This is a genomic window from Pseudomonas sp. RA_15y_Pfl1_P11 (assembly GCF_963970975.1).
Lineage (GTDB): Bacteria > Pseudomonadota > Gammaproteobacteria > Pseudomonadales > Pseudomonadaceae > Aquipseudomonas > Aquipseudomonas tritici.
This window is the reverse complement of record NZ_CAXAOY010000008.1, coordinates 1-57,058: the sequence shown is the minus strand read 5'-3', so window position 1 is coordinate 57,058 and position 57,058 is coordinate 1. Positions and strand designations below refer to the sequence as shown.

General features: G+C 60.0%; 50 protein-coding genes, 1 tRNA gene and 2 pseudogenes (1 of these 53 cut by a window edge). 32 read left to right on the top strand and 21 right to left on the bottom strand.

Going from position 1 to position 57,058, the window contains the following annotated elements; genetic code table 11:
- Window positions 1–5,204, top strand: partial view of a dermonecrotic toxin domain-containing protein gene (locus AACY44_RS12575; protein WP_339530369.1) — the 3' portion only. It extends 61 nt beyond the left edge of the window; the window shows 5,204 of its 5,265 coding nt (coding positions 62–5,265); its start codon lies beyond the left edge, outside the window; it ends in the stop codon at window positions 5,202–5,204.
- Here AACY44_RS12575 and AACY44_RS12570 read toward each other — a convergent pair.
- The 3 genes from AACY44_RS12570 to AACY44_RS12560 all read right to left on the bottom strand — a co-directional run bounded on the left by AACY44_RS12570 (window position 5,185) and on the right by AACY44_RS12560 (window position 7,788).
- Window positions 5,185–5,826 (bottom strand): LysE family translocator, encoded by a 642-nt coding sequence (locus AACY44_RS12570; RefSeq protein WP_339416516.1) that lies wholly within the window; start codon window positions 5,824–5,826, stop codon window positions 5,185–5,187. The genes AACY44_RS12575 and AACY44_RS12570 overlap by 20 nt on opposite strands.
- Window positions 5,827–5,837: 11 nt before the next feature.
- The gene (locus tag AACY44_RS12565) at window positions 5,838–7,184 is read right to left on the bottom strand and encodes an NCS2 family permease (protein WP_339530367.1); all 1,347 of its coding nucleotides are present in this window, start codon (window positions 7,182–7,184) and stop codon (window positions 5,838–5,840) included.
- A 169-nt stretch (window positions 7,185–7,353) separates the two neighbouring features.
- Window positions 7,354–7,788 (bottom strand): MarR family winged helix-turn-helix transcriptional regulator, encoded by a 435-nt coding sequence (locus AACY44_RS12560; protein ID WP_339416512.1) that lies wholly within the window; start codon window positions 7,786–7,788, stop codon window positions 7,354–7,356.
- An 81-nt stretch (window positions 7,789–7,869) separates the two neighbouring features.
- Here AACY44_RS12560 and AACY44_RS12555 point away from each other — a divergent pair, with 81 nt between their 5' ends.
- Together AACY44_RS12555 and AACY44_RS12550 are read left to right on the top strand one after the other, a co-directional pair.
- The gene (locus AACY44_RS12555) at window positions 7,870–9,036 is read left to right on the top strand and encodes an aminotransferase-like domain-containing protein (protein ID WP_339416510.1); all 1,167 of its coding nucleotides are present in this window, start codon (window positions 7,870–7,872) and stop codon (window positions 9,034–9,036) included.
- A 10-nt stretch (window positions 9,037–9,046) separates the two neighbouring features.
- Entirely contained in the window at window positions 9,047–9,649 is a 603-nt protein-coding gene (locus AACY44_RS12550) for a glutathione S-transferase family protein (protein WP_339436285.1), read from the top strand.
- A gap of 22 nt (window positions 9,650–9,671) precedes the next feature.
- On the opposite strand, the gene AACY44_RS12545 is transcribed toward AACY44_RS12550, so the two are convergent.
- Window positions 9,672–10,562 (bottom strand): LysR family transcriptional regulator, encoded by an 891-nt coding sequence (locus AACY44_RS12545; protein WP_370467861.1) that lies wholly within the window; start codon window positions 10,560–10,562, stop codon window positions 9,672–9,674.
- Window positions 10,563–10,564: 2 nt separating this feature from the next.
- Here AACY44_RS12545 and AACY44_RS12540 point away from each other — a divergent pair.
- The 3 genes and pseudogenes from AACY44_RS12540 to AACY44_RS12530 form a co-directional block, all read left to right on the top strand.
- Window positions 10,565–11,748 (top strand): annotated as a pseudogene (locus AACY44_RS12540) (CitMHS family transporter); the annotation flags it as partial.
- 1 nt (window position 11,749) lies between these two features.
- Window positions 11,750–13,075, top strand: a complete 1,326-nt coding sequence (locus AACY44_RS12535) for an acyclic terpene utilization AtuA family protein (protein ID WP_339530365.1) — start codon at window positions 11,750–11,752, stop codon at window positions 13,073–13,075.
- Entirely contained in the window at window positions 13,072–13,386 is a 315-nt protein-coding gene (locus AACY44_RS12530) for an AtuA-related protein (protein WP_339416505.1), read from the top strand. The genes AACY44_RS12535 and AACY44_RS12530 overlap by 4 nt, the downstream gene beginning before the upstream one ends.
- 47 nt (window positions 13,387–13,433) lie before the next feature.
- Here AACY44_RS12530 and AACY44_RS12525 read toward each other — a convergent pair whose 3' ends face one another.
- From AACY44_RS12525 to AACY44_RS12505, 5 genes are all read right to left on the bottom strand, one after another.
- Window positions 13,434–13,805 carry a glutathione S-transferase N-terminal domain-containing protein gene (locus AACY44_RS12525; protein ID WP_065873333.1) on the bottom strand — a complete coding sequence of 124 codons (372 nt, stop codon included), beginning with the start codon at window positions 13,803–13,805 and terminating at the stop codon, window positions 13,434–13,436.
- Window positions 13,806–13,907: 102 nt separating this feature from the next.
- The gene (gene folE, locus AACY44_RS12520; protein WP_083357562.1) at window positions 13,908–14,453 is read right to left on the bottom strand and encodes a GTP cyclohydrolase I FolE; all 546 of its coding nucleotides are present in this window, start codon (window positions 14,451–14,453) and stop codon (window positions 13,908–13,910) included.
- 78 nt (window positions 14,454–14,531) lie between these two features.
- Window positions 14,532–15,089, bottom strand: a complete 558-nt coding sequence (locus AACY44_RS12515) for a Smr/MutS family protein (protein WP_339416503.1) — start codon at window positions 15,087–15,089, stop codon at window positions 14,532–14,534.
- 75 nt (window positions 15,090–15,164) lie between these two features.
- Window positions 15,165–15,485: a hypothetical protein gene (locus AACY44_RS12510; protein WP_339416502.1), complete on the bottom strand. Its 321-nt coding sequence runs from the start codon at window positions 15,483–15,485 to the stop codon at window positions 15,165–15,167.
- A gap of 142 nt (window positions 15,486–15,627) precedes the next feature.
- A complete protein-coding gene (locus AACY44_RS12505) occupies window positions 15,628–16,218 on the bottom strand; it encodes a cysteine hydrolase family protein (RefSeq protein ID WP_339416501.1) in 591 nt (196 codons plus the stop codon).
- A 239-nt stretch (window positions 16,219–16,457) separates the two neighbouring features.
- Here AACY44_RS12505 and prmB point away from each other — a divergent pair, with 239 nt between their 5' ends.
- Window positions 16,458–17,372, top strand: a complete 915-nt coding sequence (gene prmB, locus AACY44_RS12500; RefSeq protein ID WP_339436282.1) for a 50S ribosomal protein L3 N(5)-glutamine methyltransferase — start codon at window positions 16,458–16,460, stop codon at window positions 17,370–17,372.
- An 89-nt stretch (window positions 17,373–17,461) separates the two neighbouring features.
- Here prmB and AACY44_RS12495 read toward each other — a convergent pair whose 3' ends face one another.
- Entirely contained in the window at window positions 17,462–18,268 is an 807-nt protein-coding gene (locus AACY44_RS12495; RefSeq protein ID WP_339416498.1) for a hypothetical protein, read from the bottom strand.
- A 99-nt stretch (window positions 18,269–18,367) separates the two neighbouring features.
- Window positions 18,368–19,330 (bottom strand): alpha/beta hydrolase, encoded by a 963-nt coding sequence (locus tag AACY44_RS12490; protein WP_339416496.1) that lies wholly within the window; start codon window positions 19,328–19,330, stop codon window positions 18,368–18,370.
- A 143-nt stretch (window positions 19,331–19,473) separates the two neighbouring features.
- Between AACY44_RS12490 and aroC the strand changes: the two genes are divergently transcribed.
- From aroC to AACY44_RS12470, 4 genes are all read left to right on the top strand, one after another.
- Window positions 19,474–20,565, top strand: coding sequence for a chorismate synthase (gene aroC, locus AACY44_RS12485; RefSeq protein WP_339416494.1), 1,092 nt, complete (start codon window positions 19,474–19,476; stop codon window positions 20,563–20,565).
- 61 nt (window positions 20,566–20,626) lie between these two features.
- Window positions 20,627–21,790 carry an MFS transporter gene (locus tag AACY44_RS12480; RefSeq protein ID WP_339530363.1) on the top strand — a complete coding sequence of 388 codons (1,164 nt, stop codon included), beginning with the start codon at window positions 20,627–20,629 and terminating at the stop codon, window positions 21,788–21,790.
- On the top strand, window positions 21,787–22,317 hold the full coding sequence (locus tag AACY44_RS12475) for a 1,2-dihydroxy-3-keto-5-methylthiopentene dioxygenase (protein ID WP_339416490.1): 531 nt from the start codon (window positions 21,787–21,789) through the stop codon (window positions 22,315–22,317). Before AACY44_RS12480 ends, AACY44_RS12475 begins: the two co-directional genes overlap by 4 nt.
- Before the next feature lie 211 nt (window positions 22,318–22,528).
- Window positions 22,529–22,798, top strand: coding sequence for a response regulator transcription factor (locus AACY44_RS12470; RefSeq protein WP_339416489.1), 270 nt, complete (start codon window positions 22,529–22,531; stop codon window positions 22,796–22,798).
- 59 nt (window positions 22,799–22,857) lie between these two features.
- Here AACY44_RS12470 and AACY44_RS12465 read toward each other — a convergent pair whose 3' ends face one another.
- Window positions 22,858–23,136: a DUF3509 domain-containing protein gene (locus tag AACY44_RS12465; protein ID WP_010208870.1), complete on the bottom strand. Its 279-nt coding sequence runs from the start codon at window positions 23,134–23,136 to the stop codon at window positions 22,858–22,860.
- 352 nt (window positions 23,137–23,488) lie between these two features.
- Between AACY44_RS12465 and AACY44_RS12460 the strand changes: the two genes are divergently transcribed.
- From AACY44_RS12460 to AACY44_RS12440, 5 genes are all read left to right on the top strand, one after another.
- A complete protein-coding gene (locus AACY44_RS12460) occupies window positions 23,489–25,315 on the top strand; it encodes a long-chain-acyl-CoA synthetase (protein WP_339436280.1) in 1,827 nt (608 codons plus the stop codon).
- A gap of 110 nt (window positions 25,316–25,425) precedes the next feature.
- Window positions 25,426–25,941: an ankyrin repeat domain-containing protein gene (locus AACY44_RS12455; RefSeq protein WP_339416486.1), complete on the top strand. Its 516-nt coding sequence runs from the start codon at window positions 25,426–25,428 to the stop codon at window positions 25,939–25,941.
- A 42-nt stretch (window positions 25,942–25,983) separates the two neighbouring features.
- A complete protein-coding gene (locus AACY44_RS12450; protein ID WP_339436279.1) occupies window positions 25,984–26,514 on the top strand; it encodes a hypothetical protein in 531 nt (176 codons plus the stop codon).
- Between the two features lie 67 nt (window positions 26,515–26,581).
- Window positions 26,582–26,773, top strand: coding sequence for a PLDc N-terminal domain-containing protein (locus AACY44_RS12445; protein ID WP_003172956.1), 192 nt, complete (start codon window positions 26,582–26,584; stop codon window positions 26,771–26,773).
- Window positions 26,774–27,112: 339 nt separating this feature from the next.
- Window positions 27,113–29,200 (top strand): LTA synthase family protein, encoded by a 2,088-nt coding sequence (locus tag AACY44_RS12440; RefSeq protein WP_339436278.1) that lies wholly within the window; start codon window positions 27,113–27,115, stop codon window positions 29,198–29,200.
- A gap of 68 nt (window positions 29,201–29,268) precedes the next feature.
- On the opposite strand, the gene AACY44_RS12435 is transcribed toward AACY44_RS12440, so the two are convergent.
- Entirely contained in the window at window positions 29,269–29,421 is a 153-nt protein-coding gene (locus AACY44_RS12435; protein WP_065873322.1) for a DUF3309 family protein, read from the bottom strand.
- A gap of 326 nt (window positions 29,422–29,747) precedes the next feature.
- On the opposite strand from AACY44_RS12435, the gene AACY44_RS12430 reads away from it, so the two are divergent.
- Together AACY44_RS12430 and csrA are read left to right on the top strand one after the other, a co-directional pair.
- Window positions 29,748–30,563 carry an SDR family oxidoreductase gene (locus AACY44_RS12430; protein ID WP_339530360.1) on the top strand — a complete coding sequence of 272 codons (816 nt, stop codon included), beginning with the start codon at window positions 29,748–29,750 and terminating at the stop codon, window positions 30,561–30,563.
- A gap of 127 nt (window positions 30,564–30,690) precedes the next feature.
- On the top strand, window positions 30,691–30,888 hold the full coding sequence (csrA, locus tag AACY44_RS12425) for a carbon storage regulator CsrA (protein WP_049712242.1): 198 nt from the start codon (window positions 30,691–30,693) through the stop codon (window positions 30,886–30,888).
- Between the two features lie 7 nt (window positions 30,889–30,895).
- Here the strand turns inward: csrA and AACY44_RS12420 are convergent, their stop codons facing one another.
- The 5 genes from AACY44_RS12420 to mnmC form a co-directional block, all read right to left on the bottom strand.
- On the bottom strand, window positions 30,896–31,123 hold the full coding sequence (locus AACY44_RS12420) for a YheU family protein (RefSeq protein ID WP_003192759.1): 228 nt from the start codon (window positions 31,121–31,123) through the stop codon (window positions 30,896–30,898).
- A 59-nt stretch (window positions 31,124–31,182) separates the two neighbouring features.
- Entirely contained in the window at window positions 31,183–32,367 is a 1,185-nt protein-coding gene (locus AACY44_RS12415) for an osmoprotectant NAGGN system M42 family peptidase (RefSeq protein ID WP_339416483.1), read from the bottom strand.
- A gap of 107 nt (window positions 32,368–32,474) precedes the next feature.
- The gene (ngg, locus tag AACY44_RS12410) at window positions 32,475–34,211 is read right to left on the bottom strand and encodes an N-acetylglutaminylglutamine synthetase (RefSeq protein WP_339416482.1); all 1,737 of its coding nucleotides are present in this window, start codon (window positions 34,209–34,211) and stop codon (window positions 32,475–32,477) included.
- Window positions 34,212–34,214: 3 nt separating this feature from the next.
- Window positions 34,215–35,987, bottom strand: a complete 1,773-nt coding sequence (locus AACY44_RS12405) for an N-acetylglutaminylglutamine amidotransferase (protein WP_339416481.1) — start codon at window positions 35,985–35,987, stop codon at window positions 34,215–34,217.
- 158 nt (window positions 35,988–36,145) lie between these two features.
- A complete protein-coding gene (gene mnmC / locus AACY44_RS12400) occupies window positions 36,146–38,134 on the bottom strand; it encodes a bifunctional tRNA (5-methylaminomethyl-2-thiouridine)(34)-methyltransferase MnmD/FAD-dependent 5-carboxymethylaminomethyl-2-thiouridine(34) oxidoreductase MnmC (RefSeq protein WP_339427430.1) in 1,989 nt (662 codons plus the stop codon).
- 152 nt (window positions 38,135–38,286) lie between these two features.
- Between mnmC and pap the strand changes: the two genes are divergently transcribed.
- From pap to AACY44_RS12385, 3 genes are all read left to right on the top strand, one after another.
- Window positions 38,287–39,804: a polyphosphate:AMP phosphotransferase gene (gene pap / locus AACY44_RS12395; RefSeq protein WP_339416479.1), complete on the top strand. Its 1,518-nt coding sequence runs from the start codon at window positions 38,287–38,289 to the stop codon at window positions 39,802–39,804.
- Between the two features lie 91 nt (window positions 39,805–39,895).
- Window positions 39,896–41,080 (top strand): thiolase family protein, encoded by a 1,185-nt coding sequence (locus AACY44_RS12390; RefSeq protein WP_339416478.1) that lies wholly within the window; start codon window positions 39,896–39,898, stop codon window positions 41,078–41,080.
- Window positions 41,081–41,210: 130 nt separating this feature from the next.
- The gene (locus tag AACY44_RS12385) at window positions 41,211–42,167 is read left to right on the top strand and encodes a DMT family transporter (protein WP_339530357.1); all 957 of its coding nucleotides are present in this window, start codon (window positions 41,211–41,213) and stop codon (window positions 42,165–42,167) included.
- On the opposite strand, the gene AACY44_RS12380 is transcribed toward AACY44_RS12385, so the two are convergent.
- On the bottom strand, window positions 42,164–43,546 hold the full coding sequence (locus AACY44_RS12380) for a class II fumarate hydratase (RefSeq protein ID WP_339416476.1): 1,383 nt from the start codon (window positions 43,544–43,546) through the stop codon (window positions 42,164–42,166). The genes AACY44_RS12385 and AACY44_RS12380 overlap by 4 nt on opposite strands.
- A 193-nt stretch (window positions 43,547–43,739) precedes the next feature.
- Between AACY44_RS12380 and AACY44_RS12375 the strand changes: the two genes are divergently transcribed.
- The 7 genes from AACY44_RS12375 to AACY44_RS12345 all read left to right on the top strand — a co-directional run bounded on the left by AACY44_RS12375 (window position 43,740) and on the right by AACY44_RS12345 (window position 51,542).
- Window positions 43,740–44,261: a DUF2059 domain-containing protein gene (locus AACY44_RS12375; RefSeq protein ID WP_339416474.1), complete on the top strand. Its 522-nt coding sequence runs from the start codon at window positions 43,740–43,742 to the stop codon at window positions 44,259–44,261.
- Window positions 44,262–44,273: 12 nt separating this feature from the next.
- On the top strand, window positions 44,274–44,567 hold the full coding sequence (locus AACY44_RS12370; protein ID WP_339427431.1) for a BolA family protein: 294 nt from the start codon (window positions 44,274–44,276) through the stop codon (window positions 44,565–44,567).
- A gap of 202 nt (window positions 44,568–44,769) precedes the next feature.
- Window positions 44,770–45,711: an oxygen-dependent tRNA uridine(34) hydroxylase TrhO gene (gene trhO / locus AACY44_RS12365; RefSeq protein WP_339416471.1), complete on the top strand. Its 942-nt coding sequence runs from the start codon at window positions 44,770–44,772 to the stop codon at window positions 45,709–45,711.
- 36 nt (window positions 45,712–45,747) lie between these two features.
- Window positions 45,748–46,350 (top strand): DsbA family protein, encoded by a 603-nt coding sequence (locus AACY44_RS12360; protein ID WP_339416755.1) that lies wholly within the window; start codon window positions 45,748–45,750, stop codon window positions 46,348–46,350.
- Window positions 46,343–48,160 (top strand): ABC transporter ATP-binding protein, encoded by a 1,818-nt coding sequence (locus AACY44_RS12355; protein ID WP_339427432.1) that lies wholly within the window; start codon window positions 46,343–46,345, stop codon window positions 48,158–48,160. The genes AACY44_RS12360 and AACY44_RS12355 overlap by 8 nt, the downstream gene beginning before the upstream one ends.
- A 71-nt stretch (window positions 48,161–48,231) precedes the next feature.
- Window positions 48,232–50,694 (top strand): EAL domain-containing protein, encoded by a 2,463-nt coding sequence (locus AACY44_RS12350; protein WP_339427433.1) that lies wholly within the window; start codon window positions 48,232–48,234, stop codon window positions 50,692–50,694.
- A gap of 80 nt (window positions 50,695–50,774) precedes the next feature.
- On the top strand, window positions 50,775–51,542 hold the full coding sequence (locus tag AACY44_RS12345; RefSeq protein WP_370467864.1) for a TenA family transcriptional regulator: 768 nt from the start codon (window positions 50,775–50,777) through the stop codon (window positions 51,540–51,542).
- 72 nt (window positions 51,543–51,614) lie between these two features.
- On the opposite strand, the gene AACY44_RS12340 is transcribed toward AACY44_RS12345, so the two are convergent.
- The gene (locus AACY44_RS12340) at window positions 51,615–52,541 is read right to left on the bottom strand and encodes a GGDEF domain-containing protein (RefSeq protein ID WP_339416466.1); all 927 of its coding nucleotides are present in this window, start codon (window positions 52,539–52,541) and stop codon (window positions 51,615–51,617) included.
- Between the two features lie 305 nt (window positions 52,542–52,846).
- Window positions 52,847–53,989: an FMN-dependent L-lactate dehydrogenase LldD gene (gene lldD, locus AACY44_RS12335; protein ID WP_339427434.1), complete on the bottom strand. Its 1,143-nt coding sequence runs from the start codon at window positions 53,987–53,989 to the stop codon at window positions 52,847–52,849.
- Between the two features lie 100 nt (window positions 53,990–54,089).
- Between lldD and AACY44_RS12330 the strand changes: the two genes are divergently transcribed.
- The 4 genes and pseudogenes from AACY44_RS12330 to istA form a co-directional block, all read left to right on the top strand.
- Window positions 54,090–54,986, top strand: a complete 897-nt coding sequence (locus AACY44_RS12330; protein ID WP_339416464.1) for a LysR family transcriptional regulator — start codon at window positions 54,090–54,092, stop codon at window positions 54,984–54,986.
- Window positions 54,987–55,046: 60 nt separating this feature from the next.
- A tRNA-Asn gene (locus AACY44_RS12325) sits at window positions 55,047–55,122 on the top strand.
- Between the two features lie 121 nt (window positions 55,123–55,243).
- A pseudogene (locus AACY44_RS12320) lies at window positions 55,244–55,837 on the top strand (ParA family protein); the annotation flags it as partial.
- The coding region (istA, locus tag AACY44_RS12315) for an IS21 family transposase (RefSeq protein WP_339530354.1) at window positions 55,821–57,058 on the top strand (1,238 nt) is incomplete at its 3' end. The pseudogene AACY44_RS12320 and the gene istA, both read left to right, overlap by 17 nt.

Below are 57,058 nucleotides of genomic sequence, written 5' to 3'. Positions count from 1 at the left end.
ACGAGATTGACGACGCCAGCGATGCTGAAGAGGCCCCCGACGCTGAGTTACGGGCCATTCGTAACTCGTTGAAGGCGCGGGTTCGCACCTCTACCCATCCCAGCCGCCTGATCAATCAGATCTGCCTGGCCGACATGCGCTGCAGCGAGTCGGCGCAGACGCTGACACATCTGCTGGGGCGCTCGCCCAAAATATTGAAGGTGATTCGCGCCGAGCTCTACAAGGCGTTCAAGGAGGAACCGGATGATCTGCTGTTTACCGTGCCTGCGAAGGACGGTGAGCCCGAGAAAGTCGACAGCCTGACAAGTCGTGCATTGTCGTTGCTTTTTGAGCCCTGGGCGGCTGCCAGTGTTTGTGCGTCAACCACGCTGACCATCAAAGGAAAGCCCGGCTCTCGATTGACATTGACGCCGTTGGAAGCCCTTCAACGGGTGGTCGCGATGCGGCTTTATGAGCGATTAATCCACGCGGCCGCTAACTATTGGGACACCTTGGCATACGGTTCCTGGCGCACGCGCCGGGAGCGCTGGGTAGCGTTGCACGAGGAGCTCTTCGCCGCCCGTGCCTTGATCGCGCGGCAACTGGATGAGCTGTCGAGTACCGGAATGGCCATGGTTCAGGCTGTGATTGATGCGCCTGGCGCGCCGGCGCGTCAGGCCGCGGGTGGTGATTGGGCCTGCGTGCGAGTGGGCCAGTTACTCTGGCCGGGTACACCTGCGATGGTGATTCCAGGTGCCCTGCATATCTATCGCGAGGGTGACCCCAGTGGTGTGCCGCATATCATTTACCTGCCGGGTGTGGCCCGCAATCTCTATGAGTACCCTTCCTTCGTTGCGCTTCAGTGCGGTGTGCTGGAGCTGAGCAAGTCGCGGTTTGACGAGCTCTGGCAATGCTTGCCTTTAAATCGTCGCCACATGTTATGCCGTCCTGCGGACTTGTCCCCGGCGTCCAGCGTTGTGCGTGGTCAGGAGATTCTGGAGGATGCGTTGGCGCTGGGGGCGCAGGAGTTGCTGAGCCAGCAATGGAATAACGAGTTGGCCTGCGTTTCGGTGATTTATCACCAGCACGTATTTGCCAAAGAGCGGCCGCAGCCACTTGATGCAGGTTCGTTTCTCAAGTACGTGGAGGGCAACAGGAAACAACTGGTCGGGTGGGCTCGGCTCGGCGAGCTGCGTGACGAATTGCTCGATTGGGACCACCAGCGACGGAGCACAGAAATTATCTTTGCCAGTGTCGCGCCCGGCTTGGCGCTGCGCACGGCAGAGCAGCAGATCAAGCGTTACGAAAAAGGCATGGTCGCGCTGCTGGATCCGGATGATCCAAGCGCCGAGACACCGGCGCATCAGGAGGTCGTCGCATGGGTGGGTCAACTCAAGGTTCACGCCCAAACCTTGAATGCATTGTCGCAGGGTGCCGGGCAACGCTTGCTTCACGTTGATTTTTGGTCTGAGCGCCCAGGTGGGGAGGGGACACCCAGGCGGGTTGTGTCGTTTATGCACGCCCAAACCGAGGCCTTGCGCTGCGAAGTGCAGTTGCAACACAGGCTTAAGCTGCTGAGTACGGCGCATCGTGACTTGATGATTGAAGTGGTGGAGCAGCCTTTGCCCGCCCGGCGTCCGGACAGTCAAACCCAGGTGCTGTCGATTGCCATCGGCAGCGAGCTGGATGCCTTTTACTCGCTCCATAACATTTGGGTGGTTACGACCGCCGCGGCGGTGAGAGTCCCGCTTCGCCAGCTACCCGTGGTGCTGTACGCCTTCGGAGAAGAAGGCGGGGTGATGGCTTTTGCCGGGCTGGACGCCCTCACCCGAAGTGTCAAAGCCAGTCTCGTCAGTCGGGACGATTCCGTGCTGTGGGGCTGTGTCGCGCGCGATAAGCGCAACAACTTACGCACACATGCGGTGCGTGAAACCTTAGAGGTGCGCTACGTGCCCATCCCAGGTAAACCGGCATTGGCCTCCCTCAAAAAGCGCCTTGGGAGCTGTGATCGCTTGTACAAAAGCACCGATCACATCACGCGTATTTTCAGTGAGGTCAAGGATGCCGACATGAGCCGTGCGCTGCTGTTGACTGAGCTGGAACAACACCTGCAGGTTCCCTTCAATAGCGCCCTGAGCCGCGCGCAGGCGAATATTGAGTTGCTGCGCAACGTCGCACTTGAGGCGAAAAAACTGCCGGCATGGTTAGCGGGGGCCACGCGTGCGCAGCGCAAACACTTCAGGCGCTCGAAGAAGCTTTACATGAGCAGCACCTGGGCATTTTTAAGCCGGCTGGAACAACGTCTACCGGACTTGAACACCTATGCCCGCCAGGCGTTGACCGCCCGGTTGCGTGACGAGGGGATCTCCTTGGGGGTGCAGATAGACGAGCCCTTTATGGCGATGTCCGGTGATATCCATGGCACGTATTGTGATTATAAAGAGGCTTGCCTCTTGAAAGATCCGCAAAAGATACTGCCCCCCTCGTCGTCGTGCAGGGCCTTCAGTCTATTGGAGCTGGCGCTGCACAACCTGGACCCGCTGGCACCTTGGACGCACTATAAGTTAAACCGTGCTTGCCCTCTGCGATGGACGTGGCCAGACAGTCTTTCGACTGGCCGTTTGAGGCAAATCGTATCTTCGCTGGATGTAGGCGGCCGGTACGACGCATTGATCAATAAGGTGTTTTATCCCTCTGTTAATCCCAGTAACTCGCTCAGCAAAGGACGTATTCCCGAGTTATTGAATCGCGCGCTGCGTGCGGGGGTTGAGCATCATCTGTTTTCAGCGATTCAACACGGGCTGTCGGCGAACGCGCAAAGCGTATTCAGTACTGCAATGGCCGCACGGACGCCGCAGGACCTGATGACGAACCCGCATGAGTTACACCTGCACGTGGTTCATTTGGTGGGCCATACGATGCAGCATGATCGCTATGTCGCAGGGATAGTGGTCGTGCAAGACAAGCGTTCGCAGCTTTGCGTGGTCTATTGGCCCCAGGCGCCCCTCGCCTTGGTGCTCACTGAGTACAGCAACCTTGAAAAGGCAGGGGCTGAATTGAACCGTCTGTGCGCATTGCCCGATAACCTTAAGACGCTGGCACGCCAGGTCGCACCCGGCTGGGCCTTTCAGGCAAAGCACCAGTCCCCGTTCGAACCAACGGCCTTCAACATACTTGATGTGCTTCCTGGTAGTTTCCTCGTGAGAGGGATTTGGCGGTTGACCCGCCTGCTGCGCGTCAAGCATCTGGAACCGTCGCTGTTACTTGATGAGATTGAAGAACAGGCGCTCGAGCAGATTGCCAGTGATCCACGGGATTGGCTGGCGATTGTTGCCACGTCCAACTGCAATGCCCAGGCGTTGCTGTACCACGGCAAAGTGCACGAGTTGCAACGCCAGGCACAGGCCGCCAGTTACTCTAATAAAGCGCTGAAGGAATATCGAATCCGCCGCCTTCGCGACGGCAGCTTGGCCAAAACACGGATGGTGTTAAGTCTCTTCATTCCCGTACTCGGAGTGTTCAGTGACATCTACGAGTTGTACGTTGCAGCGCGCCGTTACAAGCGTTATGGCGATCCCAGTGATAAGCGCGTGTTGGCCGATACGATTAAATTGTTAATGGTCAATCTGGTGATGACGTTCGTACCCGGCCCCAAGGTGGCGGGTGTGGCGGGGGCTTCCGCTATACGGTCTGCGCTGCCCCCGGCTTTGGGGCGGATACGCCGCTGGCGGGTGGAACCGAGCGGTGGTCCCCGTTCGGCGTCATCCGTGAGGCAACTTCCGGCCCTGGAGCGTTTCAAGACTGCATCGGTGCCGGAGGGGGCTGTGGCGTTGAAGGGGCCGGGTCGGGAAGGTGTCTACGTCAAAAATGGAGGGCTATTTGTGGCGGATGACACACACCATTATCCGGTTTACAAACGGGGCAGTGAGCAAGGGTTTCGTCTGAAAAACCAGCAGTCGCCGGGTCAGGACGAATTGATTCTGGATATCCACCAGTCCAGGGAGTGGTTACTCGGCGCAGACGCGCCGCAACCGGTGGCGGGAACGAGTTCAAGCATGCCTGGCCCGTGGACAGCTCCGGTACCACCGTCGCCGGACTGGTCGCCGCCCTTAGTGCGCACGGCGACGGAAGACTGGATTAAGAAAACCGTCACGGCACCCTCTGATGGGCTGCAGTGGCGTATGCAAACTCCGAATGTTGACCAAATGATCTTGCTCGCGCCTGATGTGTATCACATTCCGATGGATTCCCGAGGTTTTGCCTGTAATGTACTGCGAGACGCCCCGGCTGGCGCGAGTTTGGCTGATCCGTCAAGTGCTTATTACAGGTTGCTCCCTCAAGGTAATCAAGCGCCTTTGGACGGCATTGTATTTATCATGAAGGATGAACCGTTGGTGTCATTGGCCAGCGTTGATCTCGAGCGTTGGACAAGCACCGCGCGACTCGAACAGCCTATTGCGGCCTCACGCACTTCGACGAACGACTGGGTGTTCCATACACCTCTATTCAACAAGCCATTGGCGGAGTCTGTGGGGGATGCATTTCCTGACATGACCATCAAAAGCCGGGATTTCACTGTCGCAAGGCTGATTGAACGGGCGGATCCGAGCCGCTCTGCAACGGCGACTCATCTGCTCAACGTTCGTACGACGTTGGACGGTTGGTTACCACCACTGCCTGCCAGCCCCGGTCAAACGGATGACTTGCTGAGGATGTTGCGGTATTCCCATAGGAAGAAAGGCACGGTGTTCATCGGTTTCGACGGTAAAGCGCCCGGCTTTACTCGTGTCGACTTTCAGGCGACGGGATTGGATCCTTCGTTGCGGCCCAGTCGCGGGGGGCGCTGGGTTGAGCGAAACGATGCGCAGTATGCGGCCGTCAGGCAGGTGCTGGAGCGACAGGGTTTCAGTGTCAATGAGCTGCGCAAAAAGCGAGGTCGCCGGTTCACGCGCGATTTTATCGCGACCCATACGTCCTCCGATCAGAACCTGCTGTACTACGTGACAGTCCAGTGGGCCGAAAAAGGGGTTGTCACGTTGCATGAACGGTTGACGGATGGTTGGTTTAATCGAGCCATTAGCCGATCTCCAAAATTAAGCGCGCTCGTGCAAGTCAAAAGTGCCATGGAGGAGGGGCGATTGATCCGGATCGCAGCAGGCATTCAATGGCCCGTCCGGGGTACGGTTCCTCCCAGTGTTTATTTCGTCAAAGTGAGTCCATTCTGACCTTCATCAACGACATCATGCCCGCACCGCCAAACAATCCCGCACTGACACGGTTGAACCAGCTTTGGCCTTTGCCGCTGCGCAGGTAGCGGGCCGCACCATGGGCGCTCAAGCCATAGGCCAGTTTGCAGAACAGGTCGAGCACGGTCCAGGTGGCGATCATTACCAGTAGTTGTGGCAGGAACGGCTGCTCGCCGTTGAGAAACTGGGGCAGAAAGGCGGCGAAAAACAGAATGTCCTTTGGGTTGCTGGCGCCGAGGACAAAGGCGCGGCCAAACAGTGTGCGAAAGCGGGGCGTGGCAGCCGACTGCGCAACTTCGGCGCCATGGGCCGGTTGCCGCGATTGCTGCCAGCTCTGCCAGGCGAGATAAAACAGGTACAACGCGCCAACAATCTTCAAGGCACTGAACAGTTGCTCGGACGCCAGTAACAACGCCCCCAAACCCAGCGCCGAGGCGCTGAGCAGGCAGATCGAGGCAAGTACCCCGCCAAGAAACGCTGGATACGAGCGGCGCAGCCCATAGTTGAGGCTGTTGCTGATCATCAGCAGGGACAGTGGCCCTGGTATGAGGATCACCACCAATGCTGCGCCGCTGAACAGTAGCCAGGTTTCCAGGTTCATCCATTGCTCCTTTATAGAAATATGAATTTGGCGATAAAGATCGCGCACAGCACCCACAGGCTGACAGAAATCTCGCGGTACTTACCGGTGCCGGCCTTGAGCGCCACATACGTGATAAAGCCCAAGGCGATACCGTCGGCGACCGAGAAGGTCAGCGGCATCATGATTGCGGTGACAATCGCCGGGATGCTGTCAGTGGCTTCATCCCAATTGATATGGGCCATGCTCGCCATCATCAGCATCGCGACATAAATCAGCGCACCCGCCGTGGCATACGCTGGAATCATCCCCGCCAGTGGTGCAAAAAACATCGCCGCCACAAACAGGATGCCCACGGTCACGGCGGTCAGCCCGGTACGCCCGCCAGCGGCCACGCCGGCAGCACTTTCCACGTAGCTGGTCACCGGTGGAACACCCACCATGGCACCGAATACGCTGGAAGCACTGTCGGCTTTCAACGCACGTGACAGGTTATCGATCTTGCCATCGGCATTGACGAGGCCGGCCCGCTGCGCGACGCCCATCAGTGTACCGGCAGTGTCGAACATGTGTACAAAAAGAAATGCAAATACCACGCTGATCATGCTGATATTGAATACACCTTTTACGTCCATGGCCATCCAGGTCGGCGCCAGGCTCGGAGGTGTGGCAAGAATGCCGTTGTAGTGCACCAGGCCCAGCCCTCCACCCGCCAGCGTCACAGCGATGATGCTGATCAGGATCGCGCCGAACACGCGGTGGTAGCTGAGGATCGCGATCAGCAGGAAGCACACGGCTGCCAGCAGTGGCGCGGGCTCGTGCAACGAACCGAGTTTGATCAAGGTCGCGGGACTGTCGACGATGATGCCCGCCGTCTTCAGGCCGATCACCCCGAGGAACAGGCCTACACCCGCGCCCATCGCATGGCGCAAGCTGACGGGGATGCTGTTGAGCAGCCATTCGCGCACGCGGGACAGGGTCAGGCCCATGAACAGAACGCCGGAAATAAACACTGCGCCCAGCGCAGTTTCCCAGGTGTAGCCCATGGTGCCGACCACGGTGTAGGTGAAAAACGCGTTCAAGCCCATGCCCGGCGCCAGGCCGACCGGCCAGTTGGCGTAGAGGCCCATTAACAGGCAGCCCAGCGCGGCGGCGATGCAGGTGGCGACGAATGCCGCGCCGTGATCGATGCCGGCGTCGGCCATGATGTTCGGGTTGACGAAAATGATGTAGGCCATGGTGATAAAGGTGGTGAGACCGGCGATCAGCTCGGTCTTCACTGTGGTGCCATGCGAGCGCAGCTTAAACAGGCGTTCCAGCCAGCCGGTGCGGGTGGGTTGGAGGTCCAGGGGTGAGGCTTCGGATTTGCGGCTATCCACAGCGAGTACTCCTCAAGCATTTTATTGTTATGGCCAGCGCTTAGGCGCTGTGAGGTACTGGCGGGTTTGTTGACCAATAGGTCAGGAACTCGCACGAAGCGAATTATGCTTTTGTATACAAATAAAGCAAATAATGTTTTCGAGCGGTTGGGTAAAAGTGGATGAAAGGCTAGTTCAAGGCACTCAGCGCCTGGTTCACCGCTAGCCATCCGGCCACGGCTTCAGCCCCCGCGTCACTGAAGGCGCGTTGCAACAACTTCACCTGTTCGCGGCGCAGTGATTGCTCAAAACGCAGGCCTTCTTCAGTGAGCTCCAGCAGGCGTTTGCGCTTGTCGGTTTCTGACGCGACGCTGTTGACCAGATGCATTTCCTGCAATTGGCGCAGGGGCATGTTCAGCGCCTGCTTGCTCACACCGAGCAATTCCAGCAGTTCCTTCACGCTCAAGGCGGGGTAGCGCGCGATAAAAAACACAATGCGCTGGTGCACGCGGCTCAGGCCTCGACGTTCGAGCATCTCGTCGGCTTTGGCGGTGAAGGCCTGGTAGCCGAAAAAGAACGCCTCCATGGCCTCTTGTTGGCGGGCCTGGTTTTTAAGGTCAAGCATGTTGACGTATCCACTGAAGTTGTCGTAATTTCGGTCAACCAGTTTGACGTATTTAACGCGATCTTCGCTACCGGTGACCCCATGGCCTTCTCTGAACGTGTTACGCGCCTTAAAAGCTCCCTGATCCGTGAAATCCTCGCGGCAGCCCAGCGCCCGGAAGTGATGTCTTTCGCCGGGGGGCTGCCGGCCGAGGCCATGCTGCCAGCATTGAACTGGGATGACATGCCGCTGAACATCGGCCAATACGGCATGAGCGAAGGCGAGCCACAATTGCGCGAGTTGCTCGCCGCCGAGGCCCGAGCCCTTGGCGTGCCGTGCCAGGCCAGCCAGGTGCTGGTGGTCAGCGGTTCCCAGCAAACCCTGGACCTGGCGGCGAAGCTGTATATCGACAAAGGCACGCAGATCCTGTTGGAAGGCCCGACCTACCTGGCTGCCTTGCAGATCTTCCAGCTGTTCGGCGCCGATTGCCTCACCGTGTCATTGGAAGCCGATGGCCCCGACCTGGCCGCTCTGCGGGTCAACCTTGAACGCCATCGTCCGGCGTTCATCTACCTGATCCCGACGTTCCAGAACCCGTCGGCCGTGCGCTACAGCGACGCCAAGCGCGCCGCCGTCGCCGCCTTGCTCGATGAGTTTGGCGTGACCCTGATCGAAGATGAGCCCTACCGCGAACTGACGTTCGACGGCGGCAGCGCCACACCGATTGTCGGACGCCTGAAAAAAGCCAGTTGGATCTACACCGGCACCGTGTCCAAGACCCTGTTGCCGGGCCTGCGCGTTGGCTACCTGATTGCCAGCCCGGACCTGTTCCCGCACCTGCTCAAGCTCAAGCAGTCGGCGGATTTGCACACCAACCGCGTCGGCCAGTGGCAAGCGATGCAGTGGATCGGCACGGAGAAATACCAGCATCACCTGGTGGAACTTCGCAGCTTTTACCGCGAGCGTCGCGATGCGTTCCAAGCCGCATTGGAACGTCACTTCGCCGATCTGGCCGACTGGCAAGTGCCCCAGGGTGGATTATTCTTCTGGCTGACCTTGAAACAGCCGCTCGACACCCGCACCTTGTTGGCTCAAGCGCTCGATCAGAACGTCGCGTTCATGCCCGGTGAACCGTTCTTTTCCGAGCCGGACCAGCACCACGGTTCGCTGCGACTCAATTTCAGCCATATCGACCCGGCCCGCCTCGACGAAGGTCTTAAGTGCCTGGCCGCGGTGGTCCGTCACGCACAGCACGCGCAAGCGGCATAAGGGGAGCCCCATGTACAAGGTTTATGGCGATTACAAGTCGGGCAACTGCTACAAGGTCAAATTGATGCTCAGCCTGCTGGGCATCCCGTATCAATGGATCGATGTCGATATCCTTAACGGCGATACCGAGACCCCCGAGTTCCTGACCAAGAACCCCAACGGTAAGATCCCGGTGCTGGAACTGGAAGACGGCACCTGCCTGTGGGAGTCCAACGCGATTCTCAACTTCCTCGCCGATGGCAGTGAGTTCCTGCCCACCGAGCCGCGCCTGCGCACGCAAGTGCTGCAGTGGCAGTTCTTCGAGCAATACAGCCACGAGCCGTACATTGCAGTGGCGCGGTTTATCCAGTTTTACCTGGGACTTCCCGAGGATCGTCTGGAGGAATACAAAAAACTGCACAAAGGCGGCTACAAGGCACTCAAGGTGATGGAGCGCCAGCTGCAGTTGACGCCTTACTTGGTGGGCGACCAGTTCTCCATCGCCGATGTGGCGCTGTATGCCTACACCCATGTGGCGAATGAAGGTGGGTTTGACCTGGACGCTTATCCGGCCGTGCAGGCGTGGCTGGTGCGGGTGGCCAGCCATCCCAAGCACGTGCCGATGCTGGACTGACAACGAGGCCGAAATGTGGGCGCTAGAGTGTGTCAGATAGTTCGTCGTTCAGCAGATCAAAGCAGCGTTGTGCTGCGGGACTCAGCCCCATCCCGCTGCGACTGATCAACCCGATCTCCCTGTTCACGCCAGGATGATCGATATTGATGCGCTTCAAACCCTCCAGACTGTCCGCCGCCGACTCTGGCAGCACACTGATCCCCAGCCCTTGGCGCACCAGCGCCAACACGGTCGACATGTAGTTGGCCTCCATCCCGGCGTTCATCGTCAGTCGTGTCTCGTCGAACAGCGCATCCACGTGCTCGCGCACACTGCTGTCGCGGCCGGTGAGGATGATCGGCTGGTCCGCCAATTGTTCCAGGGTCAGTTGTTGATGGCGGGTGAGGGGATGATCCAGCGGTACAAACGCGCACAAACGATCATTCAGCACCGGTACGAATTCCAGGCCGTGGCTGAGCCGTGCGCGCACGCCGATGCCGAAATCCACTTCGCCGGAACGTACTTGAGCGTGAATGCGATGGGCCACCAGGTCATGCAGGCGTACTTCGATCCCGGCAAAACGCTCGCGAAACAGGCGCAGAACAGGCGGCAGCGAACCGGCACAGACCGAGGGCAGGGCGGCGATGGTGACCACGCCTCGGCGTAAGGCGGCGAGGTCGCGGGAACCGGTGACGATGTTGTCCAGGTCCAGCAGCAGTTTTTCCATGGGCCCGCGCGCATCCAGGCCGGCGGCGGTGATACTGACGTGACGTGGGCTGCGGTCGAGCAGGGCGACGCCGAGCCAGTCTTCCAGCTGCTGCACTTGCACGGTCAGCGCAGAAGGCGATAGGTGCAGCTCATTGGCGGCCTTGGTGAAACTGCCGGTGCGGGCCACGGCAAGGAATGCCTGGATGTGTTGGATGCTGTTCTTCATTGCTGCTCGGCGGGTTCGGCCTGCAAACCAGCGCCTTCATCATCACCGGTATCAAGAACGTCGCCCCCGTGGTGGGTATGTTTGTGTTCGCGATCCTGTTTTTCGGGATCATGACCGACGCCGGCATGCTTGACCCCATCATTGATCGCATCCTGCGCACGGTAGGGACGCGTCCTACACGAATTGTCGTGGGTACGGCGACCTTGGCGTTACTGGTGCACCTGGACGGCTCCGGCGCGGTGACCTTTCTGGTGACGGTGCCGGCGATGCTGCCGCTGTACACGCGGCTGGGCATTGATAAGCGCATCCTCGCGTGTGTCTGCGCGATGGCGGCAGGGGTCAACTTCTTACCGTGGACCGGCCCGGTGCTGCGCTCCTCCGCGGCGTTGCATGTGCCGGTGGCGGACCTGTTCCAGCCGCTGATCCCGGTGCAGATCGTTGGTCTGATCTTCGTATTCGCCTGCGCCTGGTGGCTGGGTCATCGCGAAGAAAAACGCCTGGGCCTCGGCGCCGGCTCGGTCGTCGATGCGATGCCGCAACGGGTGCTCAGTGACGACGACATCAAGCTGCGTCGCCCAGGTCTGTTCTGGGTCAACTTGATCCTGACCGTGCTGGTGATGGTGGTGATGATTGCCGGCTGGGTCGACCCGGTGGTGATGTTTATGCTCGGCACCGTGATGGCTTTGTGTATCAACTATCCCAATGTGGACGCCCAGCGCGCCCGCATCGATGCCCACGCCAAGACCGCGCTGACCATGGCCAGTATCCTGCTCGCCGCCGGGGTGTTCACCGGGATCATGCAAGGCACCGGCATGCTCAAGGCGATTGCCGAAGTGGCGGTGGCGCAGATTCCGGCCGGCCACGGCAAGTTGATCCCGGCGGTGGTGGGCTTTATTTCCATGCCGTTGAGCATGCTGTTCGACCCCGACTCCTACTATTGCGGCGTAATGCCGGTGATCGCCGAAGTGGGTAAGGCCTTGGGCGTCGACCCGTTGCAAGTGGCCCAAGCCTCATTGCTCGGCGTGCACACCACCGGTTTCCCGGTCAGCCCGCTGACCCCGCGACCTTCCTGTTGGTGGGCCTGTGCAAGATCGAATTGGCCGATCACCAGCGCTTCACCATTCCGTTTCTGTTCGCAGCGTCGGTGTTGATGACCCTGACGGCGTTGCTCCTGGGAGTAATTTGAGATGAAAACCTTGCGCATCGGTTCCGGCGCCGGCTATTCCGGCGACCGTATCGAACCTGCCGTGGAGCTGGCCGAGCGGGGCAACCTGGATTACCTGGTGTTCGAGTGCCTGGCTGAACGCACCATTGCCCTGGCGCAACAGGCGCGGATCAGTGATCCACAGGGCGGGTACGACCCCTTGCTGAGTGAGCGCATGCGCCGGGTGTTGCCTTTTGTTGGCCGGCCTGAAGGTCGCCGCCGCCTGCGGGTGATCACCAACATGGGCGCCGCCAATCCGGTATCCGCGGCTATTGAAGTGCGGCGGATTGCCGGTGAGTTGGGCCTTGATCTTAAGGTGGTTGCGGTCGTCGGCGACGACGTGTTGAACGTGTTGCAGCCCGAGTTTCTGTTGGATAATGGCCAGACTGTCGGCTCATTGGGTGAACGGCTGATTTCCGCAAATGCCTACCTGGGCGTCGACGGTATTCTGGAGGCGTTGCGTGCCGAAGCAGATGTAGTGATCACCGGGCGCGTGGCCGACCCATCGCTGTTCCTCGCGCCGCAGATGTTTGAATTTGGCTGGGCGCCGGACGATTGGCTGCGTCTGGGGCGCGGCACGTTGGTGGGGCATTTGCTCGAATGCGCCGGGCAAGTCAGCGGTGGGTATTTTGCCGATCCCGGCTTCAAGGACGTGGATGACCTCGCGCGCCTGGGCTTCCCCTTGGCTGAGATCGATGCCGACGGCGACGCCTTGATCACCAAGGTTGCCGGCTCAGGTGGGCGGGTCAGCCGCGCCACCTGTACTGAGCAACTGATCTACGAAGTGCACGACCCGGCGGCGTACCTCACGCCGGATGTGACGGCCGATTTTTCCCAGGTGGGGTTTGTCGAAGAAAGCGTTGATCGCGTGCGCGCCAGCGGTGCCGACGGCCGCGCGCGGCCCGAACAATTGAAGATCAGCGTCGGCTATCTGGATGGCTGGATCGGTGAAGGGCAGATGTCCTACGGCGGCCCCGGTGCTGTCGCACGGGCGCAGCTGGCGCGGGATGTAGTCCTCAAGCGTCTTGAGTTGATGGGCGTGAAGATGCAAGACCTGCGCGCGGAGCTGATCGGCATGGACTCGCTTCACGGCACACGCAGCACAGTCGAACCCTGGGAAGTGCGCCTGCGCGTGGCGGCCCGCTGTGAGGATCGCGGCGAAGCGGTGCGCGTTGGCAATGAAGTTGAAACCCTCTACACCAATGGCCCGTCCGAAGGCGGCGGCGCGAGCAAAAGCGTGCGCCAAGTGGTGGCCGTGGCGTCGTTGCTGCTGCCGCGCAATGCGGTCAACCCGAGGATCGAAGCATGAAGTTGCACACGCTGGCCCACTCCCGCACCGGGGATAAGGGCGACACGTCGAATATCTCGATCATTGCCTACCGTGCCGAGGATTATCCGCTGCTGTGCGAACAGCTCACGGCCGAGCGCGTGGCTGAGTTTTTCGCTGGCTTGCGCGAACCGGGGGCGGCACCTGTGCGGCGTTATGAGTTGCGCAATGTGCAGGCGCTGAATTTCGTGCTGCCGGGGATCCTGCGCGGTGGCGTCACCCGTTCGCTGGCGCTGGATGCGCATGGCAAGTGCCTGGGTTCCGCGCTGCTGGGTCTGGTAATACGGCGTTAAGGCGGGCACAGGCAAGCCAGCGCCCACATTTTGATTTTTTAAACCTGTCAGACCGCAGCAAACCGCTTGTCCAGGTAATCAATGATCACCTTGGAGTCATACATCCAGGTGGTCTGGCCATTTTCTTCAATGCGCAGGCACGGCACTTTGATCTTGCCGCCTTGCTCCAGCAGGGTCTGGCGGTCCTGCTCGTTGTTCTTCGCATCCTTCAACGCCACTGGCACATTCAGACGATGCAGGGTGCGGCGAGTCTTCACGCAGAACGGGCAGGCATGGAATTGATAGAGCGTCAGCTCCTTGGCTGCCGCATTCACCAACGCCTGCTGTTCGGCAGGCCGCTGCTTTTTGCGCGGGCGGGTAAGGAAGTCGCCCGCGATGATGACGTGGCCGAGGCCCACTCGAAGTGCTTTGACGAACATGGCTAAAACCTCTTGCCCGATACAGAAGGGGCCGCAGCTTACCTCAATTTGGCAGGCGAAAAAAAACCGGCGATGAACGCCGGCTTTTTCGTATGCAGCCTGTTACTTGATCAGGCTGAGGAATTCGCTGCGGGTGGCCGCGTTTTCGCGGAACTCACCCAGCATCACCGAGGTGATCATCGACGAATTCTGCTTCTCGACACCGCGCATCATCATGCACATGTGCTTGGCTTCAATCACCACGGCCACGCCCAGGGCGCCTGTCACTTGCATCACGGCATCGGCGATCTGGCGGCTGAGGTTCTCCTGGATCTGCAGGCGGCGGGCGTACATGTCGACGATCCGCGCAACCTTTGACAGGCCCAGCACTTTGCCGCTCGGGATATACGCCACGTGGGCCTTACCGATAAACGGCAGCAGGTGGTGTTCGCACAGCGAGTACAACTCGATGTCCTTGACCAGCACCATTTCGCTGTTGTCGGAGCTGAACAAGGCACCGTTGGTGACTTCTTCGAGCGTCTGCTCATAGCCGCGGCAAAGGTACTGCATCGCCTTGGCGGCACGTTTTGGCGTGTCGAGCAGGCCCTCGCGGGAAACGTCCTCGCCGAGTTGGCCGAGGATCTCGGTGTAATTCTGTTCCAGGGACATGAAACTACCTGTGGGATTTTCGCAAAGCGCAAGGTTACGGTGGCGGACACATCGCTGCAAGCCTGACGAGGGCACTTGTTACTCGTCACGCCCTTCCATCATGGTGCGCTTGAGCATCACATACACCGCTCCCGCGCCGCCGTGGCGGGCCTGGCACGAGGTAAAGCCGAGTACCTGGGCGTGCTGGCGTAGCCAGGTGTTGACGTGGCTCTTGATCATGGGCCGCTTGCCGTCCAGCCGCACGGCCTTGCCATGGGTAACGCGCACGCAGCGGATTTCGAACTTGGTGGCTTCGGCCAGGAAGGCCCACAGGGTTTCGCGGGCTTTTTCCACGGTCATGCCGTGCAGGTCGAGGCTGCCTTCGAAGGGGATCTGGCCGGCCTTGAGCTTGCGCATCTGGCTTTCCTGCACGCCGTCGCGGGTCCACATCAGCTCGTCTTCGGGGCCGACATCGATTACGAATTGGTCCGACAGGCCGTCCACGGTGGTGGCGTCGGTGCGCACGGTCGCGGCCTGGCGCAGCTTGGCGATCTGCGCCCGGTCGGCCTTGGGTTTGCCGGTATCGGCGCGATCGTGCTTGATCGGCTTGACGCCGCGCAGCTCGTTTTTGAACAGGGAAAAGTCGTCGTCGTGCATGTTGGCCTCCGCGAAGGGCGGGCAGTTTACCTAAATCGCGGCGGCCAGGGCGCAGGAAACGCTATCCAAGCGCCATCAGTCGTGCTTTTTCATCAGATGCGAAGCGATGTTCAGCGACAACGGCTGGCGCATTTTCCGACGGCTGCGCCGCCACAACCACACGCCCAGCCACAGCACCAACAGCCCGATCGCCAACAGAATCGCCGAACCGCCAGGGCTGGCATTCAGCTCGCCAAGGGCCGGCGAGTGACCAAATAGACCGGCGCCACCAGCGCCAGCCAACAGCACACCAATAATCGCCAGCAGCGCGGCAATGCCGGCCACCAGGCGCAGACGCCAGTTGCTCGGGCCCTTGGGGCGCAAGCGACGAGCATCAAAACCATCGGATATCTTCATTCCGACCTTTCCTCCAGGGTATCGGCCCTTCGACCGGACAATACACAGGTTGTTCCGGGGGGAGGGGTAAATGCGCCAAATGAAAGGGCTCTGCGGATGAGCGGGGCAATAAACACTGCCGCGCCGCTCATCAAAAGGTCGATCAGATCAGGTCTTTGGTCTGCGCGAGAGTGGCAAAGTTGTCGGCCATGATCGCCATTTCAGTCTGCTGCACATGCTCGGCGCTCAAGATGCCGCCTTTGTAAGGCAGGTCACGGGTGGTGCAGGCGTCTTCCACCAGGGTGCAGCGAAAGCCCAGGTTCTTGGCGGCACGCACGGTGGTGCTGACACTGGAATGGCTCATGAAGCCGCAGACGATCAAGTCCAGAGGGCCGAGGTCTTGCAGGTGTTTTTCCAGGCCCGTGCCGTGAAAGGCACTGGGCAGCAGCTTGCCGATGATGGTTTCGTCGCCAAGAGGCTCGAGGCCGGGAATGAACTCACCGCGCTCGCCCTGGGGGTCAAACAGGCCACCCACGGTGCCCAGATGGCGTACATGCACGATCGGTCGCCCTGCATTGCGTGCCGCTGCAACGAGTTGTTTGATGTTTTCGACAGCTGCGTCCATGCCCGAGAGGGCGAGTGGACCGCTGAGGTATTCCTTCTGGGCGTCGATGATCACGAGAGTCGCATGGGCAAGGTTCGCTGCTGCGTAACCACGACCGCTGAGTTGAAACATCGTCTTTGGAACGGACATTCTGGGGCTCCTGTGAGGGGGGCTTTTGCGACATTGTCCACTGGCTGAGCGGTTCTGTGAATCGCTACGATCGTAAGGTACGCCGTTGTTGACGTGCAGCCATGTCAATAGGTGGGCTTGTTTAACACAATGATGGCAATTTGGATGAATTCCGACGTGTGGCGACAGGTGTTCGTACATCGTCGATAGGGGCTAAGGCTGTTAGAATCGCCAGTCGTTTTTTCCAGGAGCTTGCCCCCGTGACCACTTCTTCTTCCCGCCTGCGCACCTTGCGCGACCATATCCGTTGGGCTGTCAGCCGTTTTCATGGGGAAGACCTGTTTTTTGGCCATGGCACCGACAATGCCTGGGACGATGCCCGGCAACTGGTGCTCGGCGCCTTGCACCTGCCATGGGAAATTGCCGACAGTTACCTGGATTGCAACCTGGAAGAAGAGGAAGTCGCGCACCTGCAACGGTTGCTGCACCGCCGGATCCACGAACGCGTGCCGACACCTTATCTGATTGGCGAGGCCTGGTTCTGTGGCATGTCATTTATCGTCGATGAGCGTGTGCTGATCCCGCGTTCGCCGATCGGCGAGCTGATTGAAAACCGCTTCGCGCCTTGGTTGGCCCAGCCACCGGCACGCATCCTAGACCTGTGCACCGGCTCCGGCTGCATCGGCATCGCCTGTGCCTACGAGTTCCAGGACGCCGAGGTGGTGCTGGGGGACTTGTCCTTCGAAGCCCTGGAAGTGGCTAACCAGAACATCGAGCGTCATGGCGTTGATGAGCGCGTGTATACCGTACAGGGCGACGGTTTCGACGGCCTGCCGGGCCAGCGCTTTGACCTGATCGTGTCCAACCCGCCGTACGTGGATGCCGAAGACTTTGCCGACATGCCTGACGAATACCAGCACGAGCCGGAGCTGGGCCTGGCGTGCGGCGATGATGGCTTGAATCTCGTGCGGCGTATGCTGGCCGAGGCGGCGGACCACTTGACCGAGAAGGGTTTGCTGATGGTTGAAGTGGGTAACAGCCAGGTCCACGTCGAAGCGTTGTACCCGGAAGTGGATTTTGCCTGGCTGGATTTCCAGCGCGGTGGGCATGGGGTGTTTATGTTGACGGCGGAACAGTGCCTGGCGCATCAAGCAGTGTTTGCCGCCAGAGTTTAACTTGTCCTAGCCATAGGAATACGGTGCAAATGTGGGAACGAGCACGCCCGCTCCCACATTTTGATCTTATTTCCTAGTGCGAACCTGTTTCAGCGGTGTGTCGCAATCCAGATCAACAACCCCGCCTGAAACACCGTAAACGCCACCAGGCACGTGATGGTAAAGCGCAACCCGCTGTCCTCACGCTTGAACTTGGTGACTTTTTCCTCTTCCTTGCGCAGCTTCACTTCGTGTTCCATCAGATTCTGCTCGGCCTGTTGCAGCATCTGCGCCGCTTCAAGAATCTCCACGAACTGCACCTTCTCGGTGTTCCAGCTGTCCAGCACGTCGCTGACCTTGCCCGGTTGCACATTGCCTTTGAGGTGCTGCACATCGGCGTAGGCCACATCAAAACCCTGGATGCGCAAGAAGTGATCGCGGCGCAGGCGTGTCGCTTCGTTCAATGCGTCCTTGTTGGACAGGTCCACGCCGTCGACACGATAGTGCGACCACTTCCTCTTCGCCCACGCGGCGGCTTGGGCGACCAGGAAGCGGCCGATACCGCGGTTGGCCGGTTCGATCTCCAGGCTGTTGCCCGGGCCGAAATGCACGCGGTGCTTGTCGTGGTCGACCCAGATATCCAGGTGATTCTGCTCACGGCGCACGCGCTGGCCCGGCAGTTGGATGACCATGCGCAGCAGGCTGTGGTGCTTGTCATTGCGCTCGGCATAACCGAATTGCACGAACCGCAATGGCCGCACGCCCGTGGCCCGGTCGGTTGCCAAGGGGGCCAGGCGCAGCATCTTGAAATGCTCGGCCTGAACATCCGCCCATGGCAGGGTCGCCGCGTCGACGGCCTCGGTTTTTTCAGCCGGGGTTTCGGCGGTAGGTTCCGGTGTTGCTTCAGTGGTTGTCATGCGGCGCTATCCTGTCCAAGCCCAGCAAACCGACAGTCTGTTTACTGTCGACCCTGGGCTTATCGGCCGTTTTTTCCAAGACTGGAGGCAAATTGCCGCTTAATGGGGTTGAAGTCCGTCGATAAAGCGCACCAGACGACTGCCCAGCTCGGCGGCGAGGGGCAATTGCGGGTCGTTGTAAGAGGCCAATTGCTGTTTCACGTCGTTGGGCACGATGCGCATCACGTGGTTCATGCCCCCGATCACCGCAAGCTGAGCGTCTGGCTTGGCCTTTTTCAGTTGCTGGGCATCGCCCACTCCGACCTGGATGTCGTTGGTGCCCTGGATGATCAGCGCTGGCATGCGCAGCTTTGCGAAGGCGGCCGACGGGTCGGCGCGAAACAAACTGATCAGATACGGCTGCACACTGGGTCGGAAAATGCCTTCCAGTGGGCCAGGCACATCCATATCCACTTGGCCGGCCTTGAGGTGATCGAGGATTTGATTGCTGCGCAGCAGCAGGGCAGGCGGCAGGTGATCGGCCAACTGTTGGCGGATCACCTGATCAACCGGGCGTGCGCTGCCGGACAGGGAAATCACCCCGGCGGGGTCCAGTTGCGGCGCGGCGAGGGCTGCTACCAGGGCGCCTTCACTATGGCCGAGCACAATCAGCGGGCCCATGCGTTTGTCGGCTTTGAGCAGTTTGCCCCACGCCACGGCGTCCGCGACGTAAGCGTCCAGGGTCAGGTTGCGCTCATCCGGCGTGGCGGCCAGGCTGGCGGCCACGCCACGCTTGTCGTAGCGCACGCTGGCGATGTTATGCCGCGCCAGCACCCAGGCCAGGCGCTTGAGGCTGTCGTTGCGCGCCCCGTCGGCACTGTTGCCGTTGCGGTCGGTGGGGCCGGAGCCGGCAATGATCAGCACCACCGGTACTGGCTCGTCGGATTTGGGCAGTAGGAGTGAGCCAAACAGCTCGCCGCTACCGGTGTCCAGGCTTATGGGGCGTTGCAACACAATGGGGGAGGCGGCAAAGCCAAGGCTGGAAAACAGGGTGAGGGTCAACAGTAGAACTCGCAGCATCATCGCGCCATCATCAGAGAGGTGCCGGTTGGACCAAGGTCTACCGGTAAGGTTTCGAGGATGAACTAGTCGGTTGGCCTGCGTATACTGGCGGCCTTAAGTTATTACAGTTGACTTGATTCAACTGATTTCACGGAGCGCCCTGCATGTCCGGCAATACCTTCGGCAAGTTGTTCACTGTCACCACCGCGGGCGAAAGCCATGGCCCGGCGTTGGTCGCCATTGTCGACGGCTGCCCGCCTGGCCTCGAGCTGTCCGTGGCAGACCTGCAGCGTGACCTCGATCGTCGCAAACCCGGCACCAGCCGCCACACCACCCAGCGCCAGGAGCCCGACGAAGTCGAGATTCTTTCCGGCGTGTTCGAAGGGCGTACCACCGGCTGCTCCATCGGCTTGCTGATCCGCAACACCGACCAGAAGTCCAAGGACTACTCGGCGATCAAGGACCTGTTCCGTCCGGCCCACGCCGATTACACCTACCACCACAAATACGGCGAACGCGACTACCGTGGCGGTGGCCGCAGCTCGGCCCGCGAAACCGCCATGCGTGTGGCTGCCGGCGCCATTGCCAAGAAATACCTGGCGACCCAGGGCATCGTGATCCGCGGCTACATGAGCCAGTTGGGCCCGATTGAAATTCCGTTCAAGACCTGGGACAGCGTGGAAGAAAACGCTTTCTTCAGCCCCGACCCGGACAAGGTGCCGGAACTGGAAGCCTACATGGACCAGTTGCGCCGCGACCAGGATTCGGTCGGCGCCAAGATCACCGTGGTTGCCGAAGGCGTTAAACCGGGCCTGGGCGAACCGATCTTCGACCGCCTCGATGCCGAACTGGCCCACGCGCTGATGAGCATCAACGCCGTCAAAGGCGTGGAAATCGGCGCCGGCTTCGCGTGCGTGTCCCAGCGCGGCACCGAGCATCGCGACGAGCTGACCCCGCAAGGTTTTCTCAGCAACAACGCGGGCGGCATCCTCGGCGGTATATCCTCCGGCCAGCCGATCGTTGCGCACCTGGCGCTCAAGGCGACCTCAAGCATCACCACAACGGGCCGTTCGATTGATGTGCACGGTAACCCGGTTGACGTGATCACCAAGGGCCGCCACGACCCCTGCGTCGGCATCCGCGCTACGCCGATTGCCGAAGCGATGATGGCCATCGTGTTGATGGACCACCTGCTGCGCAACCGTGGTCAAAATGCTGACGTCCATGTAACCACCCCGGTACTGGGCCAGCTGTGACTGCTTGTTGTAGTGAGCGAGCTTGCTCGCGCTGGGCTGCGAAGCAGCCCCCTGCCAAGCCATGACTAACCCTCTCCCATACTGGCGCCTCTCCAGCTTCTACCTGTTCTACTTCGCCCTGCTTGGGGCGACAGCGCCGTTCCTGGCGCTGTACTTCAATCACCTCGGGTTCTCCAGCGCGCGCATCGGCGAGCTGGTAGCGATCCCCATGCTGATGCGCTGCGTGGCGCCCAACCTGTGGGGCTGGCTGGGTGACTACACCGGCCAACGCCTGGCCATCGTGCGCGTTGGCGCGGTGTGCACCCTGGCGAGTTTTTCGCTGATCTTCGTCAGTCATACCTACGCCTGGCTGGCCCTGGTGATGGCGCTGCATGCGTTCTTCTGGCACGCAGTGCTGCCGCAGTTTGAAGTGATCACCCTCGCGCACCTGCGCAAACAAACCTCGCGCTATAGCCAGATCCGCCTCTGGGGCTCCATTGGTTTTATCCTCACCGTGGTGATCATGGGTCGCCTGTTCGACTGGCTGAGCCTGGACATCTACCCGGTGGTGGTTGTGGTGATCATGGCCGGCATCATCGGCGCCAGCCTGTGGGTGCCGAACGCGCAGCCGGCGACCCAGGGTAGTCGCCTGGCAGGCGAGGGATTCCTGAAACAATTGTGCAGCCCGGGCGTCTTGGCGTTTTACGCCTGCGTGGCGTTGATGCAAATGAGCCACGGCCCGTACTACACCTTTCTCACCCTGCACCTCGAACACCTGGGTTACAGCCGTGGTGTGATCGGCCTGTTGTGGGCTTTGGGTGTCGTGGCGGAAGTGCTGATGTTCCTCGCCATGAGCCGTATCCTCTCGCGCTTTTCGGTACGCCGGGTATTGCTCGCCAGTTTGCTGCTGGCGGCACTGCGCTGGCTGCTGCTGGGTTCGTTTGCCGAGTTTTTCTGGGTGCTGTTGCTGGCGCAGGTGATGCACGCCGCCACCTTCGGCAGCTTTCACGCGGCAGCGATTGCCTTTGTGCAGCGCAGTTTTGGCGACAAACAACAAGGCCAGGGCCAGGCACTGTATGCCGCCCTGGCCGGTACCGGCGGTGCGCTGGGCGCGCTGTATTCGGGCTACAGTTGGAACCTGTTGGGGCCGACCCTGACCTTCAGCACCGCCAGCGTCGCCGCCCTGGCCGCCGCCGTTATCATCGGTCTTCGATTGCAAGAGCAGAACCAAGGAACCCTTCAATGAGCTACGTCGCTGTCTACTCCGCCGCTACACCGGACACTCCGAACAAGGTCTTGACCCATTTCGATGACATCGCCGCGACTCTGGCCGAGCATGGCGTGCGCTTTGAGCGCTGGCAGCCGAGCCCGATTGAGCAGGGCGCCAGCGATGCCGAACTGATCGCGGCGTATCAGACGCAGATCGATGCTCTCGGCTACGGCTCTGTAGAAGTGCTGCGCGTTACCGGCGATCACGCGCAAAAATCTGAACGGCGTGCACAGTTTTTGGACGAGCGCCGTTACAGTGAAGACGATGGGCGTTTTTTCATTGCTGGCCAGGGCCTGTTCGCCCTGCACATTGGCGACTACGTGTACGCCGTGCGTTGCGAGAAAAACGACCTGCTGGTGATTCCCGCCGGTATTGCGCACTGGTTTGACATGGGTGAGAACCCGCACTTCGTAGCGTTGCGGTTGTTCAATACGGCGAAAGGGTGGGTACCTGAATTCACAGGTGACGATATTGCCCGGCGCTTTCCCGGTTTGGACGATTAATTACGGCCTATCAGAAACTTCAATCCCCGTATGGTGGAAGTTTCTGTGGGAAGAAACTTAACCTTCTGTAGGGACTTGCTGTTTATTTTCGGGCCTGCGCCTTAATACCATTCCTTATGTAACTCTCTCTGGTATTAGCGTTTATATCACCTGTCAATAGGAGGAATCCGAAGGGTGATAGGACGTCGACCAATAAAATGGAGAGAACGCAATGAGAGGCCCGAGGGAATCGTTTCTACCGCCGTATTCGGTACCCAATGCTGCCAGGCGACGCATTAACCTGGCGGGCAAGTCGCTGACCCCGACAGAATTGGAAATATTGCGCTGGGCCTCGGAAGGCAAGACTGTGTGGGAGATCAGTAAGATACGCGCCACGTCAGAAGCCACGGTAAAATTCCACTTGCGCAATATCTACGGCAAGTTGGAAGTGACCAACCGCGTGCAGGCAATGAATGAGGCTGCGCGTCAGGGGCTTTGCTGAAGGCGTAAAAAAGGGCCGCGACACTCAACAGTGTCGCGGCCCTCTGCTTTGTCTGAGCCTTAAGCCGAGTGGTACGTCGGCAGGGCAAAGCGGTTTTGGCTCTGCAGCATCGAAATCTGCGGCAGGTCGCTGGCTTGTTCGGCGAGGTCGCGGCGAATGGCGCTGATCACCCAGGTCAATTGGTCGGCAGTGTGCAACTGCTGGTAGGAGATCGAGCGCTTCACCTGTTTGCCTTCGCTGTTACGCAGGGTCAACAGGATGCCGCCGTCAGGACGTGGCTGAGTGGTGACGTCGTAGTTGGAGAATACTGAAGCGAATTTATCTTGGATCAGGCTCATGTCTATCAGCTCCGTTGGCTCAAGTTGGCAAGCATGGAGTGATAGGTGCAGTGATTGTGCCAGCTACCGATTTATAAAAATATCGTTATAAATCAGTGTCTTGTGAAAATTCAGGAATTTCAGTTTCGTGCAATTTGCATGAATGGCCATCATGTATCCTGCATTTTGCGTTGTTCCTCAGGCCTGAACAGGCGCCCCATCAGTTTTTAAGACTGCCTCTGCGTCGCTAAATTCCATTTTTCCGCGGTCGCTCATCGGGATACAAAACTTTTCAAATCCTGCGTGTACAGCCGAAGAGTGGCTGACGTACTTTCCTGCAAGGTTTACGAAGAATAAGAAAAAGGACGTTCCCATGAGCCATCCGCCAAACGACATGATCACTTGGGGCATGATGCTGCGTAAGGTGCCTGCCATTGTTTGTGCGCTCCCCCGCGTGGTACGCGGCATGCGTGCCGCCAATGTCACAGACCCCCAGCAACCCTGCGGCCTGGGCTGGCACTTTGAACAAGCCGCCTTGCGTAACCCGGATGGCGCCGCCTTGTTGTACGCCGACCGCGTCCTCAGCTACACCGAAGCCAACCAACAGGCCAACCGCATTGCCCATCATCTGCAGGCCCATGGCATCGGCAAGGGTGATGTAGTCGCGATGTTTATCGAAAACCGTCCCGAACTGCTGCTTAACGTGTTGGCCGTGACCAAGCTGGGCGGCATCTGCGCCATGCTCAATACGGCGCAAACCCAAGCGGCGCTGGTGCACAGCCTTAACCTGGTGAACCCCGTGGCGATCGTGGTGGGGGCAGAATTGGTGGACGCCTACGAAGTCGTGCGTAATGAGGTGGCGATCGAGGCAAAACGCACGTGGTTCGTCGCCGAGCAACACGGCGCCACGGTGCCGCAAGGTTACATCGACCTGATCGCTGCCAGCGCCGAGCGCCCGGCGACTAACCCGGCCAGCACCGCGCAGGTTTTCTTCAACGATCCCTGCTTTTATATCTACACCTCCGGCACCACGGGCTTGCCCAAGGCCGGCATCATGAAGCACGGCCGCTGGACCAAGACCGCCGTCAGCTTCGGCAGCATTGCCTTGGACATGGGCCCGGACGACGTCCTTTATTGCACGCTGCCGCTCTATCACGCCACCGGCCTGTGCGTGTGCTGGGGCTCGGCGATTGTCGGAGCGTCGGGGTTTGCCATCCGGCGTAAATTCAGTGCCAGCCAGTTCTGGGACGACGCGCGTAGATTCAAGGCGACCACCCTCGGTTATGTCGGTGAATTGTGCCGTTACCTGCTCGACCAGCCAGCCAGCGAAAACGATGGTGATCACCGCGTGACCAAGATGGTCGGCAATGGCCTGCGTCCTGGCGTGTGGGCGCAGTTCAAGGCGCGTTACGGCGTCCATCATGTGTGCGAGTTGTATGCCGCCAGCGACGGCAATATCGGCTTCACCAACGTCTTGAATTTCGACAATACCGTCGGTTTTTGCCTGCAGCACTGGGCGCTGGTGGACTACACCCTCGATACGGGTGAGCCCCTACGCGGCAGCGATGGTTTCATGCACAAAGTGAAGACAGGTGGGCAGGGATTGTTGCTGGCCAGGATCGATGAAAAGTCGCCTTATGATGGCTACACCGACCCGGAAAAGAACCGCCAGGTGGTCCTCACCGATGTATTCGTGAAGGGCGACCGCTACTTCAATACCGGCGATCTGGTGCGCAGCATTGGCTTTGGCCATGCGCAATTCGTCGACCGTATGGGGGATACCTATCGCTGGAAGGGCGAAAACGTCTCCACTACTGAAGTTGAGAATGTCCTGTTGCAACATCCGCAGATCGCCGAGGTCGTGGCCTATGGTGTGGAAATCGAAAACACCAACGGCCGTGCCGGCATGGTTGCCATCACCCCGAGCGAGTCCCTGGCCGCCCTGGACATGCGCGAGTTGCTGCAGTTCGCCCATGGCCAGTTGCCGCATTATGCGGTGCCGTTGTTCCTGCGGATCAAGGTGAAGATGGAAACCACCGGTACCTTCAAATACCAGAAAGTACGGCTCAAGCAGGAGGCGTTCGACCCGGACAAGGCAGGCAATGATCCGGTCTACGCCTGGCTGCCGGGTTCGGACTGCTATGTACCGGTGACGGGGCCATTGTTGGCGCAGATCCAGGCCGGCCACTTCCGTTATTAACCGTAGCGTTATTGATTCTGCCTATGGCGCCTTTTGACAAAAAAGCCATGACAGGTGGGAACTCCCTCGCGACACTGGCGCCTATTCAGTATCAGGACAAGGAGCCCCACATGTCAGATCAACCCAAACAAATGACCGATGATGAAGCCGCCGAATTTGCCGAGCAGGTCTTTGACGTCGCCCGCAAAGGCGACGCCGCTATGCTCGCCGCGCTGCTGGCCAAAGGCTTGCCAGCCAATTTTCGTAACCATAACGGCGACACCCTGTTGATGCTCGCGGCCTACCACGGCCATGCCGAGGCGGTAAAAGTCCTGCTGGAGTTCAAGGCTGACCCGCTGATCGCCAATGACAAAAACCAGTTGCCGATCGCCGGGGCTGCGTTCAAGGGCACCTTGCCGGTAGTACAGGCGCTGATCGAAGGGGGCGCGCCAGTGGATGCCTCCTCCTCGGACGGCCGTACCGCCTTGATGATGGCGGCAATGTTCAACCGCGTGGAGATGGTCGACTACCTGCTCGGCCAGGGCGCCAACCCCAAGGCGACTGATGCCCAGGGCGCGACGGCGTTGGCGGCGGCGCAGACCATGGGCGCCGTGGATACGGCGGCGCAGTTGCGGAAACTGGTGTAGGCTACGCGCCCTCAAAAACCAGCCCGCTACAGGACCATGCCCATGAAAACCGCCCTCGTCGAACTCATCAGCAAAATCAGCGCCGGCGTCATGGGCGAGGACGAAGTGGCGCGTATCGCCGATGAAGCGGCCCAGGCCTACGCGGACCCGGCGGCGTTTTTGGCGGCCAACCCGGATATCAACTACGACGATACCTTCCCGATTCCTTTGGGTGAATGGATCGTCGTCGGCAGCCTGCCGGACACCGTGTTGTTCCAGGCCGACACCTACGGCGCCCTGTTCGCACAGATCGTCGCTTCGTTCGGCCCAGGCGTAGCGTTCAACCTCAAGCCCAAGCAACTGGCCAAGACCGAAGACCTGACTGCACTGAACCGCATCCAGATCCAGATGAGTGCCCTCAGCCCGGAAGATGGCGGCTACGTGTTGCTCAACTTCAGCCAACTGTTGGACGACGAGATCCAGGCCGTGCTGGTCTACGGCAACGACCTGCCGCGCGTGCTGGCGTTGTGCGCCGAAGTCGGTATCAAGGGCGAACCGTCCCTGGAAGCGCTGAAGATCGCTGTGCACGTCTGAAATAGAACGGAACCCCGGCCAGTGCTGACTATCCTACAAGTGCATGCCCTCACTTAGGAGCGACACCATGGGTTCGACTTTCAATGGCCTGATCGGGCTGATCATCCTGGCGCTGGATATCTGGGCGATCATCAATGTGTTCAAAAGCGGTGCCAGCACGGGCGCCAAGGTGCTGTGGATTTTGCTGATCCTGTTGTTGCCGGTGCTGGGCTTGATCATTTGGGCAATCGCCGGGCCGCGTGGCAACGTGCGGATATGACTGTAAAACTGCCCACTCAACATTGAATGGCCGTAGTCAATGTGGGAGGGGGGCAATCCCCCTCCCATATTTCTTTGTGTCGAAATATTCGCTATACAGAATTTTCACACAGCCTTCCGGACAATTCCCTTCGTTCTATTTCCTTGTAGGACGGCTCTGTCGCCGGCTGGCGAAAGCCCTACAAAGAAGTGTTTTTCCTCAGTAATCAATAGCGTTGATGGCATTCATCGGGCACCATTTGCGCCAACGCGCTTACCCCCCGTTCCTACACGCTTGGGCGTGGGCAGGATGCCGCAGCAATATTTCGCAACTTAAACTTCCAATGGGTCCTCAAACGACATGGCAAACCCGGACGCCCTGAATCATCAGCGAGCTTCAAGTCGCCTGCTGCAACCCACCGTCAAATCCCATCTGGCATACACGCTGCTCTGCGCACTGGTCATGATGGTGATGTTCTCCCTGCTGCGCCTGGCGCTGCTGGTGTACAACCGCGAGATGATCCTCGACACGCCGGCCTCGACCTTCCTTGAAGCGTTCGCCAACGGCCTGCGCCTGGACCTGCGCCTGGTGGTTTACCTGATCATCCCATTGCTGCTGGCGTTGTTCAGCGTACGGGCGATGGCTGCTCGCGGGTTCTTCCGTTTCTGGCTGACCGTGGCGTCCAGCATCGCCCTGTTCCTGGGCCTGATGGAAATGGACTTCTATCGCGAGTTCCACCAGCGCCTCAACGGCCTGGTGTTCCAGTACGTGAAGGAAGACCCGAAAACCGTGATGAGCATGCTCTGGTACGGTTTTCCGGTGGTGCGTTACCTGCTGGCCTGGGCCGTGGGCACGCTGATCCTGAGCATCGCCTTCAAAGGCGCCGACCGTGCAACGCGCCCACGCGGGCCGTTCAGCGGTGGCAGCATCGGCACTCGCCAAGTAGCGCCGTGGTACACGCGTATTGCGGTGTTCGTAGTCTGCCTGTTGGTCGCTGTCATCGCCGCGCGTGGCACTCTGCGCCAAGGCGCGCCACTGCGTTGGGGTGACGTCTACACCACCGACTCGAACTTCGCTAACCAACTGGGCCTGAATGGCACGTTGTCGCTGGTCGGCGCGGCCAAGGCACGGTTCTCCGAGCATCGTGACAACACTTGGAAGGCGACGCTGGAACAGCCGTTGGCGACCCAGACTGTGCGCGACATGCTGGTGCTGCCGACGGAAAAACTGGTGGATACCGACACCGCCGCCGTGCGCCGCGAGTTCACCCCACCGGCAGAGAAAACCCTGCCGATCAAGAACGTCGTCGTGATCCTGATGGAAAGCTTCGCCGGTCACTCGGTCGGCGCCCTGGGTCGTCCGGGTAACATCACGCCGTACTTCGACAAACTGTCCAAGGAAGGCCTGTTGTTCGACCGCTTCTTCTCCAACGGCACTCACACTCACCAGGGGATGTTTGCCACCATGGCGTGTTTCCCCAACCTGCCGGCGTTCGAATACCTGATGCAGACCCCGGAAGGCAGCCACAAGCTGTCGGGCCTGCCCCAGTTGCTCAGCGCGCGCAAGTTTGACGACGTGTATGTCTACAACGGTGACTTCGCCTGGGATAACCAATCGGGCTTCTTCAGCAACCAGGGCATGACCCACTTCATTGGTCGCAACGACTTCGTCGACCCGGTGTTCTCCGACCCGACCTGGGGCGTGTCCGATCAGGACATGTTCAACCGTGGCCTGGAAGAGCTGAAAGCCCGCGAAGGCGGCAAGCCGTTCTATGCCTTGCTGCAAACCTTGTCCAACCACACGCCGTATGCCTTGCCGACGCCATTGCCGGTCGAAAAGGTCACGGGTCGTGGCAGCCTTGACGAGCATTTGACGGCGATGCGCTACTCCGACTGGGCGTTGGGCCAGTTCTTTGAAAAGGCGCGTAAGGAGCCGTATTTCAAGGAAACCTTGTTCGTGATTGTCGGCGACCACGGCTTTGGCAACGAACAGCAGATCACCGAAATGGACCTGGGTCGCTTTAACGTGCCGATGCTGATGATCGCACCGGGCATACAGGAGAAGTTCGGCGAGCGTGACCACACCGTGGGCACCCAGATCGACATCGTGCCGACCATCATGGGCCGCCTGGGTGGCGAAACCTTGCACCAGTGCTGGGGGCGCGACCTGCTGAACCTGCCGGAAGGCGATAAAGGCTTCGGCGTGATCAAACCGTCGGGCAGCGATCAGACAGTGGCGCTGGTTACCGGCGATCGCATTCTGGTGTTGCCGAAGGAAATGCCACCCAAGCTCTGGGAATATGAGCTGGGCGCCCACCCGACCGGTAGAGTGATTCCTGAATCGCCGGACGAGGGGGCATTGAGGCAGAAACTTGAGTCGTTCCTACAGACGGCGACCAAGAGCCTGTTGGATAACACCGCCGGTGTGGCTGACGGCAAGCCGGACTAATTAACCGGCAATAAAAAAGAGGCCTTTTTCAAGGCCTCTTTTTTTGCTGTTTTTTTGCTACCAGGACTTTATATCCGGCCAAGCAACATCAACACCAGCAGCACAACCAATACCACCCCGAGGATACCCGACGGGCCGTAACCCCAGTTACGCGAGTGAGGGAACACTGGCAGACCACCGACCAGCAGGAGGATCAGGATAATGATCAGAATGAGGCTCATGGTTTTTCCTTATTGTCTTTCTGCAAAGACCGGTTATTTAACGATAGGCCCGACAGCTAACTTACGGACGCCTTAATAACTCCGACTATTGCCCCTCGCGAAAAATTCAGTATTTTTTAAAGCATTTCGTGCACTCGCTTATTTCTTTTAATGCGTTCGCAAATCCGCTTTGCTAGTTGAAAAATATTGAACTTAGGCAATAGGCAAACATCCGACCCAGTCGCCGGTTTGCCAAGGGCATTCATCACTCTGATGGTGGGTGGGTGTGGGAAAAACCTTCGCTACACTGCCGGTCACTTCTTCCGTGAACCACAAGGCTACCTCCTATGCAAAATCGCATGATGATCACTGGCGCCGGGTCTGGCCTGGGTCGCGAAATCGCTCTGCGCTGGGCCCGCGAAGGTTGGCAATTGGCCTTGTCTGACGTCAGCGAGCCGGGCTTGCAGGAAACCCTCAAGCGCGTGCGCGAGGCGGGCGGCGACGGTTTTGTGCAGCGCTGTGACGTGCGCGATTACAGCCAGCTCACCGCATTTGCCCAGGCTTGCGAGGTGAAACTGGGTGGCATCGATGTGATCGTCAACAATGCAGGCGTGGCTTCGGGTGGGTTCTTCGCCGAACTGTCCCTGGAAGACTGGGACTGGCAAATAGCAATCAACCTGATGGGCGTGGTCAAGGGCTGCAAGGCGTTCCTGCCCCTGCTGGAAAAGAGCAAGGGCCGCATCATCAACATCGCGTCTATGGCGGCATTGATGCAGGGCCCGGCCATGAGCAACTACAACGTGGCCAAGGCCGGCGTGGTGGCGCTGTCGGAAAGTCTGCTGGTGGAGCTAAAGCAGCAGGAAGTCGGCGTGCACGTGGTCTGCCCGTCGTTCTTCCAGACCAACCTGCTCGACTCGTTCCGTGGGCCGACCCCGGCGATGAAGGCCCAAGTGGGCAAACTGCTTGAGAGCTCGCCGATTTCGGCGGCAGACATTGCCGATTACATTTATCAGCGCGTCGTAGCAGGCGAGTTCATGATCCTGCCCCATGAGCAAGGGCGGATGGCGTGGGCGTTGAAGCAGAAGAACCCGCAGTTGCTCTATGACGAGATGACCACCATGGCCGACAAGATGCGTGCCAAAGCGCAGGCGGTTAAAGGCTGATCAGGTGGCAGTCTGTCAGGTAAGTTACCTGCGTATGTAGGGAGTGCCTGATTTCACCGCAAGGCATTGATGGCCCCACAGCCAGCGCGCATGGTCGAGGTCCTGTCATTCTAAAAGGACAACCGCCATGCTGGTCTTAAGCCGCGCCGTAGGCGAAGTCATCTCCATTGGCGATGACATCGCCGTGCACATCCTCGAGTTGAACGGTAACCAGGTGAAGTTCGGTGTTGCAGCGCCGGCCGGGGTGCATGTTCATCGCGCGGAGGTGTACCAGAAAATCCTCGAACGCCAAGCCGCTGAGCTGCACGCGGCCCCCAACCCTTAGCGCATTTTCAGTCGAATAGATGCTTGGGCACGTCGTGCTTGAGCATCAACTGGCATTGCTCGCTCTCGGGGTCGAACACGATCAGCGCCTGGCCTTTGGTCAGCGCCTGGCGCACGCGCAATACGCGGGTCTCCAGGGGCGTGTCGTCGCCATTGTCGGTGCCGTCACGGGTGACGAAGTCTTCGATGAGGCGGGTCAGGGTGTCGACTTCAAGAGCGTCGTAGGGAATCAGCATACAAGCCTCGGGTGATGGATCCCGGCGATGCTACTGCGCCGGGACCGGAGTTGCCAGTCTCAGGGCTTGTTGCCCACCAGGCTCTCCACCGATGGCACCCGCGTGTCGCTCTCCATTTGTGCATCGTGTTCAATCTGATGACTGAACCGATCCAGTGAACCCTGGGCCGGTTGTGCGTCGCTGGCGAATACGGGCGGGCTGAGAATATACGCGCCCAGCAGGCGGCTCAGCGCCGCGAGGCTATCGATATGGGTGCGTTCGTAGCCGTGAGTCGCGTCGCAGCCAAACGCCAGCAACGCGGTGCGGATATCATGGCCTGCGGTCACGGCCGAGTGCGCATCGCTGAAGTAGTAGCGGAACAGGTCGCGGCGCACCGGCAACTCGTTGTCAGACGCCAGGCGCAGCAAATGCCGCGAGAGGTGATAGTCATACGGCCCACCCGAATCCTGCATCGCCACGCTCACCGCATGTTCACTGGAATGCTGGCCGGGGGCGACGGGGGCGATATCGATGCCGACGAACTCACTGACATCCCAGGGCAGGGCGGCCGCTGCGCCGCTGCCGGTCTCCTCGGTAATAGTGAAGAGTGGGTGGCAGTCGATCAGCAACGGCTCGCCGCTGTCGACAATCGCCTTGAGCGCGGCGAGCAGGGCAGCGACGCCAGCCTTGTCGTCAAGGTGTCGGGCGCTGATGTGCCCACTTTCGGTAAATTCGGGCAGCGGGTCGAAGGCCACGTAGTCACCGATGCCGACCCCCAGGGAATCGCAATCGGCGCGGGTCGCGCAGTAGGCGTCCAGGCGCAGCTCCACGTGGTCCCAGCTCACCGGCATTTCGTCCACGGCGGTGTTGAACGCGTGCCCGGAGGCCATCAACGGCAGCACGCTGCCACGGATCACACCGTTATCGGTAAACAGGCTGACGCGGCTGCCTTCGGCAAATCGGCTCGACCAGCAGCCCACCGGCGCCAGGCTCAGGCGGCCGTTGTCCTTGATCGCGCGTACGGCGGCGCCGATGGTGTCCAAGTGTGCGGACACCGCACGGTCTGGGCTGTTCTTCTGGCCCTTGAGGGTGGCGCGAATAGTGCCGCGCCGCGTCATTTCAAACGGAATGCCCAGTTCTTCCAGGCGCTCGGCGACGTAGCGCACGATGGTGTCGGTAAACCCGGTGGGGCTGGGGATGGCGAGCATTTCCAGCAGCACTTTTTGCAGGTAAGCGAGATCCGGTTCGGGGATGGTTTGGGGCATAAAGGGGTCCTTTAGTTGCAAGCTATTAGCTGCAAGCTGCAAGTTCGGTGTGGTGTAAGGCTGTTGAGTTCGCTTGAAGCTTGAAGCTAAAAGCTTGCCGCTTGCCGCTACCCACTATACGGAAACAACAAATCGACAAATTTTTCAGCAGTGGGTTGCGGTTCATGATTGGCCAGGCCGGCGCGTTCGTTGGCTTCGATAAACACGTACTCGGGTTGATCGGCGGCAGGCACCATCAGGTCCAGGCCGACCATGGGAATATCCAGGGCGCGCGCAGCGCGCACGGCGGCGTCCACCAGCGTGGGGTGCAGGATCGCGGTGACGTCTTCCAGGCAACCCCCCGTGTGCAGATTGGCGGTACGGCGCACGGCCAGGGTCTGGCCGCGAGGCAGGATGCTGCTGTAGTCGTAGCCGGCGGCTGTCAAGGTGCGCTCGGTTTCGGCGTCGACCGGGATTTTGCTTTCACCGTCGGTGGCGGCCTGGCGGCGGCGGCTCTGGGCTTCTATCAAGGCGCCGATGGAATGCTGACCGTCGCCAGTCACTTCGGCTGGGCGTCGGATTGCAGCGGCGACAACTTCGAAACCAATCACCAGGATGCGCAGATCCAGGCCTTCGTGAAAGCTTTCCAACAATACCCGACTGTCAAACTGCCGCGCCGCTTCAATCGCCTGCTGCACGTCTTCGATGCTTTGCAAATCCACCGCTACACCATGGCCTTGCTCGCCATCCAGCGGCTTGACCACGACGCGCTGGTGTTCCTCGAGGAACTCCAGGTTGTCATCGGCGCTGCCCGCGAGTTGTTGCGACGGCACGTTCAGCCCTGCGGCTTTCAGGGTTTTATGCGTCAGGCTTTTATCCTGACACAGCGTCATGCTGACGGCGGTGGTCAGGTCGCTCAGGGATTCACGGCAGCGCACACGGCGGCTGCCATGACTCAAGGTGAACATGCCCGCATCAGCGTCATCCACCTGCACATCGATACCTCGGCGGTGGGCCTCCTCCACGATGATTCGTGCATAAGGGTTGAACCCCGCCTGCGGGCCGGGGCCGAGAAACAAAGGCTGGTTGATGCCATTTTTACGCTTGATCGCAAAGGTGGTCAGCGCGCGAAAACCGAGCTTGGCGTAAAGGTTCTTGGCTTGGCGATTATCGTGCAGCACCGACAAATCCAGATAGCTCAAGCCACGGCTCATGAAGTGTTCCACCAGATGGCGCACCAGCACCTCACCCACACCGGGGCGCGTGCATTGCGGGTCAACCGCCAGGCACCACAGGCTGCAACCGTTTTCCGGGTCGTGAAAGGCTTTTTGGTGATTGAGGCCCATCACGCTGCCGATCACCGCGCCGCTGTCTTCATCCTCTGCCAGCCAATACACCGGGCCACCTTGATGGCGCGGCGTGAGGCGTTCGGTGTCGACAGGCAACATGCCGCGCCCTTGATAGAGCCGGTTCACCGCCAGCCAATCCGCCTCGCTCTGCACGCGGCGAATACGGAAGCCACGAAACACTCGAGTCGCTGGGCGATAGTCGCTGAACCAAAGGCGCAACGTGTCGGATGGATCAAGAAACAACTGCTGAGGATCGATCCCCAGAATTTGCTGGGGGGCCGCCACATACAGGGCGATGTCTCGCTCGCCAGCCTGCTCATTGAGCAACTCCAGGGCGAGGCTGGCAGGGTCCGGAAAGGTATGGCCTATCAACAGCCGACCCCAACCGCAATGCACGGCAATCGGTTCGGCGGCCAAGGGGCTTCCGTCTTCAGCCAGGCGGGCTTGCAGGCGCTCGTAGGTTGGCGCCTGGCCCTTCAGCAAGCGTTGGCTGTAAGCCGCTGCAAGAGGTTTCATCAATCAGATTCCTTGTTCGCTGAGCCACAGGTTCAGCGCCGCCAGTTGCCACAGCTTGGAGCCGCGCAACGGCGTCAGTTGGCCCTGCGGATCGGTGAGCAGGCGGTCGAGCATGGCCGGGTTGAACAGGCCGCGATCCTGGCTGGGGTCCAGCAGCAGTTCACGGACCCAGTTCAGGGTATCGCCTTGCAAATGCTTGAGGCCCGGCACTGGAAAGTAGCCCTTCTTGCGGTCAATGACTTCGCTTGGGATGACACGGCGCGCGGCTTCTTTGAGGACCTGCTTGCCGCCATCAGGCAACTTGAACTTGCCAGGTACACGGGCCGACAGCTCCACCAGACGGTAGTCCAGAAACGGCGTACGCGCCTCCAGGCCCCAGGCCATGGTCATGTTATCGACGCGTTTGACCGGGTCGTCCACCAGCATCACTGTGCTGTCCAGACGCAGTGCCTTGTCCACGGCGGCATCGGCGCCTGGCATGGCGAAATGCTCGCGTACAAAGTCACCGGCAGCGTCGTTGGCCGTCAGCCATTTCGGCGCGACGGTGGCGGCGTAATCTTCGTAGCTGCGGTCGAAAAACGCATCGCGATACGCCGCATAAGGATCGCTGGCGCCATCCACCTGCGGGTACCAGTGGTAACCGGCGAACAGCTCGTCGGCGCCCTGGCCGCTCTGCACCACCTTGCAATGCTTGGCCACTTCCCGCGACAGCAGGTAGAAAGCGATGCAGTCATGGCTGACCATTGGCTCGCTCATGGCGCGAAATGCCGCCGGCAGTTGCTCGATGATCTCGCTTTCAGCAATGCGCAATTGGTGGTGACGGGTGCCGTAGTGCTTGGCGATCAGGTCGGAGTACTGGAACTCGTTGCCAGCCTCGCCGCCCGCGTCTTCAAAACCGATGGAGAAGGTCGACAGGTCTTGCACGCCGACTTCGCGCAGCAGGCCGACGAGCATGCTCGAATCGACACCGCCGGACAGCAGCACGCCGACATCCACGGCGGCACGTTGGCGGATGGCCACGGCTTCGCGGGTGCTGTCGAGCACGCGATCAGTCCAGTCTTCCAGGCTGAGGTTTTTCTCGTCCTCATGCGGACCGTAGGGCAGGGTCCACCAGGTTTTCTGCTCGGTCTTGCCGTTGGCTTCGACACGCATCCAGCTCGCCGGTGGCAGTTTTTCAATGCCTGCCAGCAGGGTACGCGGTGCAGGCACCACAGCGTGGAAGTTCAAGTAGTGGTTGAGCGCCACCGGATCAAGGATCGGGTTGATATCGCCGCCCTTGAGCAGCGCAGGCAATGCCGAGGCAAAGCGCAAGCGCTGGCCGGTGCGCGACAGGTACAACGGTTTTACGCCGAGACGGTCACGTGCGATAAACAAACGCTGGGCATCGCGCTCCCAGATGGCGAAGGCAAACATGCCGTTGAGCTTGGGCAGCAGCGCTTCGCCCCAGGCGTGGTAGCCCTTGAGCAGCACTTCGGTGTCGCCCCCGGAATAGAAGGCGTAGCCCAAGGCTTCCAGCTCTTTGCGCAATTCCGGGAAGTTATAGATCGCACCGTTGAAGGCCAGGCTAAGGCCGAGGTGTGAATCGACCATGGGTTGGGCCGAGCCGTCCGACAGGTCCATGATCTTCAGGCGTCTGTGGCCCAGGGCAATCGGCCCTTGGGCATGGAAGCCCCAGGCATCCGGGCCACGTGGGGCCAAGTGATGGGTGATGCGCTCAATGGCCGCCAAGTCGGCAGGTTGGGCATCGAAACGTAATTCTCCAGCTAATCCGCACATAAATTCCTTACCGGTTTTTCCGTTGGGGAGGGGTCAATACTCAATACGCCGCTGAGGGCGCGTACCCAGAAACTGACCCAGTGCTATCCGTAGAGTTTTAGACCGATAAGTTATAAGGCAAATAGGCGCACTGGCGTTAATGCCCTCGTTTGCGCTGATTACGGTGTCTTTGTTTTGCCTCGAATCAATGCCCGCAAGGCAAATCGGTTGGGGTGGCAAGCTTCGGCCACATTGGCCGGTACGGGCAGCGGTTCGTCACTCAGCCAGGCAGCGATCAGTTCGCCGCACAGTGGCGCCGTGATCAGCCCGCGTGAACCGTGGCCGCTATTGATGTACACCCCCGGTAGCCACGGGCACGGCGTATCCGGGACTTGCCGGGCGTCTTTGCCGAGCACGGCATACACGCTTTGAAACGCCGTACGATCCGCCAGCGGTCCGACAATCGGCAGGTAATCAGGGCTGGTGCAGCGGAATGCGGCACGCCCCTCCAGCTGTTCCGGGGCCAGTTGTTCTCCGCCCAGGCGCTGCAGCAGGTCTGTGGAAATCTCGCGCAGCATTTCCAGGTTGCCAGCATGTTCGGCAGCGGTGGCCGTGAGGTCGTCGTTGGTGAAGTCGAAGCTGGCGCCAAGCGTGTGTTCACCCAGCCGGGCGGGGGCGACATAGCCTTCGGCGCACACCACCGTGCCCAGCGCCTCACTGGCCGAGGTTTGCGCCAGGCGGCTGATCTGCCCACGAATCCGCTTGAGCGGCAAGTCGGCGCTGAACGCGAACCGCTTGATTTCAGCAGCGCCCGCCAGCACCACCACCGAGGCGCTCGCCAGTACGCAATCGCCGTTGCGGGCTTGCCACTGGCCATCGACCCGGTGCAGCTCAGCGGCCTCGTTGTGTGTGAGGACCTCAATCAACGGATGTGCCGCCTGCCACTGGCACAGCGCCGGCGGGTGCACCCAACCGCCTTCGGGGAAAAACAGGCCGCCCTGGGCCAGGCTGATCCCGGCGCGTTGTTGGGCCTGATCGCGGTCCAGCAGGTGCAGCAGATCCGGGGCGAACGCGTCGGCGAGTTGCACCTGGCGCTGGCCTTCCTTGGCATCAAACGCTAGTTGCAGCACGCCGCAGCCGTCCCAGTCGACACCACGCTGCAAGTGCTCCAACAGCCGTCGGGTGTGGCCGAAACCGCTGAGGATCAGCTGCGACAAGGCCGTGCCATGTGCGGACAGTTTGAGATACAGCACGCCTTGGGGGTTGCCCGACGCTTCCTGCGCCAACGCCGCGTGGCGCTCCAGCAGGCTGACGCGCCAGCCTCGCGCCGCGAGGCTGGCGGCGGTGGCGCAACCGGCCAGGCCGCCGCCGATGACCATGGCATGGCGTTCACCGTCGAGGGCAGGCGGGCGGGCGAACCAGGGTTTGGCTGACGTTGGGCGCGGCGTGTCATGGGGCCAGCCAAGGTACTCGCCGCGCAGGATCTCCCACTTGTGGCCGATGCCTGGCGTGCGCTTCATCTTGAACCCGGCCGCGTTGATCAACCGTCGCACCCAGCCGGTGCTGGTAAAGGTACTGATGGTTGAGCCGGGTGCCGCCAGGCGCGCCAGTTCGGCAAACAGCTCGGCGGTCCACATGTCCGGGTTTTTCGCCGGGGCGAAGCCGTCGAGAAACCACGCGTCGATCTGCGCATCCAGTTGTGGCAATTGTTCCAGGGCATCGCCGATCAACAGGGTCAGGGTCACGCGGCCGTTATCCAGCACCAGCCGCTGGAAGCCTTGATGGACAGCGATGTACTGCGCCAGCAGTTGCTCGGCGAAGGGCTGCAGTTCGGGCCAGAGGGCGAGGGCGCGTTGCAGGTCGGCGTGGCTCAGCGGATACTTTTCCACGCTGAGAAAATGCAGGTGCGCGCCGGCAACCGCGTGCTGTTCGAACAGTTGCCAGGCACACAGGAAATTCAACCCGGTGCCGAAGCCGGTTTCACCAATCACCAGCCGCCCACCCGCCGGGAGGGCCGCGAAGCGTTCCTGCAAACGGTTCTGTTCGAGGAATACATAGCGGGTTTCTTCAAGGCCCGACTTGTCGGAAAAGTACACATCGTCAAACGCCCGCGAGTGCGGGCGACCTTGATCATCCCAGTCGAGCTGGGCGTGGGTGATGGGGGTCATGGACGGCTCATAAAAAAGCAGGCAAAGGCAAGGTGGCCATTCTAGCTGATCAACAAGCTTTGAATTGACCTACGGCAAGCGCGTATGGAATTTCCTCCCGCGCGCTGCTGCCCAATCCGCTAGTCTTGATCCATTTTGAAACGGAGCTGCCCATGTTCGAATCCGCTGAAATCGGCCACGCCATCGACAAAGACACTTACGACGCCGAAGTGCCGGCACTGCGTGAAGCCCTGCTGGAAGCGCAGTACGAGCTGCAACAGCAGAAGCGCTTTCCGGTCATCATTCTGATCAATGGCATCGAAGGCGCCGGTAAAGGCGAGACCGTCAAACTGCTCAATGAATGGATGGACCCGCGCTTGATCGAAGTGCGCACCTTCGACCAGCAGACCGACGAAGAACTGGCGCGCCCGCCTGCCTGGCGCTACTGGCGTCAACTGCCTGCCAAAGGCCGCATGGGCGTGTTTTTCGGCAATTGGTACAGCCAGATGCTGCAAAGCCGCGTGCATGGGCAGATCAAGGATGCACGTCTGGACCAGGCTATCGCCGGCGCCGAGCGTCTGGAGAAGATGCTCTGCGATGAAGGTGCGCTGATCTTCAAGTTCTGGTTCCACCTGTCCAAAAAGCAAATGAAGGCGCGGCTCAAGGCCTTGGCCGATGACCCGCTGCACAGCTGGCGCATCAGCCCGCTGGATTGGCAGCAGTCCGAGACGTACGACAAATTCGTGCATTTCGGCGAACGTGTGCTGCGCCGCACCAGCCGCGACTATGCACCGTGGCATGTCATCGAAGGCGTTGACGCGCATTACCGTGGGCTGACCGTGGGCAAGATCCTGCTCGAAGGCCTGCAAAACGCCTTGAAGCTGCCCAAGGGCAAGGCCAGTGGCATGAACCCGGCGCCGTTACCCTCGGCGGTGGACCAGATGAGCCTGCTTAATAGCCTCGACATGACGCTGCGGCTGGACAAGGACGATTACGAAGAGCAACTGATTACTGAGCAGGCGCGCCTCTCCGGCCTGATGCGAGACAAACGCATGCGCAAGCACGCCCTGGTCACGGTATTTGAAGGCAACGATGCGGCGGGCAAGGGCGGGGCGATCCGTCGTGTCGCCGCCGCACTGGACCCGCGCCAATACCATATCGTGCCGGTTGCCGCGCCCACCGAAGACGAACGCGCCCAGCCGTACTTGTGGCGGTTCTGGCAGAAAATCCCGGCGCGGGGCAAGTTCACCGTGTTTGATCGTTCGTGGTACGGCCGTGTACTCGTTGAGCGCATCGAGGGCTTTTGCACCACGGCGGACTGGATGCGCGCCTATGGCGAGATCAATGACTTCGAAGAGCAACTGCGCGATGCCGGCGTGATCGTGGTGAAGTTCTGGCTGGCCATCGACAAGCAGACCCAGTTGGAGCGTTTCCAGGCTCGGGAGGAAATCCCCTTCAAGCGCTTCAAGATCACCGAGGACGATTGGCGCAATCGCGACAAATGGGACGACTATCGCGCCGCCGTCGGCGATATGGTCGACCGTACCAGCACTGAAGTCTCGCCCTGGACGTTGGTCGAAGCCAATGACAAGCGCTGGGCCCGGGTCAAGGTATTGCGCACGATCAACCGGGCGCTGGAGGAGGCATTCGAACAATCCGACAAGCACGGCAAGAAAGGCAAGAAGAAGTAGGCCTATCCATAGGGTGAATGATCGTCGCGGTTGATGGGAGCTGGATCTATTCTCGATCCATCTCCCAACCACCACAAGATCGAGGTAGCCCATGCGTGAAGTAGTGATCGTCGACAGCGTGCGAACCGGCCTGGCCAAATCCTTTCGCGGCAAGTTCAACCAGACTCGCCCGGATGACATGGCGGCCCATTGCGTCAATGCGCTGCTCAGCCGCAACGGCGTCGACCCGGCGACGGTGGAAGATTGCATCGTTGGCGCCGGTTCCAACGAGGGTGCCCAGGGCTACAACATCGGGCGCAATGTGGCGGTGCTGTCGCAACTGGGCACCGGTACGGCGGGGATGACCCTCAATCGTTTCTGCTCGTCGGGCTTGCAGGCGATAGCGATTGCGGCCAACCAGATTGCTTCGGGTTGCAGCGACATCATCGTCGCCGGTGGTGTCGAGTCCATCAGCCTGACCATGAAAAGCGTCAACACCGACAACCTGATCAACCCCCTGCTCAAAGAGCAGGTGCCGGGTATTTACTTCCCCATGGGCCAGACCGCTGAAATCGTCGCTCGTCGCTACACTGTCAGCCGCGAAGAGCAGGACCTGTACGCCCTGCAAAGCCAGCAGCGTACCGCCCAGGCTCAGGCTGACGGCGTGTTCAACGATGAAATCGTGCCCATGGCCGTCAAGTACAAGGTCGAGGACAAGAATACCGGTGAAGTGCAGGTGCTCGATGGCGTGGTTGATCGTGATGATTGCAACCGTCCGGACACCACTTTGGTCAGCCTGCAAGGGTTGAAGCCGGTATTTGCCGAGGACGGTTCGGTGACGGCGGGTAACTCGTCGCAACTGTCCGACGGGGCTTCGATGACCCTGGTGATGAGCCTGGAAAAAGCCTTGGCGTTGGGCCTCAAGCCCAAGGCCTTTTTCCGTGGGTTTACCGTGGCTGGCTGCGAGCCGGACGAGATGGGCATCGGCCCGGTGTTCTCGGTGCCCAAGCTGCTCAAGGCCAAGGGCTTGCAAGTGGCGGATATCGACCTGTGGGAGCTGAACGAAGCGTTTGCGTCACAGTGCCTGTATGCGCGTAATCGCCTGGGCATTGATAACGCGAAGTACAACGTCAACGGTGGTTCGATTTCCATCGGGCACCCGTTCGGCATGACCGGATCGCGGCAGGTAGGGCATTTGGTGCGTGAGCTGCAGCGGCGCAATTTGCGCTACGGCATTGTCACGATGTGCGTCGGCGGCGGCATGGGCGCCACCGGCCTGTTCGAAGTCGTCCGCTAAACCCCACTGAAAAAACCGGCTCGAATGTGGGCGCTGGCTTGCCAGATCCCACATTTGAACGGCGTCGTAGCCCAATCCTTTCACTTACCCCTAGAATGCTGCACCACTTCCTCTGGCTCCTGGGGCATTCATGCACATCTCTTCCGGCCGCTGGGTCTATGGTTTTTTACTGACCCTGATGACCGCGCTGCTCTGGGGCATTCTGCCGATCAAACTCAAGCAGGTGTTGCAGGTGATGGACCCTATCACCGTCACCTGGTTTCGCCTGACGGTGGCCGGCGGTTGCCTGTTCGTCTACCTGGCGCTCACCCGGCGCTTGCCCAGCCGCATGGTGCTGGGCCCCAAGGGTGGCTGGCTGGTGGGGATGGCCGTGTGCGGCCTGGTGGGCAATTACGTGCTGTACTTGGTAGGTTTGAAAATGCTCAGCCCCGGCACTGCGCAGTTAGTGGTGCAGATGGGACCGATCTTCTTGATGGTCGCCAGCGTGTTTGTGTTCAAGGAGCGTTTCAGCCGCGGGCAAGTGCTGGGGTTGTTGGTGCTGATGGTCGGTTTTGGCCTGTTCTTCAACCAACGTCTGTTGGAGCTGTTGACGTCACTTGGCACCTACACCGCCGGGGTGCTGACCGTTCTGCTCGCTACGTCGATCTGGGTGTTCTACGCCCTGGGTCAGAAGCAATTGCTCACAGTGTGGAATTCGCTGCAAGTGATGATGGTGATCTACCTGTCCTGCGCCGTGCTACTCACGCCTTGGGCGCACCCGCTGGAGGCGTTGGGCCTGAGCCCGCTGCAAGGCTGGTTGCTGCTGGCGTGCTGCATGAACACCCTGGTGGCCTACGGCGCCTTTGCTGAAGCGCTCGCGCATTGGGAAGCCTCGCGGGTCAGTGCGACGCTTGCGCTCACACCGTTGGTGACCTTTGTAGCAGTCGCCCTGGCGGCGTGGTTGTGGCCTGAGTATGTGCAGGCCGAAGAAATCAACGCCCTGGGGTATGCCGGGGCGTTGGTGGTGGTGTTGGGCTCGGCGACTGTTGCGCTGGCGCCGTCGTTACTCGCCGGGCTCAAGGCCCGGCGGGTGCGCATGGCTTGCTAGGCGCCGAGCATGTCTTGCGGGCGAACCCACTGATCAAATTCGGCATCCGTCAGATAGCCCAGCTCAAGTGCAGCTTCCCGTAGGGTGAGGCCTTCGGTGTAGGCCTTCTTGGCGATTTCTGCCGACTTGTCGTAGCCGATATGCGGATTAAGCGCAGTCACCAGCATCAGCCCACGCTCCAAGTGCGCGCCCATCTGCTCGGCGTCGGGCTCGAGACCGGCAATGCAATGCGCCTGGAAGTTGTTGCAGCCGTCGGCCAGCAGGCGGATCGACTCCAGCAGGTTGTGGATGATCACCGGCTTGTACACGTTTAACTGCAAGTGCCCTTGGCTCGCGGCCATGCCGATGGTCACGTCATTGCCCAAGACCTGGCAGGCCAGCATCGACAGCGCTTCGCATTGGGTGGGGTTGACCTTGCCCGGCATAATCGAACTGCCCGGTTCGTTGGCCGGCAACTTCACCTCGGCCAACCCGGCGCGCGGGCCGGAGCCCAGCAGGCGCAGGTCGTTGGCGATTTTCATCAAGGCCACGGCCAGGGTTTTCAGTGCGCCGTGCAGGGTTACCAAAGGCTCATGACCGGAGAGGGCGGCGAATTTATTTGGCGCGGTCACAAACGGCAAGCCCGACAGCGCCGCCAGTTCGGCGGCAATCGCTTCGCCAAAACCATGCGGCGCATTCAGCCCCGTGCCCACGGCAGTGCCGCCCTGGGCCAGCTCGCACACGGCGGGCAGGGCACTGCGCACGGCGCGTTCGGCGTAATCGAGCTGGGCGATAAATGCCGAGAGTTCCTGGCCAAAAGTGATCGGCGTGGCATCCATCATATGGGTGCGCCCGGTCTTCACCAGTTTCATATGCCGTGCGGCCAGTTCGGCCAAACCACCGGAAAGCGTGGCGATCGACGGCAATAATCGCTCATGTATCGCTTGTACCGCTGCGATGCTCATGGCGGTGGGGAAGCAGTCATTGGAACTCTGGGAGCGGTTGACGTGATCGTTGGGGTGCACCGGGCTCTTGCCGCCGCGCTTGTTGCCAGCCAGTTCATTGGCGCGGCCGGCGATCACTTCGTTGGCGTTCATGTTGCTTTGGGTGCCGCTGCCGGTTTGCCAGACCACGAGGGGGAACTGGTCGTCATGCTGGCCGGCCAGTACTTCGTCGGCGGCCTGTTCGATCAGGCGGGCGATGTCGGCAGGCAGGTCGCCATTTCGATCGTTGACCCGTGCCGCGGCCTTTTTGATCAGGGCCAGGGCGTGCAGTACCGCCAGGGGCATGCGTTGCTCGCCAATGGCAAAATTCACCAGCGAACGTTGGGTCTGAGCGCCCCAGTAAGCGTCATCCGGGACTTGGACTTCTCCCAGGCTGTCGGTTTCGATACGGCTCATCGGGCACACTCCTTCTGGTTCGTTTGCGCAGTTTAGGCCCTGATCGACCCAGCGGGTTCCATAAAAGGTTGTTCATCGGATTCATTGCCCGCAAATCCAGGCCCGACAAGGGGTGGGGTTGAGCCATGGCGTTTTTTAGGCGCAGAATGAGCACCCTTGGGGTCCTACCTCGCCTGCTAGAAAAGGAAACTCGATGACTCGTCTTCGTGCCATCTGTACCGCGGTTGCTCTGGTTTGCGCCAGCGGCCAGGTTTTTGCCGATACCGCCAGCCACAACGCCAGTGCCGAAGCCTTCCTTACCCTGGCCCACGCTGACAAGCTGGGTACCCCGGTGTACATGCAAGTGCAGCAAATGTTCGCCCAGCGTTTCGAACAAACCAAGGCGCCTGCCGCCAAGCAGTCCATATTGGACAGCTACCAGGCCAAGGCCAACGCTGCCCTGGACCAGGCTATCGGCTGGCCGAAGCTGAAACCGGACATGGTCAAGCTCTACACCACCAACTTCAGCGAATCCGAACTCAAGGACCTGGTTGCCTTCTACCAGTCGCCACTGGGTAAGAAAGTGCTGGAAAAAATGCCGCAACTGACCCAGCAATCGGCCCAAATGACCCAGGCCAAGCTGGAAAGCGCCGTGCCGGTGGTGAACAAGCTGTTGGAAGACATGACCAACCAACTGGCACCGGCGAAGAAACCTGCCGCCCCTGCCAAGAAGTAAGTGGAGCCGGCAATGACCATGCAACAGCGTATCCAAGTGGCGCTCGTCGAGCTGGGCCAGGACTATTTGAGCGTGCAGGATGAAAGCCATATGCACAGCCGTGGGCTGCAGACCCACTTCAAGGCCGTGCTGGTCAGCCCGCAGTTCGAAGGGCTCAACCGCGTCAAGCGCCACCAGAAGGTCTACGCCACCCTGGGTGACCTGATGGGCGAGTTTCATGCGCTCGCGTTGCATACCTACACGCCTGAAGAATGGGCGAAAATCGACGCAGCTCCGGCCTCGCCGACCTGCGCAGGAGGAGAGTGAAGCTGCGGCAAGTTTTTAGCTGCAAGCTGCAAGATTGAAGCTCGCATACCGCATATAGCTCCTTCTTGTTAGAATCCTCAACGCGCCGCATAGTCGGCGCGTTTTTTTGCTTTTGCCTTTACTTGTAGCTTGCAGCTGAAAACTCGCAACTGCCCCTATCCGGTTCACCCTTTACGAGGGTAGCCACCTGGAGAGAACACCCGTGACTCAACCGATTGTCGTGGCGGCACTGTATAAGTTCGTCACCCTCGAAGATTACGTCGCCCTGCGCGAGCCATTGCTGGAGGCGATGGTCGACAACGGCATCAAAGGCACCTTGCTGATCGCCGAAGAAGGCATCAACGGCACCGTTTCCGGCAGCCGCGAAGGCATTGATGGCCTGATGGCCTGGCTGAAAAAAGACCCGCGCATGGTCGACATCGATCACAAAGAATCCTACTGCGACGATCAGCCGTTCTACCGCACCAAGGTCAAACTCAAGAAGGAGATCGTGACCCTGGGCGTCGAAGGCGTAGACCCGAACAAAAAGGTCGGTACTTACGTCGACCCGCAGGACTGGAACGCGCTGATCAGCGATCCGGAAGTGCTGCTGATCGACACCCGTAACGACTACGAAGTGTCCATTGGTACCTTTGAAGGCGCGATCGACCCGAAAACCACCAGTTTTCGTGAATTTCCCGACTACATCAAAGCCAACTTCGACCCCGCCAAGCACAAGAAAGTCGCCATGTTCTGCACCGGCGGCATTCGTTGCGAAAAAGCCTCCAGCTATATGCTCAGCGAAGGCTTCGACGAGGTCTACCACCTCAAGGGCGGCATCCTGAAGTACCTCGAAGAGGTGCCGCAGGCAGAAACCAAATGGCAGGGTGACTGCTTTGTGTTCGACAATCGTGTGACCGTGCGCCACGACTTGAGCGAAGGCGACTACGATCAATGTCATGCCTGCCGCACACCCGTGAGTGTGGAAGACCGTGCATCCGAGCACTACGTGGCTGGCATCAGCTGCCCGCATTGTTGGGATACGCTGCCCGAGAAGACCCGTCGCAGCGCGATTGACCGGCAAAAGCAGATCGAGCTGGCCAAGGCCCGCAACATGCCGCACCCGATTGGCTTCAACTATAAGCAATCACCTTCCGAGGCTTGAGCCATGTCTGCGCGCCTGCTCTATATAATGGACCCGATGTGTTCCTGGTGCTGGGGCTTTGCCCCGGTGGCCGAGGCGTTGGTGAAGCAGGCCCAGTCGGCCGGTGTGGAACTGCACCTGGTGGTGGGCGGCCTGCGCACTGGCAGTGGCGCGGCGTTGGAGCCGACGACCCGCCGCTACATCCTGGAGCACTGGCAGGCCGTCACCGACGCCACCGGCCAGCCGTTCAAACGCGAAGGCGCATTGCCTGACGGTTTTGTGTACGATACGGAGCCCGCGTGCCGCGCTATCGTTACTGCCCGCAGCTTGGCGCCGGATTGCGCGTGGAAACTGCTGGGGCTGATCCAGCGTGCTTTTTATGTCGAGGGCCGCGATGTGACCCTTGCCAGCGTGCTGGTGGAGCTGGCCGAGCAGGCGGGCATTCCGCGTATCGAGTTCGCCGGTGCTTTTGACCGTGCCGAGCAGCATGCTGCCACGGCTGCCGACTTCACTTGGGTGCAGGACTTGGGTATCGCCGGCTTCCCGACGCTGTTGGCCGAGCGTAATGGCCAGTTGGCCCTGCTGACCAACGGTTACCAGCCGTTGTCCGAGCTGTCGCCGTTGTTGGGCCGGTGGCTGGAGCGAGCGACCTGTGCATGATCAGCCAGACCAAGATGCCGGCAAACGTGTGGACCGACTGACCTGGGCGGAAATTCGCCGCCTGGCCCTGCGTCACAAGAAATCCCTGTGGATCGCCAATGGCGTCGCCGTGCTGGCAACCCTGTGCAGTGTACCGATCCCCTTGCTACTGCCGTTGTTGGTGGACGAAGTGCTGCTGGGCCATGGCGATGCTGCCCTCAAAGTGATGAACCACGCCCTCCCGCTGGGTTGGCAGAAAGCGGCCGGGTATATCGGCCTCATGCTGCTGGTGACCCTGTTTCTGCGCTGCGGCGCCCTGGTGTTCAACGTAGTGCAGGCGCGGCTGTTTGCGCGGCTGGCGAAGGACATCGTGTACCGCATCCGGGTGCGCCTGATCGAGCGGCTCAAGCGTATTTCCCTGGGCGAGTACGAAAGCCTGGGCAGTGGCACGGTCACCACGCACTTGGTCACCGACCTGGATACCCTGGATAGATTCGTCGGCGAAACCCTCAGCCGCTTTCTGGTGGCCATGCTCACGCTGGTAGGCACTTCGGCGATCCTGGTGTGGATGCATTGGCAATTGGCGCTGCTGATCCTGTTGTTCAACCCGCTGGTGATCTACGCCACGGTGCAGTTGGGCAAACGCGTCAAACACTTGAAGAAGCTGGAAAACGACAGTACCTCGCGCTTCACCCAGGCCTTGACCGAGACCCTCGACGCTATCCAGGAAGTGCGCGCCGGCAACCGCCAGGGCTTTTTCCTCGGGCGCCTGGGCCAGCGTGCCCGGGAAGTGCGTGACTTTGCCATTCATTCACAGTGGAAAACCGACGCTTCCAGCCGCGCCAGTGGTTTGCTGTTCCAGTTTGGTATCGATATTTTCCGTGCGGCCGCCATGCTCACCGTGTTGTTTTCCGACCTCTCCATTGGCCAGATGCTCGCGGTGTTCAGTTACTTGTGGTTCATGATCGGGCCGGTGGAGCAACTGTTGAACTTGCAATATGCCTATTACGCGGCGGGCGGTGCGCTGACGCGGATCAACGAACTGCTGGCACGTGCCGACGAACCGCAGTATGCGGGGGGTGAGGACCCGTTTATCGGGCGTGAGACCGTCGGCATTGAAGTGCGCGGCCTGGACTTCGGCTACGGCGAAGACCTGGTGCTCGATCAGTTGAACCTGGTCATTGCGCCGGGCGAGAAAGTGGCAATCGTCGGCGCCAGCGGCGGCGGTAAAAGTACCTTGGTACAACTGCTGCTCGGGCTGTATACGCCACAGGCTGGAACTATCCGCTTTGGTGGTGCCACTCAGCAGGAAATCGGGCTGGAAACCATCCGCGAAAACGTCGCCGTGGTGCTGCAACATCCCGCGCTGTTCAACGATACCGTGCGCGCCAACCTGACCATGGGTCGCGAGCGCAGCGACCAGGCCTGCTGGCAGGCACTGGAAATCGCCCAGTTAGATGCTACCGTCAAGGCATTGCCGATGGGCTTGGACAGTGTGGTGGGGCGCTCCGGAGTGAGGTTTTCCGGCGGGCAGCGTCAACGCCTGGCGATTGCGCGCATGGTGTTGGCCGAGCCGAAAGTGGTGATCCTCGACGAAGCAACTTCCGCCCTGGACGCCGCTACCGAGTACAGCCTGCACCAGGCGCTGGCGCGGTTTCTCAGTGGGCGTACTACACTGATCATCGCCCACCGCCTGTCGGCGGTTAAGCAAGCCGACCGAGTATTAGTGTTCGACGGCGGTCACATTGCTGAGGACGGTGATCATCAGCAATTGATTGCCGATGGCGGCTTGTACGCCAAACTCTACGGACACTTACAGCAAGTACGTTGATTCAGCCTAAGCTGAGCTATCGGAAGCGGTTTTTCGCGTGCGTATCCAGCAGTGCATGTGCAAGGGACTTCATGAAGCAAAAGCGTACTCTCGGAACGCCAAGGCTGTTGGGCATTGTGTGGCCTTTCATCGCCGTGGTGCTGTTTCAGGCATTGTTGGGCAGTGTCAGTCTTTTCATGCTTTCAGCTGTGCGCGGCTATGTGGCCGGCGAGAGCCTGTGGTCGAAGGGCCAGAAAGACGCCATCTACTACCTCACGGTCTACGCTGACAGTCGTGACCAAGCCACGTACCTCAGATACCAGCAGGCCATAGCCGTGCCCCAGGGCGGGCATGAGCTGCGCATCGCCCTCGATCGTCCTACGCCTGATCTTACGGCTGCGCGGCTGGGCATTCTCAAGGGAGGCAACCACCCGGATGACGTCTCGAGCCTGATCTGGCTGTACCTCAATTTTCGTCACTTCAGCTACCTGGAAAAAGCCATCGAGTTGTGGACTGTGGGCGATGGCTACCTGGTGCAACTCGATGGCTTGGCCCAGGAGATGCACGGCGCAATCCTCCGCGACCAAGTCAACGCCAACGATGTGCGGCAATGGAAGGCGCATATCATCGCGATCAATGAAGGCGTAACGCCAGCTGCCAAGGCCTTCAGCGATGCATTGGGCGAAGGCTCGCGGATGATCCTGCGGCTGCTGCTGATCACCAACCTGGCCACGGCCCTTGTCCTGATTGTGCTGGCGCTGTTGCGCACGCATAAGTTGCTGGCCCAGCGTCACGCTTTCGCCAACGCCCTGCAGCAGGAGAAGGAGCGAGCGCAGATCACGTTGGAGTCGATTGGCGATGGAGTGATCACCACCGACGTCGACGGCGCCATTACCTATATGAACCCGGCAGCCGAGGCGCTGACCCACTGGCATTCGGCCCAGGCTCAGGGCCTGCCGCTGGCAGCGCTGTTCAACTTGTTGGATGACGATGCCGAGCCCGACGGGTTTACCTTGATCGAACATATCGTCAAGGGCCAGCTCAGCGGCGGCAGCGAGCATTCAAAGACCATCCAGCGGCTGGATGGCAGCACGGTCTCGGTAACCCTGGTGGGGGCGCCGATCCGCAGCGACGGCAAGGTCACGGGGGCGGTGCTGGTGTTGCATGACATGACCCAAGAGCGCCAATACATCGCCAACCTGTCCTGGCAGGCAACCCATGACGCCCTGACTGGCCTGGCCAACCGCCGCGAATTCGAATTCCGCCTGGAACAGGTGCTGCACCCAGCAGGGCAGCAGGACGGCGGGCGGCATGCATTGATGTTTCTTGACCTGGACCAGTTCAAGCTGGTCAACGACACCTGTGGTCATGCGGCAGGTGATGAACTGTTGCGACATATTTGCGCGTTGCTGCAGTCCGACCTGCGCGAGGGCGACACCCTGGCGCGCCTGGGGGGGGATGAGTTCGGCATTTTGCTGGAAAACTGCCCGGCGGTCGTGGCCGAAAAAATCGCCGAGAGCCTGCGCCATACTGTGCAGAACCTGCATTTTGTGTGGAAGGGCCGGCCGTTCATGACCACTGTCAGCGTCGGCCTGGTGCACCTTGGGCAAACCCCGACCACCCTGGAAACCTCGCTGCGCGCCGCCGACATGGCGTGCTACATGGCCAAGGAGAAAGGTCGCAACCGTGTGCAGGTGTACCACGCCGATGATTCGGAATTGTCCCTGCGTTTTGGCGAGATGGCCTGGGTGCAGCGCCTGCACATGGCCTTGGAAGAGAATCGGTTTTGCCTCTACGCCCAGGAAATCTCGCCCCTGGGACAGACCGATGCGGGCAATGGGCATATCGAAATCCTGCTGCGCCTGCATGATGAGGCCGGCCGCATCATCTTGCCTGACAGCTTTATCCCGGCGGCCGAGCGTTACGGTCTGATGACGTCCCTGGACCGTTGGGTGGTGGAGAATGTGTTCAAGATCATCGCCCGTTGCCTGCAGGAGCGTCCGAACCGCCCTATGGCCGTGTGTGCGATCAATCTGTCAGGTATAACTATTGGTGATGATGAGTTCCTCGGATTTTTACGTGAGAAATTTCATACTTACAATATTCCGCCCAGCATGATCTGTTTTGAAATTACCGAAACCAGTGCAATCGCTAATCTGGGCAGTGCAATCCGCTTTATTAATGAACTCAAAGCCTTAGGTTGTCAGTTCTCGCTGGATGACTTTTGTGCCGGAATGTCCTCATTCGCTTATCTCAAACATTTACCTGTAGACTTCCTGAAGATCGATGGAAGTTTCGTAAAGGATATGCTGGACGACCCGATTAACCGCGCGATGGTCGAAGTGATCAATCACATCGGCCATGTCATGGGTAAGCGCACAATTGCAGAATTTGTCGAGACACCGCAAATCGAACAGGCACTACTCGACATTGGTGTTGATTACGCTCAGGGCTACCTGATTGAACGACCGCAATTGTTTACCTTTGATAGCTTGCAGTGTCGACCTGTGCGGCCGCAGCCCCTGTTATTCAAGGCGCCTGGCACATTCCGCTGAAACATTCGCTGGTCTGTACAATCACACTTAAAAAGGAGCCTTAAACAGTGATCGACACATTCAACAGAACCGGCCCGCTTATGGAAGCCTCGAGTTATCCCGCCTGGGCACAAAAACTGATCCAGGACTGTAGCGAGAGCAAGCGTCGCGTTGTCGAACACGAACTGTACCAGCGCATGCGCGATAACACGCTCAGCGCCAAGACCATGCGCCACTACCTGATCGGTGGCTGGCCTGTGGTGGAACAGTTTGCCTTGTACATGGCACAGAACCTCACCAAGACCAAATTTGCCCGCCATCCGGGGGAGGACATGGCGCGCCGCTGGCTGATGCGCAATATTCGCGTGGAACTCAACCATGCCGACTATTGGATGCATTGGGCCCGTGCTCACGGCGTGAGCCTGGAAGACTTGCAGGCCCAGAATGTGCCGCCGGAGCTGCACGCACTGAGCCATTGGTGCTGGCACACTAGCTCTGCCGATTCGCTGATCGTGGCGATTGCCGCGACCAACTACGCAATCGAGGGGGCAACGGGGGAATGGTCTGCGGTGGTGTGTTCTACCGGCGTCTACGCAGCGGCGTTCCCAGAGGAAGAGCGCAAGCGCGCGATGAAGTGGCTGAAGATGCACGCCCAGTACGATGACGCCCACCCGTGGGAAGCGCTGGAAATCATCTGCACCCTGGCCGGCATGAACCCGACCCAGCAATTGCAGGTAGAGCTGCGCCAAGCCGTGTGCAAGAGCTACGACTACATGTATCTCTTCTTGGAAAGTTGCATGCGCCTGGAGAAAGAGAAGGCGCCAGCCTTGGTGCGTGAGCGCCAGGCGCGGGTCGCCAGCGAAGCCTGATGCAGTAGGTAATGTGGCGAGGGAGCAAGCTCCCTCGCCACAGTTATGTCATTCGACTTTAACGGTTAGGGCTTACCCCGCCATCGCTAAGCGGTTGCGGCCTTCGCGCTTGGCCACGTACAACGCGCTGTCAGCTCGGCGCAGCAGGCTTTCGGCAGATTCTGCCGCCAGCAAGGTCGAACAACCGAGGCTCACCGTCAATTCGATCCGCTCTCCATCCACCCGGTAATCCTGGGTCTGTGCCGCTTGGCGCAGGCGTTCGCCGACCATTGCCGCCGCGTCTCGGCCGGTGTTGGACAGCAGGATCAGAAACTCTTCCCCGCCAAATCGAAACACCATGTCCACGTTGCGCAATTGACTCTTTATCGCTGCGGCGACGGCGCGCAGCACGGTATCGCCGGCGGTGTGGCCGTGGGTATCGTTGATGACCTTGAAGTGGTCGATGTCGAGCATCAGCAAGGACAGCGGGTTCAGGTGCCGGCGCGCCATGTCGATTTCCCGTTGCAAGGTCTGGTCCATGGCAATGCGGTTGCCGGTGTCGGTCAACGGGTCGCGCAGTGCGCTGCGGGTGGCGGCACGGTAGAGCAGAGCGTTGCGCATCGGGTAGAGCAGGGTGGCCAGCAGGGATTCGAGCTGGCCCAGTTCTTCTTCCACCAGGCGCTGGTTGCGGCGAAAGATTAATTCACCGAGGTGCTCGCCTTCATGGCTCAGGCTATAGCTCACCGTATGGTGACCGCGATGGCCGAACTCCAGGCGCAGGTCGCTGGCTTGATGGCGGTATTGCAGGGCGTCCAGAGGCACCAGGCGTTGGATCTCTCGGAAGAAAACACCGAGGATGCGCTCCGGCTCCAGGCTGGTTTGCAGTTGCAGGCCCAGTTGCTGGCGAAGTTGGCTGATAGTGGTGGGACGGTGTGGGACGAGGGATGGCTGACCAAACCCCAGGCGCTGCAATTTGGCACTGTCGAAGTCAATTGCGTTGGTCTGGGTGGGTGTTTTCATGAGCAATCGGCCTCTAAGCTCTTAGCTGTCTTACAGGCTCGATGAGAGTGGCGAGCGCCAAGCGTCTAACTGTTCCTTCAGTTCCGTAAAACATTGGTTACAGTCTAGACCGCTTTTTACTGGGTTATAACCCCAGGGAACCACCGCACGTCTTGTCATCGCTTAACCTGCTTGGAGAGGTTAGAGCGATATTCGTGCCAAATGGTTTAACATTATTAAATGTTCTTATAAAACAACGACTATTCCTATCGGCAGAAACAGTCGTTGAATAATGACGCCGGTTATTTGGCCGATGGGTACCCGTTTTAAAGGTGTTGGCGAACCAAGGTGGTTTGGTCAATCTGGTCAATCGACGTCACCCCCGTGAGGGTCATGGCCACGCGCATTTCCTTGGCGAAGATGTCCAGCAGGTTTTCCACCCCGTGCTGGCCATCGGCGGCCAGCGCGTAGGCACTGGCGCGACCCAGCAGGCAGGCTTTGGCACCCAGGGCGAGCATGCGCACCACGTCCAGCCCGGAACGGATGCCGGAGTCGACCAGCACCGTAAGGTCGTCGCCCACCGCATCGGCAATCGGTGGCAAGGCTTTAGCGGTGGACAGCACGCCATCCAATTGACGGCCACCATGGTTGGAAACCACGATGCCATCGGCGCCGAAACTCACCGCGTCCTTGGCATCCTGTGGGTCGAGGATGCCCTTGATGATCATCGGGCCCTTCCAGAATTCGCGGATCCACTCCAGGTCTTTCCAACTGATCGACGGGTCGAAGTTGTTGGCCAGCCAGCCGATGTAATCTTCCAAGTGGGTGGGTTTGCCTAGGTACTTGGAGATATTGCCAAGGTCGTGCGGGCGGCCCATCAACCCCACATCAAAGGCCCATTGCGGCTTGGTGACAGCTTGCAACATGCGTCGCTGTGCTGCGAAGGGCCCGGACATGCCCGAGTGGGCATCGCGGTAGCGCGCGCCGGGCGTGGGCATATCCACAGTGAATACCAGTGTCGTGATGCCGGCCGCCTGCGCTCGTTCCAGTGCGTTGCGCATGAAGCCACGGTCCTTGAGCACATACAGTTGGAACCAGATCGCCCGCGCACTTTGCGACGCCACCTCTTCAATTGGGCACACCGATACCGTCGACAGGCAGAACGGGATGCCTTTGTTCTCCGCTGCCTTGGCGGCCTGCACTTCGCCGCGTCGCGCATACATGCCGGTCAGGCCCACCGGGCTGAGGATCACCGGCATGTCCAGTGTCTGGCCGAACACCGTGGTCTTCAGGCTCAGGTTATCCACATTGCGCAGGACGCGCTGGCGCAGGCTGATCTCGGCCAGGTCCGAACTGTTCGCGCGCATCGTGTGTTCGGCGTAGGCGCCGCCGTCAATGTAGTCGAACAGGAAGCGCGGCAGCTTGCGCTTGGCGGCTGCGCGGTAGTCGGAGGCAGACGAGATGATCATGAACAGTGTCTCCACAAGCCAGGGCGGATCAGGATAGGCAAATATCTGGCATGATAAAAACAACTTTTATCACTGCTAGCCAGTCGCCAAAGGAATACCGATGAACCTGAGAACACTGCGTACCTTTGTCGAAGTGGTGCGCCAAGGTGGCTTTTCCCAGGCTGCCGAGGTGGTGTCCCTGACTCAATCCACCGTGAGCAAGGCGGTCAAGACCCTCGAAGACGAGCTGGGCACGCCGTTGCTCAACCGTCTCGGCCACCGCAACGAACTCACCGCCGCCGGCGAAATTGCCTACCGCCGCGCCTTGGTGCTGCTCGCCGAGCACAACGACCTGGTGGCGGAGATCAACGACCTGCGCGGCCTCAAGCGTGGCGTGCTACGCATCGGCTTGCCGCCTGTGGGCTGCGGCGTGTTGTTCGCGACGATGTTTGCCACCTACCGCAGTCGCTATCCGGACATCGACATCGAACTCACCGAATACGGCAGCAAAAAACTGCGCGAGTGCCTGGAAGCGGGGGAGGTCGACCTGGCGGCGCTGCTGCTGCCGGTGGATGAAGGCTTCGATTACCAACCCGTGCGCAATGAACCACTGATCGCGGTGTTGCCCATCAGCCACCCATTGGCCCTGCGCAAACGCATCGACTTCACCGACTTGGCGGATTCACCCTTCATCCTGTTTGAAGCCGGCTTCGCCCTGAACGCCAAAATTCTCGCCGCGTGCGAACGCAAAGGCGTCACCCCCAAGGTGACGGCGCGCAGCGGCCAGATCGACTTCATCGTCGACCTGGTCGCCGCCGGTTTGGGCGTGGCTTTCCTGCCGCGCATGCTGGCGCACAAACATCAACACGCGGGCATCGCCCTGATCCCCTTGGACGAACCACACACCGACTGGCACATCGCCTTGGCCTGGCGAGCCAGCGCCCACTTACCACCCGCCGCCCTGGCCTGGCTGGAGATGGCCAGCGAGCACGCAGACTCAACCGGCCATCCGTTTTAATCTCAGCAAGTGCGATAGAAAGCTTGACTTCTCCTTTTCAATCAGTAACATACGGCGCATTCCGCGATAGCTCAGTTGGTAGAGCAAATGACTGTTAATCATTGGGTCCCTGGTTCGAGTCCAGGTCGTGGAGCCAGATAGAGAAAGCCTGCAGAGATGCAGGCTTTTTTTTGCCTTGGATTTCTCCGAGGTGATCAAAGCGCACAGCGTGACCAGCATGAAGCCGTCTCTAATCCTACGATTCAGAGGGAAGCCCCATGAAAGTCGCTGCAGTCGTTTCAACCAAAGGCGGGCCGGGTAAAACCACGGTCGGCGCCAATTTAGGTGCGTTCTGCGCCGATGCAGGTGTTCGGACCCTGCTCATTGACCTTGATAATCAGCCGTCACTGTCCTCGTTTTACAACCTGTCGCATGAGGCACCTGGCGGTACCTATCAGTTGATCACGAGTAATGAGACTCGGCCTGATCAAATCATTTCTCAAACCTGCATCCCCAATCTGTCGCTGATCAAGTCAAATGATCCCTTCAATTTATTGAGTAATTTGTTACTGCACGCTGCTGACGGACGCCTTCGTCTCAAGAATTTAATGCCGGCCTTTGCGCAAGACTTTGATCTGATTTTGATCGATACCCAGGGCGCTCGCTCCATCGTGCTAGAGATGGCCTTGCTGGGTTCTCAAGTGGCTATTTCTCCCATCACGCCCGATATGTTGACGGCTCGAGAGTTTCAGCGTGGGATGCTCCAGCTCTATCGAGACCTGGAGCCTTTGGCTGCATTGGGTGCAGTGACACCGGTGTTGAACATCGTGATCAACAAACTGGATGCAACCAATGATGCAAATCTTATCCATGCGTAAAATCCGAGAGGTACTACGCCTAAAGTTCGACGCCGGCCTGTCCGTGCGCAAGATCGCCGCCAGCCTGCGCATCAGTAGCGGCAGTGCGGGCAACTACTTGCACCGCTTTAACGCTTGCGGGCTGAGTTGGCCGACATTGTTATCGGACTCCGAACTGGAGCGATGCCTGTTCCCTCCAGCACCAACAGTTCCCAGCGATCAACGTCCGATGCCTGACTGGGCTTGGGCGCATGCCGAGTTGCGCCGCCCCGGCGTAACTCTGGCCCTGCTTTGGCAAGAGTACCGACTCGCTCACCCGCAAGGCTTCCAATACAGCTGGTTCTGCGAGCACTACCGCCTCTGGGCCGCCAAGGTCGATGTTGTCATGCGCCAGGAGCACCGTGCCGGCGAAAAGCTGTTCGTCGATTACTCCGGACAGACCGCGCCCATCATCGACCGACAGACCGGTGAAATCCGTCAGGCCCAGATCTTCGTCGCCGTCCTAGGCGCGTCCAGCTACACCTTTGCCGAAGCCACTTGGTCGCAGAAACTGCCCGACTGGCTGGGCTCGCACGCCCGCTGTTTTGCTTTTTTCGGCGGCACATCGCAGATCCTGGTGCCCGATAATCTGCGCAGTGGCGTCACCAAGGCGCATCGCTACGAGCCGGACATCAACCCCAGTTACCGCGATCTCGCCGAGCATTACGGCGTAGCCGTACTGCCCGCGCGTTCGCGTAAACCCAAGGACAAAGCCAAGGTTGAAGTGGGTGTGCAAGTGGTCGAGCGCTGGATCCTGGCAGTGCTGCGCAACCGCCAGTTCTTCTCGCTCGGAGAACTCAACACGGCAATCAGCCTGCTGCTCGAACGCCTCAATCAAAAGCCCTTCAAGAAGCTGCCCGGCTCACGCCGGTCAGCCTTCGAGACCCTTGACCAACCGGCGCTGCAACCGTTACCGGAGCATCCGTACGTCTACGCCGAATGGAAAAAAGTACGCGTCCACATCGACTACCACGTCGAGGTCGACGGCCATTACTACTCGGTGCCGTACCAGCTGGTGAAGCACCAACTCGAAGCGCGGCTAACCGCTAAGACCGTCGAGTGCTTCCACGCCAACCAGCGGGTGGCCAGCCATCTGCGCTCGCCGCACAAAGGCCGCCACACCACCCAAACCGAGCACATGCCCAAAAGTCACCGCGAACATGCCGAATGGACGCCGCAGCGACTGATCCACTGGGC

Coding starts and splice junctions, on each gene's coding strand:
- AACY44_RS12570 (WP_339416516.1), bottom strand. CDS start 5,826: ATGAACCTGGAAACCTGGCTACTGTTCAGCGGCGCAGCATTGGTGGTG.
- AACY44_RS12560 (WP_339416512.1), bottom strand. CDS start 7,788: ATGCTTGACCTTAAAAACCAGGCCCGCCAACAAGAGGCCATGGAGGCG.
- AACY44_RS12555 (WP_339416510.1), top strand. CDS start 7,870: ATGGCCTTCTCTGAACGTGTTACGCGCCTTAAAAGCTCCCTGATCCGT.
- AACY44_RS12550 (WP_339436285.1), top strand. CDS start 9,047: ATGTACAAGGTTTATGGCGATTACAAGTCGGGCAACTGCTACAAGGTC.
- AACY44_RS12545 (WP_370467861.1), bottom strand. CDS start 10,562: ATGAAGAACAGCATCCAACACATCCAGGCATTCCTTGCCGTGGCCCGC.
- AACY44_RS12535 (WP_339530365.1), top strand. CDS start 11,750: ATGAAAACCTTGCGCATCGGTTCCGGCGCCGGCTATTCCGGCGACCGT.
- AACY44_RS12530 (WP_339416505.1), top strand. CDS start 13,072: ATGAAGTTGCACACGCTGGCCCACTCCCGCACCGGGGATAAGGGCGAC.
- AACY44_RS12525 (WP_065873333.1), bottom strand. CDS start 13,805: ATGTTCGTCAAAGCACTTCGAGTGGGCCTCGGCCACGTCATCATCGCG.
- folE (WP_083357562.1), bottom strand. CDS start 14,453: ATGTCCCTGGAACAGAATTACACCGAGATCCTCGGCCAACTCGGCGAG.
- AACY44_RS12515 (WP_339416503.1), bottom strand. CDS start 15,089: ATGCACGACGACGACTTTTCCCTGTTCAAAAACGAGCTGCGCGGCGTC.
- AACY44_RS12510 (WP_339416502.1), bottom strand. CDS start 15,485: ATGAAGATATCCGATGGTTTTGATGCTCGTCGCTTGCGCCCCAAGGGC.
- AACY44_RS12505 (WP_339416501.1), bottom strand. CDS start 16,218: ATGTCCGTTCCAAAGACGATGTTTCAACTCAGCGGTCGTGGTTACGCA.
- AACY44_RS12495 (WP_339416498.1), bottom strand. CDS start 18,268: ATGACAACCACTGAAGCAACACCGGAACCTACCGCCGAAACCCCGGCT.
- AACY44_RS12490 (WP_339416496.1), bottom strand. CDS start 19,330: ATGATGCTGCGAGTTCTACTGTTGACCCTCACCCTGTTTTCCAGCCTT.
- aroC (WP_339416494.1), top strand. CDS start 19,474: ATGTCCGGCAATACCTTCGGCAAGTTGTTCACTGTCACCACCGCGGGC.
- AACY44_RS12480 (WP_339530363.1), top strand. CDS start 20,627: ATGACTAACCCTCTCCCATACTGGCGCCTCTCCAGCTTCTACCTGTTC.
- AACY44_RS12475 (WP_339416490.1), top strand. CDS start 21,787: ATGAGCTACGTCGCTGTCTACTCCGCCGCTACACCGGACACTCCGAAC.
- AACY44_RS12470 (WP_339416489.1), top strand. CDS start 22,529: ATGAGAGGCCCGAGGGAATCGTTTCTACCGCCGTATTCGGTACCCAAT.
- AACY44_RS12465 (WP_010208870.1), bottom strand. CDS start 23,136: ATGAGCCTGATCCAAGATAAATTCGCTTCAGTATTCTCCAACTACGAC.
- AACY44_RS12460 (WP_339436280.1), top strand. CDS start 23,489: ATGAGCCATCCGCCAAACGACATGATCACTTGGGGCATGATGCTGCGT.
- AACY44_RS12455 (WP_339416486.1), top strand. CDS start 25,426: ATGTCAGATCAACCCAAACAAATGACCGATGATGAAGCCGCCGAATTT.
- AACY44_RS12450 (WP_339436279.1), top strand. CDS start 25,984: ATGAAAACCGCCCTCGTCGAACTCATCAGCAAAATCAGCGCCGGCGTC.
- AACY44_RS12445 (WP_003172956.1), top strand. CDS start 26,582: ATGGGTTCGACTTTCAATGGCCTGATCGGGCTGATCATCCTGGCGCTG.
- AACY44_RS12440 (WP_339436278.1), top strand. CDS start 27,113: ATGGCAAACCCGGACGCCCTGAATCATCAGCGAGCTTCAAGTCGCCTG.
- AACY44_RS12435 (WP_065873322.1), bottom strand. CDS start 29,421: ATGAGCCTCATTCTGATCATTATCCTGATCCTCCTGCTGGTCGGTGGT.
- AACY44_RS12430 (WP_339530360.1), top strand. CDS start 29,748: ATGCAAAATCGCATGATGATCACTGGCGCCGGGTCTGGCCTGGGTCGC.
- csrA (WP_049712242.1), top strand. CDS start 30,691: ATGCTGGTCTTAAGCCGCGCCGTAGGCGAAGTCATCTCCATTGGCGAT.
- AACY44_RS12420 (WP_003192759.1), bottom strand. CDS start 31,123: ATGCTGATTCCCTACGACGCTCTTGAAGTCGACACCCTGACCCGCCTC.
- AACY44_RS12415 (WP_339416483.1), bottom strand. CDS start 32,367: ATGCCCCAAACCATCCCCGAACCGGATCTCGCTTACCTGCAAAAAGTG.
- ngg (WP_339416482.1), bottom strand. CDS start 34,211: ATGAAACCTCTTGCAGCGGCTTACAGCCAACGCTTGCTGAAGGGCCAG.
- AACY44_RS12405 (WP_339416481.1), bottom strand. CDS start 35,987: ATGTGCGGATTAGCTGGAGAATTACGTTTCGATGCCCAACCTGCCGAC.
- mnmC (WP_339427430.1), bottom strand. CDS start 38,134: ATGACCCCCATCACCCACGCCCAGCTCGACTGGGATGATCAAGGTCGC.
- pap (WP_339416479.1), top strand. CDS start 38,287: ATGTTCGAATCCGCTGAAATCGGCCACGCCATCGACAAAGACACTTAC.
- AACY44_RS12390 (WP_339416478.1), top strand. CDS start 39,896: ATGCGTGAAGTAGTGATCGTCGACAGCGTGCGAACCGGCCTGGCCAAA.
- AACY44_RS12385 (WP_339530357.1), top strand. CDS start 41,211: ATGCACATCTCTTCCGGCCGCTGGGTCTATGGTTTTTTACTGACCCTG.
- AACY44_RS12380 (WP_339416476.1), bottom strand. CDS start 43,546: ATGAGCCGTATCGAAACCGACAGCCTGGGAGAAGTCCAAGTCCCGGAT.
- AACY44_RS12375 (WP_339416474.1), top strand. CDS start 43,740: ATGACTCGTCTTCGTGCCATCTGTACCGCGGTTGCTCTGGTTTGCGCC.
- AACY44_RS12370 (WP_339427431.1), top strand. CDS start 44,274: ATGACCATGCAACAGCGTATCCAAGTGGCGCTCGTCGAGCTGGGCCAG.
- AACY44_RS12360 (WP_339416755.1), top strand. CDS start 45,748: ATGTGTTCCTGGTGCTGGGGCTTTGCCCCGGTGGCCGAGGCGTTGGTG.
- AACY44_RS12350 (WP_339427433.1), top strand. CDS start 48,232: ATGAAGCAAAAGCGTACTCTCGGAACGCCAAGGCTGTTGGGCATTGTG.
- AACY44_RS12345 (WP_370467864.1), top strand. CDS start 50,775: ATGGAAGCCTCGAGTTATCCCGCCTGGGCACAAAAACTGATCCAGGAC.
- AACY44_RS12340 (WP_339416466.1), bottom strand. CDS start 52,541: ATGAAAACACCCACCCAGACCAACGCAATTGACTTCGACAGTGCCAAA.
- lldD (WP_339427434.1), bottom strand. CDS start 53,989: ATGATCATCTCGTCTGCCTCCGACTACCGCGCAGCCGCCAAGCGCAAG.
- AACY44_RS12330 (WP_339416464.1), top strand. CDS start 54,090: ATGAACCTGAGAACACTGCGTACCTTTGTCGAAGTGGTGCGCCAAGGT.